This is a genomic window from Ochrobactrum sp. MYb379, from assembly GCF_037479515.1.
Taxonomy (GTDB): domain Bacteria; phylum Pseudomonadota; class Alphaproteobacteria; order Rhizobiales; family Rhizobiaceae; genus Brucella.
The window spans coordinates 516,491-570,488 of the sequence record NZ_JBBGYW010000001.1 but is presented as its reverse complement, the minus strand read 5'-3'; the positions used below and the strand labels follow the sequence as shown (position 1 = coordinate 570,488).

Sequence of the window (53,998 nt, the reverse complement as noted above, 5' to 3'; positions counted from 1 at the left end):
GCGATGCAGCTTGAAATGCGCAGGCGTCCACGTTGAAAGCTCGCCATCCGTATTAACAGGCCGTGGCTTTTTGGTGCGTATAATCACTTCAGTCGTTGGAAACGCACGTACATCATCCCATTTCGATTGCGTGCCCTGGCGTAAGCTCGGCAGTAAGCGCAATAACTTCCACCAGTGATCGACTTCGAGACTGTAGAAATCCAGTTTACCATCATCGATGGTTGCATCTTTTTCAACTGCCATTCCGCCGCCGTAAAACTTGCCATTTCCAACCGATACCTGAAGCGTCTTAATCTGCTCGGTTATTCCATCATGTTCGAGATAGGCGGTAAAAAGCTCCGAACGCGCCAAAATTCTGGCAGCTGCAATCGCATAACCGAGCTTGCCCCACTTTTTCTTAGCATCAGAACTGAGTTTCTGGGCCAGTTCAGCACTAAAACCAATGCTTGCCACATTGAAATAGAGGTGACCATTCACCTCTCCCAGATCAATGGGCAATTGCTGATAGGTAAGCAATTGCCGTGTCGCCTCTGTCGGGTCTGCTGGAAGCCCTATTGTGCGCGCAAAGTCATTTGCGGTTCCGAGCGGCAAAATAGCCAAAGGCAACTTGGTTTCCATAAGCCCTTGGGCGGCAGCATTGAGTGTGCCGTCGCCACCGCCAACGATGACCAAATCAACATCACTATTGCCGCGGATAACATCGGAGATCGATTCATCTCCGTTGGCCATTTTTTCTACAATAGATATGCCACCACGCTCCAGTATCGCGCGCATCTCCGCATTGAACCCTTTGCCATTACGGGCTTTCGGATTGACGATCAGCAGTGCTCGGCGCTGTGGGGCTAAGGCCATGTATTATCCATTGCTTATTCAAATTCACTGAACACCGGAAATGGCGATCGATTTTGGGATATCAATGGGACGCGCGATGAAATCTTCTTACGGTTCGTAATGATCGAACATTGTTGCAGTGCATCGGGGCAAATCGAAGCCAGATTTCTCTATCTTATTGGACGATCATGATGATACTTTTGCGATGCAACGGGCGGGTTCGATTACCGCTACCCGCTCCATTTTATTGAATATTATATTTGACGGAGATTAGTATGGATCGATTGGGACTCGTATTAGGGACCGTTTCACTATTTTTAGCAGCAAGCGCTGCCGAGGCTGCACTGGCTCCGAATTATCAACGCGCAAAAGAGCTCAATGCCGTTATTGAAGCAGCGGCCCAAGCTATACCTCAATACCCAATAGACAAGGTAATCTATCAAAACGACGACAAGTACCAGGTGATTGCTGGTCCCTGCTCGCTTAGAGCGACAATCATCTCAAAGCCGATGAAAAACGGAATGGTTGGTCCACGTCAGTTTGACGTGAAACTCGGACAAACACGATGCCGCTGATATTCAACGGCATTTTTCATTAGCAAATGCTTGCATTTATGACTGTTTTTGGCTTCATGGATTTATTGACTTTAAATCTCATGTTTGGAGAAACTCGTGGCAGAAAACAGCTCGCTCAACAAATACCAGCCTTACGCAATCGGCATTCTTCGTATCGTAACTGCGATTCTCTATTTCGAGCATGGCACACAGAAAGCTTTCAGCTTTCCAATTGCTGGCCCTGATAGCCTCTCGACATTGCAGCTTGCCTCGGCCTTACTGGAAATCATTGGCGGCGCGCTCATTTTCCTTGGCTGGTTTACAAGACCCGTTGCCTTCATCCTTTCGGGCCACATGGCATTCGCCTATTTCATGGCGCACGCCCCAAAAAGCTTCTTCCCAGTCGCAAACGGCGGCGATGCGTCCATTCTGTTCTGCTTTGTATTCCTCACACTCGTAGCAACAGGCGCAGGTGCATTTTCAGTCGACAATCGTAACCGTTGATCGAAATCATTTCCTTTAATTGATCGACCTGACAATTTCAGATCACATACAGTTTTCTTGTATGTGATCTGAACTATGCGGATGATCATATAATGAAAATACTCTTGATCGCCCTCGCCATATTGGCATTCCTCGTGTTTGGCTGCTTTGTGCAGACACATTTTGGCTCGTGGCAATAAGGTATCTGGCGATGCCGCTCCTTGATTAGACGTTTTGCAGCCTTACCTACAGGTTGTAACAATCAAAGGAGTTCTACATGCGCACCATGATCGCCGCCATTCTTCTTACGGCAACATCCGCATCAGCTTTTGCAGCCGCTCCTGAAGGCGCAAAACTCTCTGAAATTATTTCCAAGATCGAGCAGCAAGCGGACGTTCAATATATCGATGAAGTCGATTGGAATGATCGCGGCTATTATGAAATCGAATATTTCATGAAAAATGGCGCGAAGGTCGAGATTAAGATTGATCCAAACACCGGCGAAACTGTTCGCTAAACGAATCTCTGAAGGGGGCGGCGCTCATATTTGAGCTGCCGCTTTCTATTATAATTTTTATATTGCCTTGGTTTTCCCTTTTCACGAGCAAAAAACCATATGTTTATCCACAAGGGCGGGCTTAAATTCAAATTATCTCATTTTTTTATGGTCTTACGCATAGAAACGATTGACGCTGGCTGCGTTCCCGCATACATGAGCATCGTTCCCAAGCGAAAGCATCGGAACAATGCGCGGGTGTAGCTCAGTTGGTTAGAGTGCCGGCCTGTCACGCCGGAGGTCGCGGGTTCGAGCCCCGTCACTCGCGCCATTCCTTTCAAAGGAATGATTAGTAAAAGAGATCGAGATCTTTAGTGACAATGACGATATTGGGATGAAGATCATCCCGAACTTTTCCAAAAAATAAAATTCTAAGCAGTAATTTTCTACCGTAATTACGTGGCCTTTTACTGTAAGTAATCTACAAAATGCTTTTAAAAAATACGCTAAATGCGAAAGTCTTTCTTATCGAGAGATCAAGTCATTTTGATTTTTGACTTGCCTAACTGAGTCTCAAAATCCCCCTCTCTCATTCAATACAGAAAAGCCACGCCGAACTGTTCTGTCAGACTCCCCCAAAAGCTATGTGGAAGCTTAAAAAGGCAGGGTTCACCTGCCTTTTCGATTTTGTAGGAGCTTAGCGGTAGACTATGCCGCCATCGGTCAAAATAGCCTGCCCTGTGATGTAGTCTGAATCTGGGCTGGACAAGAAAGATACCAGCGAAGCAACGTCTTCTGGCGTTTGAGCGCGACCAAGCGCAATGCCTTCGACGTATTTCTTGTAGGTCTCACCTTTTGGTGCCCCCGTAATTTCCGAGAATCGCTCGTCGATTTCAACCCACATATCCGTGCCGACAATACCGGGGCAGTATGCATTAACGGTAATGCCAGCGCTTGCATATTCTTTGGCAGCAGCTTGCGTCAGCGCACGCACGGCGAATTTCGTCGCAGAATAAACACCGAGCATCGCAAAACCATCATGGCCAGCAATAGAGGACGCATTGATAATTTTACCCTTGTGTCCACGCGCTTTAAACTTGGCTGCGGCTGCCTGAATGCCCCACAGAACACCCTCAATGTTGATCTTAAGGATGCGATCAACCTCTTCTGGTTTCACATCAGAAATTGGCTGCACCTGCGCAATGCCAGCATTGTTGACGATAACATCAAAACCGCCGAGGTCTTTTTCCGCATGATCAATTGCAGCATAGACATCATCACGCTTGCTGACGTCAGCGGAGAAGGTTGAAGCCTTGCGGCCGAGCGCCTCGACTTCCTTTTTCACGGTTTCAAGCTTGTCCGCCTTCAGATCGACCAATGCAATATCAAAACCATCTTTTGCAAGACGCAAAGCAATACCGCGACCAATACCCTGTGCTGCGCCCGTGACTAAGGCGACCTTAGCTGTGTTTGACATGATGTCTCCTTTTCTGCTTTTAAACTAACAAAAGTTTGAGGAACTAACGGCTGAAAATGTTGCATCCGCAGATGACATGCTCAAGACTGTAATCCCTCGAAATAGAGGCTCATTGATCACAATCAAGTGCGTGCTAAATTATTGATGCGCCATGCAGAAACTGTTTTTTATTTGCATGTAAGTGTATATAGTAGAATAAAATACTCAACTTTTAAAAGTTATCATGGCGACCGATATGAGCAAGAAAATATCATCATCTAAAATTAATTCGCGTCGGCGCTTTTTTTCAATTTCAGCACTGTTTCTCGCGGCAGGATTAATGCCGGCAATGCTTCATGCTGAAGAGCGACAATCGTTACGCATCGCGCTTGCAACCAGTGTTTCTAATCAGGCTGCTGAAGTTGCGGCTACAGAAGCCAAAGAGCACGGGCTAGATGTCGAGTTAATCGAATTTAGTGATTGGAATACGCCCAACACGGCAGTCGCGGACAAAACTGTCGATGCGAATCTCTTCCAGCACATTCCTTATTTGAATTATACAAATGCCAATACCGGGAATGGGCTTGTGCCGGTTGCGCCTGCATTCAGTACGCCTTTTGCCCTCTACTCGAAGAAATATTCGAAGCTGGAAGATATTCCAGATAATGCACAGATCGCGTTTTCAGGCGATGTTATCAACACCGCACGCTCTTTATTGCTTTTGCAGCAAGCTGGCTTTCTTGAACTGAAGCCAGGCATCGACCAACGTGCCAGCCTTGAAGATGTTGTGACATGGAAAAAGCCGCTGAAAATCGTACAACTTGATGGACCGCAAATTGCGCGTTCACTAGATGACGTCGATGCTGCTGCCACCTACCCTACATTTGCCAAGCTTGCAGGATTGGACGCGTCATCCGGTCTAATTTTCGAGAATGAACCAATTTATGCGTTTCAGTTTGTTACTCGTCCTGAATTGCGAGACGATGCACGGCTGAAAAAATTCATCGAAATTTACCAAAACTCTCCAGCTGTAAAAGCGAAGCTGCGGGAGCTCTATGGGGATATGGTTTCGTTTCCGCGGTGATGGGCTGAGAAATTTCTACGTCTATTTTGCCAAATTGCTGTCTGTTGTTTAAATAGGGCATTGAAGCTGGGACGTGGTTCAGCTAGAAACGCCTCAATTGAGACTTTAATGTCTCCCGGTGATGCACCCGTAGCTCAGCTGGATAGAGTGCTGCCCTCCGAAGGCAGAGGTCACTGGTTCGAATCCAGTCGGGTGCGCCAACGATTTCAATAACTTACAAGCGTTTCAGGCAGTGACCACAGGTTCAAATGAACCTAAGTGCGCCTTTTCAACATCGTGAATAGATGTTTACTCGTTCTAGAATCACATGGGTTGACTAACAAACTAAATTAGAACATAACAGGAACATTGGCAGGCGGTAATCAAACTATGGAGAACGCCATGAATGCAGTTTTAAATAACTACGACGCCGAAATTGACCTGGTATTAGCTTATCATAAAGGCGATGTGCGAGCTTCCATCGAAGCGCTTTTGAAAGACCGAGACTTCCTTGCGCGTGAAATTGAGCTGTCTCAAATTGCACTCACCCACAACCAGCGTACCAACTCTTTTAAGAGGGCTGCGTGATGAAAACTTTCCAAGTCGCCCTTCCTGAAGCATACGCACTAAAATGCGCTCGACGTGAAGTTCATCGAGATGCCGGACGCCTTGGTGCTCGCCTTCCTCATCGAATGGCACGCAAATCTGGAATCGACTTTTGCGTGTTCAGTTTTCCATCCGAAAGGCGCATGAGCGTTTTCATGAGTCGGCATGGTGGCAAACCTTTTGGTGATGGCGTTTGGGAACGAACCGTCGTTCGGTAGACCACATGGCAAGGCCACCTTCGCATGAAAAAATTGACACCTTTACACGGATTGCCGACCTCGAGCGATGGGCCGTTCTTTGCGGCCTATGCACAAGGTGCGGACACGTTAGCAATGTGAACACAAAAGAAGCCGTGCGAAAGATCGGTAAGAACGAGCCTTTGCTTCCACACCACTGGAAACTCAGGTGTGGCTCCTGCACAGCGAAGGGTCAAAGCGAATTTGTTGTTTATCGCGAACCCAGATAACTGAAGCCAATTTGAGACGCATTGGAACCTTACAAGGCCTTTTAAGTTAGTCTCAGAGCTAATGTAAGGAAAACTGATGTTCAAAAAATCTTGGATACTCGCTTTAAGTTTTGCTGTCGCTGCGACTTCATTTACTCCGGCAGTTGCCTCCCCGGTCAGACAGACCTCTGATTTGAGCTTGAGCGAATCTCAAATTCAGCAAGTTCAGCATAGACGATACAGAGACGACAGACGCGGAAACTGGAAACGCTCTAATCGTGACGGTTGGCATAACGGACACCGTGGCTATCGTGACCATCGTCGGGGTTATAAGCGACACTCCGATGGCTGGTGGTATCCTTTAGCAGCGTTCGGCGCGGGTGCAGTACTTGGTGGTGCGTTAAATAACCAACGTCCTGCGGCACGAGGCTATAGCAATCGTCATTATCAGTGGTGCTCTTCGCGTTATCGCACCTACCGCGCTTCTGACAATACTTACGTTCCAAGTGCGGGACGCCGTGCAATCTGCAACTCGCCATACAGTTAAGTCGAATAGTGCCTCACGTAAAAATCGTGAGGCTTTTTTTTACGCTTCGTATCTGACCAACAATCAAAAGTTTTGGAACAAATTCATCGATACAAACTGGAACCTTATAATCAATAGAATGTTTTCACAGCGCACACACCCTTTGGAGTAATGCAATGAAAAACGTTCTTATTGCTGCCGCTGCATTCGCAATGATCTCCGGCTCGGCCCTTGCACAGGAGCCACCTAAGCCGCCCACACCTCCTGAAGCTGGCGCGCCGGGAACACCACCTCCTCCGCCGCCACGTGGTGGCCCTCGCCCCGCCCCTGACAAGTCCGCGCATATTCGTGTTGAGGACAAGGGATACAAGGTCGATGTGAAATGTGCTGAAGATCAGTCAACAGTCGAATGCGCAGAGATCGTTTACAAGCTGCTCGAACGGGTCGGCCCTCCGAGGAAATAACGCATCAATAATTAAGAGCCCCGCCTTGGCGGGGTTATCTATTTGTGGCGTCTTAAAATGGATGGAAAGAAAATAGTGGTCAGACCTTGGTTTGGTTCGTGGAGATCAATCGGCTGATCTTTTCCCGTTGATCCAAAGAATCAAAATGAGAGATGCAAGTACCTAAATCGCCGTATCCAGACCGTTTTAAGTATCCATAAAATAAATAAATTTGGCGTTCACTGAAACCTTTTACTGGCTCACGAGTTTTCCCGAAGAGAGCGTAAGGCGGACAGCTTATTAGCCGGCTGCGTCGTCATTTTTACTTTTTGAAGGAGATAACCAACATGAACTCTATCATCTATTTAGTAGGCCTAGTCGTTATCGTGTTGTTCATTCTCTCTTTTCTGGGATTACGTTGATGGTGGATTCAACAGTTGTAGAAAACGCTCCTAATCGCAGCTACGTCGATTGGGCTGCTATTTTTGCTGGCGCGACGGTCGCGTCAGGTGTGATGGTTGTCCTCACAACATTTGCTGGTGGACTTGGTTTGAGTTCGTTCTCAGTTGATGATGGAGGAGACATTAGTGCAGTCTGGCTCGTCATTACTGCCCTATTTATTATCATATCAATGGTCGCTTCTTATATGCTCGGCGGGTATATCACCGGCAGAATGCGCCGACCATCAGGAACAGCAACCCGTGATGAAGCAACCGTTCGAGACGGTCTGAATGGCCTCGTCGTTTGGGGACTTGGTACAATCGTATCGGCTATTATGCTTGTCAGCGTTATTTCAGGTGGAGCGAAAGCAGTTGGAAGCGCGGCTGAAACAGCGGTTCAAACCACAGGAGCAGTCCTCGGCGGCACAGCTCAAGGAGCTGGTCAGTTAGCTGGAGGTGTCATTTCAGGCGCCGGGCAAGCAGTGTCGGGATTAGCTCAAGGTGCAGGACAAGCCGCTGCTCCATCGGTCGAACAGATGCTGCCGCAAGGGTTGAAAACTAATCCATTAGACTACCTCACGGACACTCTGTTACGCACGGATAGTCAAGGCAACTCTGTTGCTGGACAGGAAGCTCAAAACATCGCGGATTTCCAACGTCAGGTTAGCGGAATTTTGGGAAACCTGCTTACTAGTGGTGAAATCTCAGACGCTGATCGTACGTGGCTCACTAATCAGATCGCGGCTCGAACCGGCCTTAGCCAAAACGATGCTCAAACTCGTGTAAACCAGACAGTTGAGCGCGTTCAGGCTCTGCGTACTGAAGCTCAGACGAAGGTTGACGAAGCTAAAAAGACCCTTGCTGATATACAGGCACAGGCTGAAAAAACTGCCGAAGAAGTGAAAGCAAAGGCAGCTGACGCAGCAGAAAAAGCTAGGATAACTGGCATTCTTACCGCCTTCCTGCTCGCGGCGTCTGCACTCGTTGCTGCGGTGGCCGCTTACATCGGAGCCGTGCACGGTGGTCGTCATCGCGACGAAGGTCGAATTTGGGGTGGTTTAGCTTACCGCAAATAAAAATCCACCAGCCTTAGTGCCATATCATAAGGGCTTCGGAGAAATTCGAAGCCCTCTTTATATATGCTTTGATTGTTTATCTTTTCTGTAGGACGGTTGTCTTTTTAGACGGCGCGTTGTTCCTGTGCCTTCAGTCTCTCAGCAAAGAAAATGATCTTATTCAGATCGTAAAGGCGACTGGCCGCGTCTTTCTCACCGAATCGATAGCAAGCCTTAAAGATATTGCCGAGCGCAAAGGACATGCCTTTGTGCTCAATAAGATCGTTTAGCTCGCTAGCTCCTGCGGGCAACTCGTAGTAGCTGGTTGAACCACCGTCGGACTTTATAGAGCTATTGGACCGCAGGCCAAGATCAGTTAGATGCACAGGCTTCGGCATAGGCTGCTTAGGTTTTTCCAAATCTCCACGCGCGATCTCTCGGTCAATTCTTGCATCTGGCACCATTACATATCCTCCGGCGGTGCTGGCGGCAGCATCCAGTGCGTTATTAACCAGTAGGCTTCTAATTGGTCAGAACTACCATCCACAGTACCGATCATATCGTTACGGTCAAAAAGCCAATTGCCTCCAGAGTACCAACAATCTGTAATTCGTTCGGCATCACCGTTTTCAATATGCACTCGCCACAGATCGACTTTAGTCCCATTTAAGGGCGCAGATTCCATTCGCTGCCAACTACTCATACACCCGCCCTCACCTTGCGCTTCGGCCCCTCGAACTTCTCAGTCAAAGGCCCGCCAGCCAGCAATCCACGCAGTGCTGACAACTTATCTTCTACAAGAGGCCGGAATCGCCGTGCTCCAAAAGGCGGGTTTTCATAACCAAATTGCGGGCAAGTCCCGCGATCAACGCCCTTAAGCCGCACGCCGATGTAGGAGCCGTGAATATAGTGCTCGAAAGGTCCGATCCACTCGATCTCGTAAATCTCGCCTTCCTTCACCTCAAGATACTGCTCAAAGCCGACGACTGAATCGATGCAGACCACTTTCTGGCCAACGTGGAATTGAATCATAGAGCCTCCCCGAGCATTTCGAGCGCCTTTATATAGCGGGCGCGCCTGTCTGCATCGTCGTTGGAGGCGCGAAGATTGTCCTGCAGATCAGCTATTTTGACCGGCCTTGCGATAGGGTTAGAACAAGCACGCTTCACATAGACGAAGTAATCCTCGTCATCGCGACGTGTGATTGCATTCAAGGCCAGCACAATGTCGTCATCAAATCCGAATGAATAAACATCATTCAGCGACGTGTCTGTGTCCTCAATTAAATCATGCATCACGCCGACAATCTGCGTTTCCGCTGTAGTCTGAGCCAGCATCACCCGAATGGCGTGGAAAATGTATGGCTCACCATTCTTGTCAACTTGGCCCATGTGAGCCGCAGATGCCACTGCGATTGCTGTTTCAATGTTGCTCATGTGCTTCTCCTGCTGGGCTCCCGGCTACTAATTTGCTAAACTCATGTAGAAAAGTGGACTCCGCTTTCTCTGGTGACCAATATTGCAATCGCGCTCCAATGCCAGGTCCCGTCGAATACCATTCAGCAACGCAAGGCGCCATATTAGAACGCTCATCGCCAATAATCGCTCGGTCGGCAGCTTTAAGCTCAGTCGGCATCTCATTAACGAGGCCAAACCTCTCGCAAATGGCCGCCATAACAGCGTTCTCGGCCTGCTTGTAACCGGGCAAAAATGGCTTAACAGTTCGAGGAACGTCGACAAGATAGGCTTCACTTGCATCGTGCAGTAATGCCCACAATTTGAACTTCTCTGGCATTTGGCGGGAAAGCAGAATGCTATGCTCAGCAACGCTATAGAACCGCTTGCAGTGGCCAGCAAAGCGGCACTGCATTGATAGCGAATGAGCAATGTCCTCAATAAAGATTTCATCAGCGCGCGGGTCCATCGGCCAGAACTGGCGTCCTGTGAAGGTTTGCAGCCAGTCGCCTTTTCGCGCCGGTTGCGTGGCAATAGGCATATTATCGTTATAAGGTTTTGGCAGCCACCTTATAACCCCTGTTCTTAACTGCCGCCCCTCAACAGCCGCGCGCGCGGCTTTGTCTTCTGCTTCTTCAAGCATATTCTCTCCTCGTGTTGTGGTGAAACGCCGCTTGGTGGGTGGCGTTGTTGGTATTGTCTGAATGCGGTTTCCAAGCCTACACTGAGAAACAATCAGGGAGGCCGATATGCAAATATTAGATGCCAAGTACATTGGGAACTCAGCTTCCATCACCGTGCAGTTCTCTGGAAAGAAAGTGGTCGTGGAATATGGCCCAATAGCTCCGCCATTAGACGGAGAAATGCATTCCCCATTCATCGATAATGTAGATCTGGCCACCAAAGAAATTTTGGCACAAACCAATCAACTTGAGACTGAAATCCGAGCGGCCGTTGTAGACTATCTAGCGTCCCAAAAGGGATGACGGTTAGGCTGCAACCCTTTGACTTTCCAAATTGTCATTTGCCGCGGCATACTTCCCTGCGACCATCTCGGGCCGGAGGATATCACGACCGACTTCGCCGAATTGCTTGCTATAGGTTATTCGCTTAGCTGATCGGCCTGACAGCCAGCCACCGCCAGCGGCATAAGCGTCTGGTGCTGCAAGCGTTTCATGCTGCTCGACATACATCAGAGTGCCTTTTCTGGCGTCATCGCTGTGTCTGTGTCCGATATGCACGTAGGCCTGCAACGAGCGGCCAAACATTCCACGGAACATGCCAGCAATCGTGCCCTCGATATTCCCCACACCTCGCTTATGCCCGTGGTGATAGGCAAGCATCGTGCTGCCCCATTCGAACGCGTAATAGAGGCTGGGAGAATTATCGACAGTGATGCGCGGCTCGTATTCATACATAACGGCCAGCATTTCGCGCAGCCATGCAGATGAGGCTGGGTCGTGGTTGCCCGATGCCATCACGACATGAACGCGCTCGTGCTTCTGCAACAACATATCGATGATGCGGCGGATCGTGCGGATCACAATTCGAATGACTTTTTGCAGGCGGCTATCAGCGTCCAGAACGTGCTTGTGGGCAGGAGTGACGCTTTCAAGCGCGTCGTGGTGCAAAAGGTCGCCGAGCTGTGCCAGAATGGCCGTGTGAGCGTCGGGAGCCTGCGCCACAGCCGCAGAGAACCAATCAAGCAATAGCTGCTCGGCAATCCGCAGATCGTAATCGCTGCCAGTTTCTTCGCGCCACGACATCATTCCGAAATGGTTGTCAGTGATCGTGAACTGATTCAACAGATCCTCGCGACAGTCCTTCGGCGCTGGCATGATAGATACGCGGGGCAGATCTTCTTTTAATGCGGCGACCACGGCCGTGATTGCAGCACGCTGTTGGTCAGCGTCCGCACGCTCCATGATGTGCTGAGTGACGATGCGCCCTTCGCTGTTAACTAGCGTCGTCTTGCCCTTAACGGCAAGGCCGGCAGTCGCCTCATAGACAGGGCCAGCTTCTTTCGTCTGGCGCATGTACGTGCCGTTAGGAGTCTCGGTCAGACTCTTGATTGCATAGCCGGGCAGCGTTTCCTTCGGGCCCATCAAGCCAAGCTCAGCCGCGCGTTTGATGCTGTCGTGAAATGCAGACTTCTTGACGCCGCACGCGTGCGCAGCCTTCGTTATCGTGCCGTGTTGCTGATACGCAGCAACACGGCGGGCTAGTTCTTGTTTTGAAAGGCGCGTGTTCGCCCGCTGTCTGTCATTGGACATACAGTCTCCTCGTGTTGGTTGGTTTGCGGGTTGGTAGCCCGCAATTTGTCATTGTGGTGGAAGTGAAAGGGGCGTCAAGTGATATCCATGGAAGAGGATATGCTGATTACTCGACACATTCGAGCGACTCATTTCATATACTTCTAATTGTAACATGCGGGGGGTGCGATATGCCTACACGGTGGCTCGGGGTAACCGTTTCTGGAGATAAGGCTATAATCGTCGATGCTACGGTATCGGATGATGAGACGGACCCAATTGTAATTAATCGAGATTTTCCATTGAAACTTCAGACGGGAGACCGCGCAGAAGCATACTCGGTGTTTTTCAAAGAACTCACGGATTACGCGAGAGAAGCTCGCATTGAAAAAGCCGTTGTTAAGGCAAGCGCCGCGCTTCAGCGCGGAGGAGGGAAATTGTCCCACCTCCTTTCTGCAGAGCTGCGTGGCGTTACCATTGCGGCACTAAGCACTGTGTGCACCACTGAAACGGTTGCAAAATCTAATCTTAGCAGAAATTTTGGCGACAGAAACGTTCAAGAATATGTCGAAGACGACGGTTTCTGGGACGATAATTTCCGAGGTGATATAAAAGCAGGAAGTAGAGAAGCTGCTTTTGGAATAATTGCTAGGTGCCGCAAATGACTGCTGTTGAGTCGACATTGATCGTTGGCGAGGAAATTGGTCGCGGCTACTTTGGTCGTGTACATGTTGGTAGAGATGTTCTTCGTGACCTGCTTGCTATCAAGATTATGGAGCGTCAAGAAGGAGAAGCAGAGGCGGAATGGACCGCACGAAGAGATGGTTTGGTGCGGGAAGGCAACAGGCTTCACCAAGCTGCCCATGCAAATGTAGTTACGGTGCACTACGTTACAACCGACAAGGAAGGCGAGTCCATCCACTTAACGATGGAGTATTGTCCTGGTGGATCACTAGAGACACCTTATAAGGCTGGACCGATTAAAGCTGATGCACTTAGAAGGTTTGGAAAACATATCTGTCTTGGTCTAGCCTCCCTCCACGATCGTGGGATGATCCACCGAGATATTAAACCCGGGAATGTTTTAATATCAGCGGACAACGTCGCAAAGGTGAGTGATTTTGGTCTAGTGACAGACGACATCGTAGAAGGCTATGCGGCAGGTGCGGGTTATAGAGATCATCTGGCTCCAGAATATTATACGTCGGGCGTCTGCAGCGTAAAATCAGATATATGGGCTCTCGGTATCACGCTATACAGACTGCTGCACGGACACGATTGGTATGCTGCCCAGACTAAGCCTAGATTTCTAGTTGAGAATGGTGGCTTTGCTCAAACCTTGAAATGGCTTCCTCACATTTCCGATGGCTGGCGGAGACTGGTCAATCGTATGCTAAGTGATGAAAGTGCGGCTCGACCTAATGACATGAGAGAAGTTTCAAGGCTTCTAGGTGCCATCAATGTTGACAACCCTTGGGCGTGCAACATCGGCGAAAATCAAATATCATGGGAGCGAATAATTAGAGGTCGAAGGCAGACTGTAAGTTATTCTCGACATTCTGTTCGACACTTCTCTTGGAACGCGGCGAGCGAAGCCTTGACCATCAATGGACGAAATCGCCAGTTAGGCGGGTCGTCTAACGTAGGCAGAGTCCAAGCAGAACGTGAGCTAAGAGCATTCTTCCGCGCGAATTAAGAGTTCAATAGGTGCAACGTAATCGCCGCCAGCCGCTATTCCAGTAGTGACGCTTGCGAAAGCCAATCGCGCAACTCGTCGACGCTCGCCACTACACTCTTTGCAATAAGAACTCGGGCTAAACTCTATAAACGGACCTTTGAAAGCACCGCCACAAAATGCGCATGCCCGCAATTTGAACTTCGCCATGTTCCGCCACCTTGAATCTTCCCTAGTGGAACATAGCAAGAACTAATTAATATGCAATTAAAAAATTGGCGTTGAGTTTGCTTTTTATTTCACCCCCTCGCCCTCGTAGTCTTCTGCTCAAACACACGATCCATGCGCTCGGTAAGCCCATCAATGCGGTTTGCAACGCTTTCGATGGCACGCATGATCTGCGAGGTCTGTTCCTGCATCCCTGCCTTTGTGGCGAATGTTTCGGCCGCACGCAGCTTATAGTCTGAAAGCTCCTGCCGGGTCAGTGCGGCAAGCGCAGTGGCTGCGTCTGCTTTAGCTCCGCATTCGGATCGTACAGTCTTGATGTGGCCTTCGATGTATTTCCAAAGGCCAAAGAGAAAGCCGAACAACATCACGATGAAGCCGACGACGCCCATGATTTCTGTGCCAGTCATGCTTCGGGTCTCTTGAGATTAAACATAGTTAATGTGCCCCTTTGTGTTCGCTTAACGTCTTTGCTGATATGATTGCAGCATGAGACAGGTATCGAATAGTTTGATTGGAGAAATTGTCGGCGCAGTGCTACGCGTTTTATGCATCGCATTGCCGGTAATTGTGGCCCTAGCTGCTGTCGTACTGATCATGCGATACGAAGACGGACGGCCGATCATGCCCCAAGGTCAGACTCCGAGAGTAACGGAGCCGTTGGGTAATTAACCTGAAGGCCGTACCCCGCACAGCTTTTCCATTTTCTCATTCTCGGCCAGGATCTGGCGCTTGGTTTCCGACGTGTCGTCATGGCTGGCATAGATCGCTCGCGCCACGTCGCAGTAATTACCGCTTGTCGCGCACCCACTGAGCAAGCCGAGCGTCAACAGCGCTGTCATCAAGACGGCTGACTTCATTTTCTATCTTCCGTGCTTTGGTTGCCGATTGTGCGTCGCGAGCGGTCTGGGCTGATTTACTGTCAGACCGGCCTTTAATGTATGCGCCGACAAGGACGGCAAGTGCCGCAGCGATTGCCACGGCGTAGCCTGTCAGCCTGGAACGCAACGTTAATAGCCACGTCATGCCGCCACCCTCTTCAGTTCGAGCCTGCCTGTATGCCAAAGCCAGAAGCCGCCACCCAAGGCAACCACGATCAAGGCGACAGTCAGGAATGCCCACGGGTTCGACACGGCGCTGATAAGGCCGGTTAGGAATGTACCGCCACCGGCTGCGACGATGGTCTGCACTGTCTTGTCCTTGAGCAAAGGCACGTCGTCAGGCTTGGCGTCATCAAGAGCAGCGGATTTCATTTCGCGTGCAGCAATAAGACTGTCGAGGAAGTTGCGGTAATATCCGGCGATTAGTGTAGCCTTATCGGTGCCGTTGACGATAACTCGCGCACCTTCCGGATCTGCTTTGCCCTTGCCGAAAAAGTCACTCAGCTTGCGGCCTGTGAACTTGCCCAACACCATGCCTTCAAAGAGGATGCGGATAGCAGTAGCCAGCTCCAGCGCCTCCTCTGGCACGTCAGCAATGCCGAACTTCTTATAGTTTTCCTCGCCAGTAATCTGAGGCAAGCCTCGTCCGCGATAGGTCCAGCCGTCGTTAACGCTGTCGTTGCCCATTCGTCCGCCATAGACCTTATTCGCAAGAGCCTGCGGCTTACGGACATATGGCTGTGCACTGGCTACAGTTGGGAATCGCGTGGGCCAAACCTGCCTGATACGCGCAGCAGACGAATAATTAAGATCCTCGACAACTGGCTGCATCTTGCCGCCTGTCTCATGAAACACAGTCGCTAGAATGTAAGCTATCTGCTCGTCAGGTAGATTCCTACGCTGCGCTTCGGCCAAGATAGCAGACGTGCCATCAACCTGAGCCTGGCTCAAACGGCCGCCAAAAGGCGCGCGCCTCGCATAAGCGAAGAACGTTGTTTTGTTCATTTGATTGTCCTTGAATTTAGATGAGCGAAAGCCCCGCCGCATTTCTGCGTCGTACCATTGTGTTTTCGAATTTTTTGATTGTCAGGATCTTGAAACCCGTAGGTTAGTTACTAAATCGAAGCCGTCATTCCAACATTTAACGTTCGATCAAATGGAGGTTTCGATGAGCGACCGTTTGTTTGACAGTCCTGTTTTTGTGAAGGACGGCCCCTACCTTGTTCGGGAAATTGCAAGCGTCGGAGACGCGTTAGATTTTCTTTATGATTGGCCGGAACACGACCGTGGCCTCATATACGAAACTGCCTGGAAAGCGTGCTGCGACAGTCACGACGGCATTAAACCAGTGGAAGTAGCTGAAAGCGCTATTCGTGGCTTTGCCAAAAAAAAGGGAATTCTCGAAGAACCTGTAGTGGCACTACCTTGGATGAAGGGCAAGAAATCAGGGGGCGGCCTAGTTCAGGCATGAAGGCGCATCATGATTTGGTTTCTGATATTTGAAGCAGCTATCCTTGCTACGCTCTCCTGCGTGATAGTTAAGCTAGGCTGGAAAGAGATCAGGTATTACATGAACCACCGACGTAATTTACAACGCTAAACCATAGCCCCGGCCTCATCGCCGGGGTTTTTGTTTGTGTTTTTCTCTTTTTGTGAGATGATGCTTGGGAGCAAATGAAGCCCCCGTTTCAGAAAAGCTCGGCCCCGGTAGCGTCCGCAAGCGCCCGGGGCTTTATTTTGGTGCCTATCTGTGTTTCAATTTTCTGGCGCAGGTGAGGTGTGACAATCTATCCAGCGCGGCCCCGGCACATATCGACCACCAGTCGTCCGGGGCCTTTCTTTTCAGAGCACTCGGCTAGATTGCAGAGGCGCTAGACATGCTACAGTCCTTGTCCACGCGCAGCCTTGTCATGGTGGGGGCAATGACAAGGCTTTTCTTTTTTGTGCGCCACACTAGTTTTCTGGTTGCGTGGGTATGTTGTGCGAATGTCTTCACGCAGCCTCGGATGTGACACCCCTCCATCCGGGACTTTCCATTTTTGGGACCGTTCGTTAACAGATCTGAAGCATTCAAAGTCGTCCAAAATAAATGCTTTGGTGCGGCCCTAGCTTGATCCCTCTCGCTGGGGCTTTTCTTTTTTAGCATGTTCTGTAATACTTGAGACGCACTCAAGGCCGCCCGTCATAGTTGCCTTGGTGCAAGACCCCGGAGTGCACCCGCACCTTTCCGGGGTTTTCTATTTTAAAGGGTGAATTGAACCTTTTTCCCGCTTAGCGCGTTTAGTACGCGGAGGAAATGCTATGGGTTGGTTCATTGGATTTATGACAGCCGCATTGCTTGCGCTGATTGGCTTTATGATCTGGTCTGAGCACAATCTCAGATGACAGTTTTCAATTTCACGTTTTCAGATCATGGATTGCTCATTGCAGGGGCTGTACTAGCAACGGCTCTCGCATGCACTCTTCTTTGGTGGTCACCAAAGTGATTATGTTACATTGCGGGTCAACCTTAACGACGCAGCTGGATGACTCGCATAACCCCGGCTCATCCACCTCTGAGTCGGGGTTTTCTTTTTCGAATGCGTAGCTATAAATGCAATGTGGCTTTGCGATGATTAAGCTTGTTGCTTTGTCATAGCCCCGACGAGAGGGGAATATTTCGTTGTGGCAAATTTCAACACGGGGTGGCATGGCGCAGTTAGTACAGTTCTTTTCTACACACATGGGCCAATACGTTGTTGGCGTAGCAGTACCCATCATCGCTACGTTATTGTTGCTTTATTTTGCGCCAAGACGACGTCGCTGGTAGGAAACCACTCGGTAAGAACGTTGGACAGAGACACGTCCTGCCCCTCTTTTGCTGGGCTTTTCTTTTTCAACTTTTGCGCTAAATCCTATTGAGTGCGAAGACAGCCCGCAATTCTGTCTAAGCGCAGCCCCAGAATAGCCCGTCAGCGTCTGGGGTTTTTCATTTCATGATAGTCCGATATACTCAGCAGATCATGCGGAGGGGCACATGTTTTTGATTGATGTTCTTGAAGACGAAATCGCAGTTTTTACTATGGCCGCTGTGATAACTATGTGCGTCTGCTTTTTAATCTGGCGATCAAATTAGACCTCACGAAGTTTGACGCGATTTTACTATTCTTCCAATATCTCACATTCGTCGAGGCGTTCGCCTTCAAGTTTGGCGATACGCGCATTAGCAGCATTGATCTGCGAAGCCATCGTATCAACAGCCTCTGCATACGCTTCCAATTGACCTTCTTGCCAAGCAATGCGGTCTTTAAGCATTTTGATGACGGTAGCCGACATTACTATTCCTCCGACTGCGACTGATCATCAGGGTTAACCTGCACAGCATCAGCTGGAACGCAGGAAATAACCTGACCGTCAGCCCATGCCGCTACCAGATCGCCTTTATCGTCAAAGAGACGAACGCCTGATCCGTCTGATTGAAACTTTGCGGCCGAGAGCGTGAGCGTAGGGCCAGAGCGTAAGGACACGTTGAAGTTTTTCATGATGTTTTCCGTTGAGGTTGAAAGCTACGCCAAGCCGATGGCGCGAACCTACGGCTTGGTAATTCCGAGAAGGTGGTAACGAATGCCCGTTGGGCCGGGCAGATTGGTGTCGCCCGGCGCGTCTGGATACAGAAGTGCGCGATAGAAGGTTTCGTGGTTCTGGATTACAAACATCTGCCGGGATGTGTCATAGACGGCGACATTGCCCCAGCCGTTGACGTATTGCAGGCGCACATTCACGCAGTAATTTGCATGACGCCGAACATCGCCGAAATCAGCCATCACCTTTGGGTAAAAGAACATATTCTTATTCGGCAGCGGTATATCGAAATACACCCCCCCGTTGCCCGCAGTGAACCGGCTGATAGGAACCCACTCATCTTGCACGACATAGGCAGTCGGCAATCTCGTATCCAAGAGAATATCGTTATAGTTGGGTGCTATGTCACTTGAACCGGGCCGCTTGATCTGGAACCCATTCGATAAGCGCCGGATCATCTTACTTCCACCCGTTGTGAACGCTGCCGGGCCGTTCGCAAACAAGACAAACTTAGCGGCATGCCCATAGGCACCCGTTGCTCGAAACCGGACGCCATCAGCATCGACGCGATAAAAGAATTCCACACGCCTGCTATCGTTGCCGGGGGTCGGGTAAGACACAGGCGGCAACTGGAAGATATTAGAACCTTCTGATTTCAGAAAGAGCTCCATATGCATGGTGGGATCAAGGTCAAACGATGTTTCTTTGGGAAAGAAATATGTCTGCCCCGGCAAGATCATCGGCGTCTCGCCAAAGAGAACGCATTTTACCGGAGACTTATCACTATCCATGATCATGTTTCGGCGAGCAGCGGTTCTCGTGTCATCGCCCGGTTTTGCCACCGCGATCCGTGTCTTGCTCATGGATATCGCTTTTTGCCCTGACACACGTGAGGGTGGCGCAGGCTCTGTTTCAGGTCCTGAAGGCAGATCCCAAACAGCAAATGTAATGTTATCTCCGGGCGTCGATACGACAGCAGAATATGGACTGCCCTGCGTATCAGCACACCCTGCCCAACCGTTATACTGAAAGTCAGCGTGTATGTTTCGGTATTCAGGCAGTCCTGTTCGTCCGGATTGGACATTCGCGACGATACAGGAGTTCATGACACCCCAAGCGCGCGGACCGCCATTTGAATTAGGAAAGTAGCCGACATATGCCCTTACCCACCCGTCACTCCCGATAACGCGAGCATCTGTGATGGGCGGAAACGGCAGATCTGTCATTCTGCCCAAAAAAGCAATCGGGTAGAAATAATCATAGCTTTGGGTGGGGCCATAATTGGACCTGAGACCCCAAAGCGTTTGATTTAACGGCTTGCCATCAAGAGAATAGCTCCCGGTTGGAAACCGGGATTTATTCAACGCACCATAGGATCTATGTGCGTAATCGTATGAAAGCCGCTGCGACTCTGAATCGAAGTAGAACTTGTCATAGTCGCCTATGGCGGTTGTAAATGGATTATCGTTATCATTCTTCATCACCTTAAGAATTGGACCGACGCCCGGCTTTATTCCCATTCGTACGCGCATGCAGACCTCACACAAACAAATCCCAATAGCCTTCGTTCAAGTTGATAACGAACTTGTTGTCAGGGCTGCTTAGCGTTCCAGCTTTGATATCTCCGGCGTTAACCGAGAGGGCGGCGAGATTGTTGACGTTCATCTTGTCAGCTGTGATTGCACCGGCCACGATACCGGAGCCGTCAATCAGCACAAACCCGCCATCACTCCATGGTGCGGCTTCAGACACATAGGGCGGAACCTCTGCTAGAAACGGCTTATAGAGAAACATGTAGCTGTCCGTGCTTCCCGCGCGCGTTCCCATTTTGCGGATATGGATGCCTGCCGCCACTGCATTGGCGGGAGCGACAGCGCGAACCACAAGCCTCGTCCAAGTCTCAGGGTTTGTCGAACTACCGGCGGAACTGGCGCTATTCACATCTGCCGATGAATAGGAAGATACCCCATCAGCGGTACGCCACTCGATACGCAACTGAATGTTACACCGATGAGCAGACGTATAAACCGACGCCTCCCATGTATCGCCTGCATTAACCGGATAGCAGTTGGCTTTCCATCCAGTCTGATCGGGTCTGTTCTGGCGAACGTCGATATAGCCCGTCTCAACCGCATTGCTTTGATAAACACGAAGTGTTGGATTAAGCGGACCCGACCATGAACCACCAGCTGCTACCAAGCTGAAATTCCATGCCCAACTCGTCGGAGCACCACTCGCAGTCCATGTGCTCAAACCTGCCGTGAACTGCGAGTTCTGCAGGACGTTTCGCGATATGCCGACTGCAAGCTTGTCGGTGGCAATAGAACCCGAAGCGATCTTGTCTGCTGTTACCGCTCCCGCTGCAAGCTGCGTGGCACTGATTGCACCGGCAGCGACCTTACCGGCTGTGATGGCATTGGCTGCAAGTTTGTCGGTGGTTACCGAACCGGCAGAGATATGGTTAGCGTTAATAGCGCCATCGACAATCAACTCAGCGTTATTTTTCCGAAGCACATGAATATTCGTCACATACACGGTACCACCAGTCAAAGAAGACTGCCTACGCGCATAGATGTAACGAATGGAAACGGCATTTGCAGGAACCGCAATCTCCCCAACAGCAGTCTGCCAACTGTACAAATTTGTCGTTCGCGGAACCGCCTGCACTGATCCCGCAACGTTTCCATCCGCATCACTAAACTGCACATAAACACCAAATCCAACGCCAACAGCGCCACCTGATGCATAATCGAATTGCACATGAAATCGCTCACCGGATCGGACAGGAATGTCTCTGAAGCCTAAGATCGTGGTGGTCGTGTCAGCAGGTACCATCTGAACAGCAAAAGCTGAAGGCATCGTTTTGATGGCATTAGTATTGCTGTTTATGTTTCTGGCAATGCGCGTGGCGTTGGAGCTGATCTCAGTCCACCCGGCCATATCCTGAAGAAATGATCCGTTGGTTACGAGGTTGGTATAATCGGTAAGGACAAGTTCACGCGCTGTTACAGAGTTTGCGACCATTTTGTTGCCAGCAATCGTATTGGCGGCTATCTTGTCACCCGTGATGGAACCGCCCTGAATTTTTACGGCAGTTATCGAGTTCGCTGCAATAGCAGCCGCTGTCACTGAACCAGCAGCCAGATGCAATGCGGTAATGGCATTGGTGACGATGTTGCCACCATCAATCAGTGTCACACCAGATGGTGACCAGACCGATGCCTCTGTCTGGTTTTGTCCAGCTTCGCCAAACGGCATGCGGGTCAACCATAAGTAACTGTTGGTTCCAGACACTGTCGGGTTTTTTCTTACGAAAGGACGGGCCTTCACCGCTCCAGCAGGTGCTGTGGCAATGAGTGCGGGCCTCTGATATTCGGACAATTTGAAGTTTGCCGAACCGCTCTTTCTTAAAACTACCACTAACCCAGAATGAGAAACAGTTTCACCTGCCGCATTTAACCATTGAATATACAAATCTGCGTCGCAGCGATTTGAAAACAGATAGGCCGAGAACTCGTACTTGCTGCCTTCAGAAACATCGAAATATTTCGCGGTCCCTTGCGGAGTGACTTGGAAAACATCCGCGCGACCACTCGATGCTGCATCCGTCTGATACACCTGCAATGCGCCACCGGGGGGTGCAAAACCATCCGCTCTTATAGAGAGCGGCTGTATCACCAGATTGCCGTTGACGGCCCAGCCCGTAAGCCCAGCCGTCAGATCACTATTCTCAAACCAGTTGGCAGCACGACCAACAGCCAACTTTTCGGCTGAGATCGCACCCGCTGCAATTTTATCCGCAATGACGGCTCCCGCCGCTATCGCACTTGCATTGACTGCACCTGCCGAGATTGCGCCAGCAGTTACCGAATTCCCAGCAAGGTTATCCGCTGAAACAGCACTTGCAGCAATCGTTCCAGCGGTTACAGCACCCGCCGCAATATTGCCCGCCTGTACCGCACCCGCATCAAGCTTTCCAGCAGTGACAGCACCTGCCAAGAGCTTTGGCGATGAAATTGCACCATCGGTGATCTGGGTACCTTTGATCTGTCCTGTGATCTTTACTGCATTGATCGCTGCAAGCTGCGCATCATTGATCAGACCGCTAATGTCCGTTGAGGCAACACTCGCAAGCCAGACAGTACCATTCCAGCGATAAAGCTTGCTGTCAGTTGTTAGAAACACCTGCCTGCCGAGCGCATTGCCGGTCGCAGGAAGTGCGGCAAGAACTTCTACCGGACGAAGCCCGATTGCAAATTTACCAAGCGTAATGGCTTCATTGGCGATCTTTTGCGCCGTGACCGCAGCATCGCCAAGCTTTCCAGCGATAACAGCACCGTCCGCGATCTTGATTGAAGTCACGGCTTCATTGGCTAGTTTGATCGCCGTGATGGATTCATTCATGATCTTGGAAGCGGTGACGGCACTATCAGCCAGCTTTTGCGATGTGACCGATCCATCGGCCAGATCAAACGAGGCCGCAGTCCATGCGGTCCCATTCCACGTGTACATTTTGCCATCAGCAGTATTGTAGAACTGCCTGCCGTCAAAATTGCCCTGCGTGGGCAGTTGTTCGCCAATCTCAATCGGCGTGATGCTGTTTGCAAAATGATTGAGCCGGATCGCTTCATTCGCAATCTTGTCGAACTCAACCGACGCGGCCGCAAGTTTCGCAGCCGTGATTGCCCCCTCTCCAATGTCTTTATCAATCAGAAGGTTACGCGGCGTTTTTACCGGCATCCATGCGGATGGAATGACCTGACGACCGGAATAAGGAACGTAGACGCCTTGAACCGCATAATCTTCATCAGGCAGGAAAATGCCGTTGAGGATGACCGAGCGGCTTGGATTGTCATAATCCGGGTCGCCGTAAGGAATTTCGCCGTCGAACACAATTTCCAGCGTGCTTGCCAGCCGTACCTTTACACGTACAGAACGCACGTCAGTCATGTTTGCAGCAAAAAACACTTCAATGCTTGGACGGCGCGAGATGCCGTCAGTGTCCTTTAATTCCGCAGGCTGCACACCCCAGCCGACCATGATCTGCGCAGTTGGCCAATTCGGAGTGAGAGGTCCAACAGACCACGGCAACGTGTCACGATTGGCATTCCAATCATAATCGGAAGGATCAACTTCCGTAATCGAAGCCACCTGCGTGACATTCGGTTGATCATCGATCCCCATGATTTCAAAGTGCTTGTTCTGATAGCCTTCTTTCTGGCTTGTCAGCGCAATCACATCGAAAGGATCAAGAACAGCAGCCCACGGCGGCAATGTCACTATATGCTTGCGGAAACGACGATTTGACTTGGCAAGCGCCATCATCAGGCGTTGCACCTGATTGGCAAATGGCACCGCGTTAAACTCAACATCAGCCAGCAGAATGCGGCCTTCGTCCTCAGCCTCATATTCAGGGAAACGACGCTGTGGCGCGTCTTTCATTTCCCATGCAGCATCAGGACTTGGCCATGTGCCAGTCACGCCATTGAACGTGTTTTCCAGACCCGGAAACGCGTCAAACTCACGCTCTTTGGTGATGACAAACTCGCCATCGCTGAGAAACGCCACTGGCAATCCGGGCGGGCCGACGCGAACGCTGTAAATGCCACCGCTTTCCGAGATGCGACCGTTGCAAGATTTGAGCAGTTCTTCGATCACGTCCATCGGATCTTGATCGAGCGTGCGGATTTCATAGCCGCAGCGGAACTGTTTTTCGAGTTGGCCATTCTCGATCTGGACGAGAATATCGCATTCGTTCATCGCAGCCATCCAGCCGGATAGCGGCAAACCCCAAAGCTTTACGGTTCCACCCCAGATGAACTCACCCTCATAATGAATGCCGCGCAAAATGTTGTAGGCGATGACGATAGGGTTATCGGTCCACTCATATGTCGCTTCATTGCCCCAGCGATGCGGACCATTGCCACCAACGGTGCTATCCTTGCGCGGATCATAGAGCTTGATGCCCTGCACTTCAAAACGGAAGGCAGGAATAGCCGTCATGAGGTGGCGTTCAAACTCAGCCGTTGCAATGACGTAGGCAACACCCCGACCAATCATATCGCCGAGCCATGGGCGCTCATCACCTGCAAACTTTGCAACAAGAGTAGCGTCAGCCGTAGTCTGGTCGCCCAAATAGTATTTGAGAAACGTAAACCACCAACGCGAGTATTTGTATTCTGCAATTGGATAGCTGGTTGCGCCAAGCTTGGCGGCTTCCGAACTTGTAACAATGCTGGGATCGCGATTGCAGGTTTCACCATTCACAAACACGCGGTTGCCGATGCTTTGAACCGGCAAATCAGAAACCGTGATAACCTGTGTCAGAACGGCATTCTCAACGTCATCGACTTTGCCAAATGAATTGACAAATTCCAGATGGCCGGCTGTGGCGTAGGTGCCGACGATAAACGACAGGGATTTGTCGCCGCCCAACTGCACCTGACCAACGATGCCTGGCTGTGTCTGCTTTTTGGCAGACATTTTCGCAAGCAGGCTTGAACCCAGCTGAAACGCAATGCCGAATGCCAGCTTAATGAGGGTCGCAGCAATACCACCAGCCTTTAGCAGACCCGTAATAGCACCAATAGCCGCTGTAACCGGATCCGCAAAAGCAGGCAGCATCATGCAGAGCGTGAGTGAAACCACCCACGCCGCCATGCGCAAGATTTTCATGCTGTTTACCTGTCAGTGAAAAGGAACGTGAAACGTCCGCTTGGCATCTAAAAGCGCCACCGTGCCGATACCGGCCTGATCCGGGCGAAGCACGTAAATGCGCTGCCCTTGCACCACGCCGAGCGCTATGCCCTGATCTGTCTCTATCGCAGCCAGATCACCAACATGCGCGGATGAAGGGTGGCACTCCTCAAAGAGCGATGCGGCCATCGCCGCATGATCGTCAAAGCCCGATTTTCTCAGCTTGCGCAGACCTCCTATGAGCGTCTTGTATTTTCCGCGATAGTCGGCTGCAAAATCCTCGCCCGTCATGGCCTCAACTGCACCGGCAGCAAACAAGGCACAATCATGCACGCCCCACTGGAAGGGTTTATGCGCGACCTCATAGAGATAAGCTGAAAGGCGCGTGCGCCAATCGTGATAACGCTTGATCGTCATTTCTTTGCCTCCCCCCAGAATATGTTTTGAAGCCATTCACCGGCCACATCGGTATGGCGACGATACCGATCACCTTGGCGGCGTTTCTGCTGCTCATCCGACCGGCGCAATGGATTTGTCTTTGTGAGCTGACGCGTGTGAGAAACGCATGTCAGTTCGATATTGCCCGTACCACCCGCAGCTGGCGTGTTGATTTTCATGTTATTGACCCAGCCAATAAACCGGGATCGCGCGGGCGCGACCGGAAGCATGGTATCAACGTCGAAATAGCCACGATGGATCTGGATTGGTGCGTGACGCACTTCAAAGCCGCGAACGGCTAACTGTGTGGCAGCATCGACCTGACTAAGCAGAATGCGGATCGAGCGAATGGTCAAATCGCTTTCCTGCGGGATGGCAGGAATATCGAGCAATGAGCCTGCGCCGTGATAAGTCCGTACAATAGGGAGATTGGTTTCTGGATTAATTACGGTTACGTCTTGAGCGTCCAAACCATTCCAGAAGCCAATTGCTTCAAGCCCACCATTTTCGCGGTTCTTGGCTTCAATCCACAGCAGATTAAATGGCGCAATAGCCTCGCGGTTCTGCAAAGCCGTGAGTGTCGCCTGATCGTAAGCTTTCATGGGCGTTGCATCACCGAAAATGAGATTGTGCTGAAGCGGCCAGAATGAGCCACTTGCAGGCTATCCGGCACGATGAAAACTTTGGCGGCGGGCTTGAGAAAGTTCACCGCCAAGTTTGCGACAATGCCAGCCGGAAGGTGCGGGCGAATTTCAAATAGACCCGTGACTCCATTTGCCGACGCCGTTGCATCCGATACGAGACGGCCCAAGTACCGGCGAACCGGATTTGAACCGTAATCAATTGACAACATGTCGCCAGCACTCAGTTTGTAGTTTGCCGGAATTGCCTTCACTGACAGTGACTTGTTGTTTGCACCCTTAAGATCGACCCTAGGAGATGCAGAGCCAAGCTTAACGCCTCCGGGGTCTTTGGCGGGATAGCTGTTTGTGCAACTGGCAAAATAGAAATTGCCAATCGGACCGTCTAGCGCTTCAAGCTTTGCCTGAATGGCTCGCGCTTTGGTGTGAACCATCGGTGCAAGAACCACATCAGCAGACCATCGAGAAGGCGCAAGTTTGGCAGCCAGAACCTCGCCTGTGCCAAGGCCAGAATACTCCAGCTGTTCTTTGAGAACCCATGGAGCGCTGACGACCGGCAATAAGTCAAAAAGCACCGAAAGTGGAATTGGATCAGCCATTATTCCTCATCCCACTGCATAAGGGTCTTGCGCGATCTGGCGAAAGCGACGGGGAAGCAACTCGCGGTCGTACTGAGTGAGCCCCTGCTCGACACCCGCTGAAACCATCTTCATAATTTCCGCGTTGCCACGCGCACCTGACACATCGATTTTGATGGTTCCGGGGGAGCCAGGCGCAGCGTTGCTTTTCGATGAAGGCGCTTTCAGGACGGGCATCTTCGGAATACGCGGGATGGACATAGCCACGCCGCCGCCGACAGAGTATCCACTGACGCCACGACGCATTGCATCAACAACAGACGGGCCGCCTGCGCGCGCAACGTCTTTTTGCGACCATACTACCTCGCCTTTATGAACCACGCCGGCTGGCTGATTAACGCCTCCAGGACCCGTATAGCCGCCCTCAGCGAAGCCAATGCTTTTCATCATGCCCGTGAGCCAGCCGCCTGAGCGTGAAGCATTCGCACCTCCGAAGATAGCATCAAAAGCGCTATTCAGAATCATCTCAGCCAGCTTATTTAGAATGCCCACCAGAGCATCCTGCAGGCTATTTGCTCCGGTGATAGCGCCAACCACTCCAGATTTAAATGTGTCGTAGAATTCAGCGGCGGCTTGTTCTGTCTTGCCCTGCTCTTCCTGCACAACGCGTAGTTCGTCTGCTTGACGCGCATAGGCTTCCGACACAGCATTGATCGAGGCAACCTGATCGGAAGATAGCTTGACGCTTTCCCAATCCTTGTCGCCTTTTTTGCGAGCCTCCTCGCGCAGTCGTGCAAGCACATCCTGCTCAAGTTCCATCGCAGTGCGGCGCTTTTCCTGCTCGATATAGGTCAGCCCAGTAATCTTGGCCTCTTCAGCCAACGCCGCTGTTCGATCCTTCACCTGCTGTGTAATCTGAAAGAAATAGTCGTCTTCGGTTTTCTTAGGTGCTTTTTCAGCCTTCGGCTTTTTGCCTTCGGTACTCCAACGCTCGTTTGCAGCGATATTAGCGCGAGATATGGTCTCGATCTGCTGCTCAGTTAGCTTAGTGCCATCCTTGAGTGCATCATTGCGCACCTTAATGCGCTCCAACTCAAGCGTATGCTCTTTCTTATTCAGTGCAGCTTTTCTGAGAGCTTCCTTCTCGTAGGAATCCGCAGCGATCTTGTTTACGTCGATGGGCAGCCGGTCGTCTTTGGCTGAGCGGCCGTTTGACGTTAAAGTGTCGGCTAATTCTGCCTTGAGAATTCTGCTAGCGGCTGCGGCCTCTTTCAGCTTGCCAATAAACACTTCGATTGAACTAGTAAAATTATCCCATGTAGGATTTGCACGGGTAATGCTATCTAGTTCTTTCGCAAGATCGGCAGCCGATATGGATCCGGACTTAAATCGCTCGCCAAGCTCTTTTACCTTATCCACCTCATCTTGAGGCACTCCTTCAAAACTGACGTTCCGCAGGTTATCGAATTCATCCACAACGCGTAGAACTGCGTCCTCTATCTCCTTAAGAGAATATGTGACACCTGCTTCTAGTTTTTCTGGTAAACCTCTAGCTATTTTTTCCGATGCGTTTTCAACTTCATTGCCAGTTTTCTCAGCGGCATTTCGGACCTTCTCGAGAGCTTTGGCGTAAACCTCAGAGCCTTCGCTCGATTTACCGACTGTCTGGTTATAAAGCAGCAACGACCCAACAAGCGCGCCACCAACCAACATTCCGACCGGACCAGCAGCAGCTCCGACCCCTGTGATAGCTGTCGCTAGCCCACCAATAGTGCGTGCCGCAGCCAGAGCCTTCGTGAAGTTAATAAGCGCCGCACCTGCTAAGCCAAGCTTGCTAATCATGACGGCAAGTGATCGGCCAACAAGCGCCCCCGCCAACACTGCTGCGACCTGCAAACCAGCATCCGCAACTTTATCGAAGTTGTCAGCGATAATGATCAATGCATCAGCGATCTTGCGCGAGGCACCTGTAGCAGTATCGGCATTGCCAACATATTGCAGAATCGCATTGTTGAGGAGCGTGAAGCCGTCACCAATGGTAGCAGGCATGTCACCAGCTTCTTTCCGAAGAAGCTGCATCTGGCTGGTTAGACCCCTAACGATATCTTGGCCGGTAATTTTGCCTTGCGCACCCATGCGGCGCAGACCATTAGTCGTTGTTCCAAGGCCAGCAGCAAGTGCTTCTGCGACACGTCCACCCGTAGAAATGACAGTGTTGAGGTTGTCGCCTGAGAGTTTTCCAAGAGCCATTGCCTTGGAAAGTGCATCTATAACGCTCGCTGCTCGATCGCCTTTAGCACCAGAAACGACAAGCGCGTTGTTCAACGCCTCAGTGTAGTCGAGCGTCTTATCTGTATTATAACCAAGGTCTTTAAGGGCAGTGGCATTACCAAGATAACTGTCAGCTGTCTGTGTTAGATCAGAATATGTTCGACGGGCCATTTCGCCCAGGCGGCCCATCACCTCAGTGCTTTTGTCGATAGATCCCGCCGCGAGATTTACACGGGAGGTCATATCGGTCCACTGGTCAGTCATTTTCCGCAACTGATCCGCGCCGAGCACCGCGCCAATTCCGGCCATCGGCGCAACTAGACTGCGCGCCATGTTTTTACCGATACCGTCTAAACGCTTATTCGCAGCCCGCCACGTCTGTTCGACTTGCCTTGCGGCTTTGGCGCTTACGCCATTCATCTGCTGCAAATCGCGCATAAACGGCTTCATCTCCATACGCATTACTGCGCGGAGCTCTTCCACAGTGACGGCCATGATTTATCCTGATAAAGAAAAAGCCCGCGTGAGCGAGCTTGGAGATGGGGATGAAACTGTTAATCGGCGCGACATGCGTCGCCGTCATAGCCTTCGTGGGCTATTTCTTTTGGAATGAATATGCAGATGCACAGGCTCGCGCGAAAAACGCGCAAGCGCTAGAGCGAACATCCTTCGAAAATAATTGCTGGCGGATAACTAGTTCCAACAAAAAATATGACAAAGCATATGCGGATTCAATGTCGAGCAATGAACGCGTAGATCGACTTAAGGAATGCATCACCTATTTCGATACTGGCAAGCTACCTAACTAACCCCCGCTGCCTTCACCATCGCGAGATGCTCTTGCCAACTTGGCGGGGCAACTTCTTCTTCCGCACCATTTGCCTTTGACCAGCCTTTGGCAGCGGCAGACAATTCCCAAAGTGTCATACTGTCGACGTCGCGCGGTGTGAAACCCATTACAGCACCCATGCCGTAATATGTGGAGAAGACTAGGTTTCCGTCGTCGTCTCCACTTTCTGCTCCCCCGTAGTCACCGGCTCGTCAGCAGAAAGCGATTTCATGATGACTTGGGCGGCGAGACCGATGTGTTCTGTAAGAGGGCGGTTGTCGACGTAGGCCTGCACCAAAATACTTGCTTCGGTTGGCGTGGTGCCAGCACCGATAAGACCCAACCGAATAGGCTCGCGCACGTCGTCAACACGCCAGTCGCCGCCAAAGCTGCGCAGCATGCTATAGACGTTAAAATCTGCCCGAAAGTCTGGATCTTCAGCGCCGAGTTTATAGGTCACAGGATCTGGCCGCTTGTGGTCTGCTGCCTGCGGTTGAAACGACACGAGACGTGCAAGCACTGTTGCAGGTCCAACCTTGCAGTTCTCTTGCAGGGTACGCAATTCGCCAATGCCGAGGCGGAACGAGCGCTGCGCTCCGCCAAGTTCATCTACATATGTCTGGGTCATTAGGTTGCCGGCACCCATTTGATTTCACCATCGCTCTGAAGCGCGACGGTTGAAGTGACATACCCCTTGCCTTCCTTAGCAAGCCCAAGGTTGGTCATGACATAATTACCCTGAAAATGACCGCCACCAAGCGCGGACGTCAAACCGCCAAGCGTAACGCGAACTGCAAATGCCTCACCAGCCAGCATCTTCGTGCGCAAAACGCCATAACTGACAGGGTCCATTGTGCCTGCACCGTTAATACCCGCCGAAAGTGTATCGACAGAGCGCAGCACCCAATTTGGAGCATCTGGATTTTCGCAGTTGGGCTCACTGGCGTCCGTGGTCGTTGCTTCAATCGAGAATTCTTGTGAACTGTTGATTGTGCAAGAATGCGACCACTCGGTAGGTGCGGTGCCCTCTGAAAACTGAATAAGTAGCTGTTTGGTAACGGCCATGTCGGCTGTTCCTTTCAAAGAAAAAGCCGCTCAATGGCGGCTGCTTGTCGAGATTATTTCGGCTGGGTATCGATCGCGATTGACATGCGCGCTCGGTAATGCGGCGGATCGTCGGAATAGACGATCGTTTCAACTCGGATGCGATCAACCGTGTGACCGACCACATCCAAGGTCTTCTCGTGAAGATTGTCACGGATTGCCGCCGCGACAGCCTTAGAAGCCGCATATGTCAGTGAATCCGCCCACACATCGATTTGCATCGTGCTTTCGGTGCGATCCCACCATTCTTCGTCAATCGGAGTTTCAAACCCCGACCAAACCTGCACATAGGGATACTGCGCGTCGTGAGGTATCTCGCTAAAAACACGATGACCAGCAGAGGTATTCATATTGCGAATGACTGATACAAGTCCTGCTTGAATCGCTAGATTAGGACTAGCCATTGGCCATCACCTGTCGGAGTACCCGCCTTATACCAAGTCTTGCGCGCCGCATGGCTTTCTTTTTCCCCAGTTTATAGCCTGGCCAAAAGAAAGCTTTCGGAGCCATATTCTTCGTGCCGTACTCTACCGCTAGAGCATAGTCGTATGATGGCGCGTTTCCTTTGGCAGATTTGCGCACGACCTTGCGGGTTGCTGGGCCGCCGGCGACTATGGACACGCCAATAGTGCCGTCTGTCAGCGACTCGGTGCGAATAGAGCCACGCAATGTGCCATCATCTACAGGGACGAATGAACGCTGCTGCATGTTCACCTCACGCCCCGCAAGTGTGAGATCAGACTGAGCGCGAGCCTTTATGGCATCAGGTATGCGTGCAAGCTTTCGTTTCAGCTTTTCCATGCCGATGATTTTACCAATGCTCGTCATCAGCCATCCTCGCCTTCAATAACCAACATCTCGAGATAGGCGTTCTGCTCGTCAGGATTAACGACGGTCTTGATGCCGAACACACGGTTTGGTCGTTGCTCGCCGTTGCTTCCAGCTGAGATCCCCGCACGCGAGTCATACGCACGCCATGTTGGTGAAACCTGTCGGGTTTGGCCACTTGCACGAACAGTGAGATTATATGGCTGCTGTGAGACCAGACGCGATGCAACAAGGCTTTCTGCATTGCCACCGAACTTCGGAGCCAAGCGCGCAGCGACAGTAAACTGATCTACCCATTCCCCGCGGGTGCCGCCGTATCCGTCATCCAAATTCTCACGACGCTGGAATGTGACCTTGGCGTTCAAGCTCCCCGCGCCACTACGATTTGCCATTTACACTCTCACGTCTCGGTGTTGGCAATTTCTCTGCCTTGCCTTTTTTAACTGCTGAGTCTGCGCACCGCGTGGTGACAAGGCCGGACCAGCCGGCTTCATAGGCAATCGTCACGCCGTAGCGTGGAGACCAATCAAAATTTTCGGAAAAGCGAACGTGGGGCATATTTCCCTCCTTCGCTCGACACTCACGAGCGAGTCTGATCATATGACGACAAAGACTGGAGAAGCGCGGTTAGAGCAAAATTAAAACGCCAATCAACCGCGCGTGTGTATCGATGATTGCAGAACAAAACGAAATTTTTGATGAGTTTCAAATATCCCTGCTTGTAAGAAAGCATGGATGGTCAAATCTTGTTCTAAGCTTACCGAACAACACGCATACTTCAGTTGTGACCGATGCATTTTCCGACATCGTCAACAATATTCTTACGTGTTGCGAAGCAGTCATCGATAATCATCAACATACTCAGCCGTTTTACGATGAGCCGGGTGGATCAGTCTGGAGACTGAATCCAGATCCAATCATGAGGCATCTTGTACGCGTCAGGATTTTTGATCTGCCGAACAAAGCCGGTCAATTCGCTGAATCCGATCTAAATAAGCCGGTCGTCGATTTGCTCACTAAAAGGAAGCATTTGCTTCTCAACTTCATGATGGAGCTATTGAGAACCAAACTTCTGTACGCCGATGCGTCATTTTACAAAGACCGGCAGGCCTTTCCGCATGATCGGTTTGAGACGGTCTGGGGCAAATGGGCAAAAGCAAATATTGGCTGCCCATTTTCTCTGCCCAGCTGAATATTTAGTCCCGCCAAACTCGGTACGCTGAAAGCAGCGCACGAACATGCCGAGGTAGCACTGGGTCTCCGCTAGATGCCGTATCAGGCTCGCGATTTTCGTAAAGGTCTGCACCGACAAGCAGAATGGCCGCCGAAATAGCGGCATTAATGACGATACCGTCAGCAAGCGACGGCGTTTGACCCGCCGCTACGACCTCGCGGTCGAGGTATTCGGTGACAACAGTTTCTGCGGCCAGCAGATAAAGCGTCAGCTCGTCGTTTTCGTCGTCGTGAAAAACGCGTAGGTGACGATTGAATACAGCAAGATCAATCAGAGCCATCGCCACCACCTTCAGGTGGCACTTCCGGCTCCGGTTCGGGCTGAGGATTTGGAATAACGACCCCAGCGCCGATGTAGCTCGCTACCCGCCTCTTACGCGTCTTTGTCGATACTGCCATCTAATTTCGCCTTCTGCTTGGGCTTGGTGCCGTTATCTGGCGCGCCGCCGTCCGCTTTCTTGATCACGTCAGTCTTGCTGCCCAGAGAAACAAGTCCCTGCGCTTCCAACTGTCGAGCTTCGCCCGCTTCAACTTTGAAAGATGGGCTCTTGCGGGTTTTCAGCTCTTTGCCGAGAGCAAAGGTCTTCAGGGCTTTGACTTCTAGAAAATCGGTCATGTTCTCTCCAATCTGGAAAAGGGGAGCCGAAGCTCCCCACCCCAATTAAGCGCCTTCGACGTCGCCGGTTACGAACGACTCTGGACGATAGACGGCGAACGCCAGTCGCTCTTCCGCGCGGATCGTGAACATATTCTTTTCGAAGTCGTCGACGTTCTCGCTCGACAGCAGCACTTCGATATCGAGACGGTCGAAGATCTGTGCAGCGAAGCTGAACGCACCAGTGAGGAATTCACCTGCAGCCATAGCCTGCGTAGAGACTACTGGCAGATTCCAGAGAGTTGGCGTTAGCGAACCCTGCGGATTACCGATGATGTAATTTCCACCAAGATCCTTGGTTAGCTCGATCTTCGCCCAATCTATCGGATTGAGAACAAATGCCGTTGCCGGATACTCGGCGAGTACGACCTGAAGGATGGCCAGACGCAGTCGGTCAATGCCAGTTTCATTCTCCGCGGCGAACGCCGGATTGAATGCGGTCGCCTGCGGAACCAGACCGTGAATGTTCTGACCGGTACCAGAGCCATTAAGCAACTGATTTTCTTCCGCAAAGCGCAAACCGTAACGAGCGCGGCCATCGATATAGGAACGAAGAGCCGGTGCATCATCCAGGATCTGGCGCGAAGCCTTGAACAGATGCGCAATCGTACGAACCGGCGCAGAAGTCATGTCGAACGTCAGGTCCGAATATGGCTTCGCAGTCGTTTCAGCGACAGGGGCTGCATTGTTCGTGTAACCGGTTTCCTTCACGTACTCGATAGAGCTCGAAGAAGTCTGGCCCGGCAGCACAAGATCGCGGATTGTCAGGGTGCGCTCTGGCAGACCAAAGATGCCCGGCACGCGTGCACCAGGTACGAGAGACGTACCCTGACTGCGACCAGCGCCCACCGTAGTGTTGGCCGAAGTGATAGCAGCGCGATCTGCCGTCACCTTGATTGAACCGCGAGACGAACCTGTCAGCATACCCGCCTTATAATCTGCAGAGTCGATAACCAGATCGCCAAGCGACTTCTGTTCGTTCGCGCCTTCTTCCTTTTCGCGGGCGGCACGCTTTTCAAGGTCGCCAAGGCGTGTGGTCATGTCACCGAGTTCAGACAGAGCCTTATCGGTCTTTTCCTTGAGCTCGGCAGAAACCTCGCCGTTTGCAGCAAGTTTCGACGTAAAGTCTACCGCGAGATTGCCGACCTGTTCCTTAATGGAGGCAAGCGAAGTACCAAGCTCGCCGATCTTATCGGCAAGTACATTATCAGCCATGTGTGGCTCCTTAGATTTTAATGAGTGGTGTGTTTGCTTCGGCCAAAAGCCGGTTTAGGGCTGCCAAAGCAGCAGCATCCGTCTCGACGTCAGGAGCCCCCTGACCTTCCTTGAGGTAGAGCCGAGCGGCCCGCTCTGCCTCAGAATTCGACAGGTTTAGAAGACCCTTCAAACCATTCTCGAATTCGCGTTTGGTAATCTGTTCGCCTGTTGCCATTTTCGATGCAAGCAGTGTGGCTGCATCTGCCTTTGCGGCATTGGATGCTTTCACCCGTCGCACATATGTTGGTTCGGTATCGGCGCCAAAGCGTGCCAGCGTCTCATCAAGCGTTGCGACACGATCGGCCATACCCAGCTCAATGAGCTTTTCTGAGTAGAAAACCCGGCCCTGACCGAAGTCGGCTTCGACGCGCGCTTTGGTGATGCCGCGACCTTCGGCAACGCTTGTTAGGAAGCGTTCATACGAACGATTCACGCTTTCCTGAATATAGGCCAGCGTTTCCTTGCCAAGCGGCTCAGTTTCGTTGCCTTCGACCTTATGCTTGCCAGCGGAAATATACGTCCGCTTGACGCCCGCCTTATCCAATGCAGCGGAAATGTCATCATGCGCTGTGTAGACACCGATTGAACCTGCTCGACCAGAAGGCGTAACGACGATTTCATCCGCGGATGAAGCCAACCAATAAGCGGCACTTGCGGCGAGACTGTTCACCTGCGCGATGATCGGCTTGTCGCCTCCGCGAAGTTTGCGGATCTCCGTTGCCAATTCATCCGTACCGGGAACAGAACCGCCAGGGCTATCAACATCAAGCACGACGGCCTTTACATCATCATTAGACAGCGCCTTGTGAAGTTGTCGCTTGATGCCGGCGTATGAAGTGCCTCCGCTCATCGCAGAAAACATGTCCATACGGTCAGAAAGCACCCCGTAAACGGGAATAACTGCAACCTTACCGTCGGTCTCCGCGATCTCTTTCGATCGAGCATCAGAAACAGCAGCAGCAAATTCAGACGTCACAAACTTATCACCGGCAGCACGAGCTGCGATAACATCCGCAAGAACTGCCAGTTTTTCGCGCTGAATCGCCCACGGCTCAGCCTCAAAGGCTGACAAAATGTGTTCGAATTTCATAAAGTATCCTTAAGCAGCTCGCGTTTCGGGCGCGTCATCAATCGATGGTCCGCCGTTGTGGCCGATGCCGTGCAAAGGTTGCATTGTCCCGTTGACGATGAGCTGATCGCCGCCCGGTTTGGAGGCTTTGTTTTCGTAACTGCGGGCCTCATCTGGCGTATAAATGCCGGTGTTGACCATCTTCTGCAGGAAGTCAGCGCGCGCTTGGCTATCGCCTCTCAACAGGCCTTCCATGTTGAACTTCACTACAGTCGTTCTGCGCGTCTTTGCGTCCAGCAAATCGCGATAGACTGCCGATTCAATGCTTCTCAGCAACGGAGTTAAGCAGGTCTTGGTGAACTGGAGGATCAGCTGCTCGATACCGCTGCCCCACGTCGTCGTCCCGTTTGACGCATGGCCAATCATGACAGGGGGAACGCCAAAGATGCGGCAGATCTGCTCAACGCTGAACTGGCGCGTTTCGAGCATCTGTGCGTCTTGCGGATTGATCGTGAGCTGCTGGTATTTAAGCCCAGCTTCAAGAACAGCAATCTTGCCGGCCTTCTCAGACCCGGCGAACTGGCCAAGCACTTCACCAAGCTGCTGACGCTGTTCCTTTTTCAGGATTTGGTCAGATGAAAGGACGCCAGCAACCTGCATGCCGTTGGCAAACATCTTGCCAGCCGTCTTTTCACCCGCAAGCGCATTGCCGACAGTGTTCCTGACCACACCTATTGGCGAAAGACCGCGATCACAGCCGGGAATTACCATTCCGCGAACGTGAAACATCTTGTCTTCGCTGATACGTCGGATCGTGCCTGACTTGCCCTTAGACGTTTCAGTCACTTCGTAATAGCGATTGTTCCGATCGTCGCGGCAGACCTTAACGGCGAGCGGATGAAACGGGTTCAAAGCAGTAAGCCTGCCGCCGTTCATCTTCTTTTCGGCGAAAAAGTTGCCGTCAAGACAAAGGCACATCGCAACCATGGCCCAAAAATCGGACGCGGTGTCGTCAAGATTGGGCATATCGTGGAGTAGCTCATACAGAACGTTTTCACGATCGATGGTGACGCCGTCGTCCTTGAACACGTTGCATGGCAGCGTTTTCACAGAATTAGCTACTAGATTGACGCACGCCCATACGGCATCGAGCTCAAGAGCCTTTTCATAAGTGACTGTTTCACCTGACGTCGTTCCAAGGCCGAAGAAGCCGCGCCAGAACTCGCCGTCGGTGAGCTTGATGGGCTTTCCGACCCATCTATCAATGAAGCCCATATTCGCTCCGTCGTGAGTTAGGCGATGACCACCATATTATTGATGAAGTCATCTAGGTTTTCTTCCGGCTCAATCGGGGTGTCCATCGCTGCACCAACAGCCATTGCAAGCGCGACGGCAGCATCAATGCGAACCGATGCTTTCGTTTTGACAAACCATCGGTTTTCTTGCGGGTCGTGATCGAACGTGGCGCCCATGAGTGCTGTCATCAGCACCGGGTTTCGCCTCAAGCGAATGCGCCCGTCGATGATCATGTCTTCTAGCGCCAGCACCGATCCCGGCATCCACAATCCTTGCGGCGCTGGGAGGCCAGCAGCCTTTGCGGATTCAACCTTGGCTGGCTCGGGCTTAGCCCTGACCTTGCCACCCTGTGGATGTGCAACATGATCGACTTCAATGCCGAGCGCGTCGACCTCTTCGCGGAACTTGTCGTATGCGTAGCGGTCATAAGCTATGGCTTTGACTTCGAACTGCTGATCCAACTGCTGAAGTCGTGCTGCAACGAAGTCATATCGGACACGTTTACCCGGCGTGGCGTTAAGACAGCCTTGCTGCACCCATAACTCATATGGTGCTTTGTCGGCCTGCGCTCGAGCTTGCAGCGTTTCCTGTGGCGTCCAAGCCTCAACCCACGCGTCAAAGGTCGGCAGACTGACTGTAGCTCCGTCTTCGCGTTCCATTTCCATGAAACCCGTAGGAACCACGCAGGCAAGAACCGTCATATCCTTACTGCCCGAAAGGTCGACGCCCATGAAAACAGGCTTGTCAGCGTGTTCATCTTCGGGGTCGAAGTCGTCCATGACGCTTTCGACAGTCTCACGCGGCATCCACGCCTTATCGGCATCCGTCCAGCAGCAAAAGTGCAGGCGAAGAATGCCGTTCAGCTTGCCCGGCATCTGTTTGGCCTGAGCAACAACTCCCGCAAGATATTCGTGCGTCAGAATCACGCCGAGAAGTGGATTAGCTTTTTTCCAGCAAGAAGGATCGTTCAGAGGGTCATCGCCCTTATCGAGCGCGCAAACCCATGCAAACGTCGAGTCGTCGATGACTTCACCGACGTAGTTAAACACCTCGTCTGGCGTCTGCGTGCCGGCTGCAACCCGAACTGCGTGCTCGTGCTCTTCCCAGCAAATGCTGTTCTTGTCGCTGCCAGAGTTCGTAATCATCAAAAGCAGTGGCTGGCGACGAAACTTGAAGCCACGCTCAAGCATTTCCATCGTCGATCGGTCTGGATGCTCGTGCACTTCGTCGCAAAGCGCGAAATGGGGTCGCGGACCAGAACCCGACTTTCCCGAATCCTTAGAGATCGGACGGAAGAAAGACTGCGATTTGTGGTGCGCGATATTGAATTCGCGCCCGATACCACCGCTGAATTTCACACGCTGCATCAAAGCAGGTGCAGCTCGCGCCATTTTCACAGCATCCTGGAATAGGATTCCTGCCTGTTCTTTCTTGGCAGCGGCGGCATAAATCTGCGCGCCTGCTTCCTTGTCGGCGATCAATCCGAACAGGCCAACTCCGCCGGCGAATGGAGATTTGCCGTTGCCCTTGCCTTCTTCGATGTAAGCACGACGAAAACGGCGGGAACCGTCCTCACGCTTCCAACCGAACAGAGAACCGAGCTTGAAGGCTTGCGATGCGTGAAGTTTAAAGGGCTTGCCTTCAAACTGGCCTTCTGAGAGTTTCAATCGCTCTTCAAAGAAGCGAAACACTCGATCCGCTTCTTCGTCGTCAAACCAGAGCCCGCGCTCATGTCCTGTCGCCAGATCGTCGAAATGACGCTGGCAAGCGTTCCGAACGTGCGGTCCTGCAATCTCAGTGCCGTCAAGGACAGCTTTTGCGTAAGCGCTCACACGCTCCAGCGCAGGCATATCAGTCAAGCAAATCGTCCTTCTCATCGCCGTCTTCGCCAGTCGCAACTTTCGATGCATCCGCAGGCGTTGCACCCATCTGGCCAAGCATCTGACGCAGCAAGTTCATCGCCTGCACGCCGACTTCCTGCCCAGCCATGATGCGGCCTTGAATATTGGCTGCCATTCCGACCAGCGTGCGGTGCGACTGGTTCAGCCATGGCAGCTCTTTTTCAAACAGCTTCCATGCAGCCTTGGCTTTTAGCTCCGCAGTATCCTTCAACCATGCGGGAGGATTGCCGAGCGGGCCGTCAGCCTTGACATCGATGCGGTTTTTGAAGCGACCTGCGTGAACTTTATCTCGCCCCTCGACTTTAGCTTTGCCGAGGGGATTTCTCGGCTTTGCCATGGCATGAAATCCTATAAGGGGTCATATTCTGAATTGGAGATGCGTGCGCGATGGACCCTCGCCGTTCCGGCGCTTTCGACCTTCGTCGACTTTTTGATGCCCCCCGGAGCGTGACATTTTTGCAACGTTTCGAAAAAGTGACATAAATGTCACACTTTCGATGAGGGGCAGCATGAAAAATTCAGTTTTTTTGGACCTACAGACGGGGTTTCTCCTCATAAAAAAAATACTCGTACGGGGGTCAAACCGGCCACCCGTCGGCCCCGAAGGTCACGATGTCCTGACCTCGCTCCAAGCGCTGCTTGGTTCGGTCGTGGCACGTCTTGCAAAGTGACTGGAGGTTGCCAGCATCCCAGAAAAGGAACTCGTCGCCCTTATGAGCGATGACGTGATCACACACCGTCGCTGGTTCAACGTCGCCAACCTGCAAGCAGAACATGCACAGCGGTTGGTCGGTCAGTTGTCGCTCACGCAGTCGCTGCCATCGGGCTGTTTTATAGAGGCGGAGCCATGTGCGTTGTGTCATGGTCTGGCCTTCACTTAGTAACCAGCTTATGTGCACGTAAGACAGAAGTGTTGCTGGTCTTGTTTGGTTGATCTGCAACCGCAATGGCGATTTCGCGGGCCGGGCCCTGGAACAGATCAATTGGTTGCGGCAGGTCGGATTCGAACCGACGGTCTTCTGGGTATGAACCAGACGAGATGACCACTTCTCCACTCCGCATTGAATTGGTCAGGGAACCGACAACGGAAATAGACGTTCCTTTCACAGGAGGAACGATCATGTCAGTTAGATTTCAAATCGCAGCTCTGCTCAGTATCGTTGTGAATGCCGTTGTATTCGGCGTCGGCGCCATCACCGTTCTATCGGTTCCCGCACTCGTTGATAACGCAGCGATGCTGCTTCCGATTGCTGTGGCCATCAGCTTAATTGCCAGCCCACCTATCGCATGGTGGCTCGCACCACGTTTACGTAATCGCTACTGGCAACAGCGCAAGCTCGCGAATTGATCGGCGGGGAGGCACTGGCTTTATCATTGCCAACCTCAACCCGCCGCATCCCGTCTGCCGGAGGAGAAACGGCGCCGGGGATTCGAAAAGAGTGGCAAGCGCAATGCAGGCGTGCACTGCCTATGTCTGCGAGCCAATGACTGCAGGGGGTTGCGCTTGCTTTTCAGATTGACGACTAAATACCGTCGTCGGGTAGTTACGCCCGGTTCATCACTGACCGAGCGTCTGTCGCTGGCAACAGCCTGTGCGCACAGAACGTGGAATGAGTTGGAAGATTGCCTTCCCACTATTACCAACGTTCTGGCTGATCAGTGCATGCATCAGGCGGCAAGGTCTCGGCGTTTCAGTTCCCCGATGATGGCTCGCAGGGTTACAAGCGCAGTATGAACCAGCGCCCTGCCCGCACCTTGTGCTCCTGTCCGGTTCGAAATGCCTACTGTCTCTCCGACCTCTGCCAGGGTCTTTGCATCGATGCATGCCATCTCAAATGGCTCACAAAGATAGCCAAGGGATATTTGAAGGCTCGCTAACTGGCGTTTTGCGTCAATCATCTCATTGACAGGCGCATCGCCCTTCCATGGCTTCGGCACGTTGGTGTATCCGCTTTCGGATTTCTCAGACGACAACTGGGTCTCTGAATCAGTGATGCTTTTCTTGCGAGACGGGATATCAATGCTGGCTGCGGTGGATTGCCTGACATGCTTGTAGGCGATGCTTCCATTCGGACGAACATGGATATGGCGATCCAGAGCCATTCCTTCACCCAGTGTCACAGTCGACCCACCCAGCAGTGCATTGCTTTTCGCCGCGGTGTGAATACGGCGGTAGAACATCGCGTACTTCAAAAGATCGGTGTTGCCCTCTTTGATCAGTGCTGTAGCCAGCGGCCAAGCGATGTTGTCATTTGCAGCACGACCATCCCAATCGCTTCCCATACCTTGTCGCTTATTGATACGGCGGCGCAACTTTGCCAAAGCCTTTACTTCGCGCGCACGTTCAAGCCGCATAAGCTCTCTGGCTGCATTCCTTTGTTCTGGTGTGCGTTCAGGCGTGTGCGTTCCATGAATGGCGCTAGTTGCGATACGTGGCTTCAGATTAAGCTGCGTCATTGATGTTCTCCCCGTGTGTTTTTGGTTGGTTATCATTCGAAGCTTCCAGCAACCAGCCTTTAACCAGCCTCACTGCCTGCTCTGCTGCATCGTCTTCAGTGACTGCCCTGACGACCACAACGGGGAAGCCAAGAGCATCAAGTAACGGATGGCGGGTTATCTGGCTTGGTTCGAGCTTGGCCTTGCCGACCTTGTTTTCAATCTGGCGAAGCACGCCACCGTAGAGATAGATCCGGACGTCTGCTTCTCCCGGCGTCAATCCTGCCGCTAATGCTTCTGCCCTTGCCTTGGGGCCGCGCTTGGCTGCATTTTGATCTCCGGCCAGTGTGAACGTTCCCGGTCGAACGTGGCGCGCTGTGTGAACGTATTCTGGCAGTTTACGCAGGCTGCGAACTTGTGCAGCTTGCAGTTCCCATTCCAGAGGCAGGGCTGCTTTTGTCGTTACCTTGCCATCGCGTGTCGTGATGATTGTTCGGACGCCATTGATGCGGACGGTTTGCGTCGTGGCTTTTGTTGTTGATCTTGTGATGGGCGCTGATTTGGAATTAGGCGTGTTTGAACTGATCTTGCTGGATGACGCGCCTTTCAGCGCACGTCTTCGTGTCATGGTCTCTCCTCGTGTTCATTGTGCGTCAGCTTGGTGGGCTGACAATTCACATCATGGCGGGAGTTAAAGGTCGGTCAAGCGTCAACCGGCATAATTTAAACCAACCTCAATTCAGGTTGTATTTTTCAATCAGGAAAATTTCTAAAAAGTGCGTAGTTCTCAAACGCATAGAACTACGCGCTGCGCGCTTTGTGCGTAAGTTTCTATATAAGAACTCTTACGCACTAAAAGCAGCGTGCTTTTGCGCAAGTCTTTTTAGGTTTTTTGAGACTTACGCAGTATGACTTACGCGTTACCTATGGTTGTATTTTGATTGTGACAGTGGGTTGCATAAATTTCCTTTTGCGCAACAAAAAAACCGCTCAGATTGCTCCGAGCGGTTCAGTTTTATGTGAGGTAGAATCTTAGAACTTGTAAGCTACGCCGAGACGAATTTCGTTGGTCTTAAACTTCTCGCGGACAGAACCCGCACCCAAGTCAAAGTCATAGTCTTTGTGACCATAATCGGTGTAGCGATATTCAAGGCGAACAATTACATTGTCGGTTGCGGCGTAATCAACGCCCGCTCCAGCTGTCCAACCGGTATGGGTTTTGCTCTGCGATGCGCTGACCTCGTTTATACCGTCAGAGACTGAAAGCGTATTTTTCACGCTACCGAATGCAACACCACCAGCGACGTAGGGCATGAAACGATCCATGGCCAAACCTGCGCGAGCACGCACGGCACCCGACCAACGAAGTTTGCTTTCGATGCTATCTGTTAGACCGTCTGGAGCCAGAACAGAATAGCTATCCTTCAGATTGTTGTAAGTCACATCACCGTCAACGCCCAAGACAAAGTTATTGCCCATGTCGAAATTGTAACCAGCGTAAAGTCCGCCGAGGAAGCCGTCTGGCTTGAGGTTCGCAATGAAATCATCGCTGAAACGCGACTTACCCCAGCCATAACCGACCTGGCCACCGAGATATCCACCTGTCCAAGAGAAGACTGGAGTTTCAACGACAACGGCAACTGGCTCTTCATAAACAACAGCATCAGCGGCTTTCGCGCCAGAAATCCCAACGAAAACAACAGTTGAAGCGAGCAAGACTGTCTTTAAATTCATATCCCATCTCCCAGATTTTCTGAACATTAAAGCTAATTATATTATTTAAGGTAGTGCTAACATACCGAATGTCTGTAGTAAAATTGCAACATCAACCCCAAAATGACCACATAATTTTTACCGCCTTCATTCTTTTCATGAATATCAGACGTGCAGTCGCTCCATGCTATCTTTTGGATTGCTGCACCCAAAGTATTTTGGAGGGATCAACGTTCAGATCGCGTGCGACCGCAAGTGCCCTATTTTTCAGGCTCGTCGAAAGTTTAGGTTGACGGGAAAGAACCCAGAAATACTTGTTAGGGTTTGGCCCAACAACGATCGCCCATTGATAATCGTCGTCAAGTGCAACAACATTGTAGCCGCCGTAGAACGGCCCAAAGAAGGATACCTTGAGGGCACCGACGCTTGGTCCTTCGACAAACTTAGCTTTTCCCACGGCATCGCGATATTTGCCCTTTGCAGGGTCAAAGCCACCGTTGACGACTTTGATCGAACCATCCTTATTTAATGAATAGTTCGCTGTCGTCTGTGTCATGCCGCGTTCGAAGCGGTTCTCAATTCTGCCCAGCTCATACCATTTACCGAGATAGCGATCGGCATCAAAATTGCGAACCGGAACCACGCCCGCTTGCCTTGCCGTGGTCTTGTTATAGCTTGCGCAACCAACCAGTGCAGCGAGCGATAGAAGAGCAAGAACCTTATATTTCATCACGACACCTATATGTTGACTTGCAAAGGAAGTAGTGTCGCATCACAGGCTTTCAATGCGCCGCCATAATTTACATGGCGCAACAAAAAAGCGCCCCTAGGGCGCTCTCTTCACATCGCCCTCACAAATGTCGTGGCCCTGCGCTGAACAGGGTCGCGGTCTTCGACCTTCATTAAGAAGCCCTCCACGAAAAGCGCCTTGGTGATCATCCCGACACGCTTCTTGTCGGTCTCTTCATCGACGTCCAGCTGCAACGCATACGCAACGGCACGCCCTACCCAATCCTTTGCCTGTGGCGCCGGCTTATACATACCGCCGTTCACAACACCACGAATTGCGTCGCGTTCGTCCTCGGACAATGTCTCAGCCACTTCCTCGCTCGTTGGCCATGCCCATGACGTCACGACCGGCGCATGATCTTGAGGCTTGGTCAGGCCTTGCCCGTTCCCCAGCGCGACACTTTCCAGCTTGCGCCAGTCAGCCTTGTGCGACAGCGCCGACAAGTTCGATTTGCCATAGACCACGCTGAAATATGAAAACCGCGCTTCGTGTGTAAGGCCAGCCTCACTGGCTTGCGCTTCCGACATGCGGTTAAGAACGCGCACCGAGCGGGCCGCACCGATAAGCGAAACTGCACCGCGAGCATCTTCAACGGTTGCTTCACGGTCGCTCACCTTGCGCAGATGATGCACAATGTCGATTGAGCAATTCGTGCGGTCAGCAACCTGCGCCCAAAGCTTGGCGACCTTGTCGATTGCGCCGTTGTCGTTTTCATTGACCTGGTGCGTCGACACGAACGGGTCAACAATCATCACGTCAATGCCAAGCTCCGAGATCGTTTCAACTACGGCTTCAACGACCGGCTCTTGAATGCGCACGCCTTTCTTGTCGTCGATCGCAATGACCAATTCCTGTTCTCGGCCGGTGTCCAGAAACAGATGGCCATCGATATCCGCAGGCTTCAGATTGAAATGAATACAGGCTGCCATGATGCGGCGCTCAAGCTCGTCGCGCGGATCTTCGGCATTGAACAACCAGACCTTCAGACGCTTCGGTGGTTTCGTTCCATTGAGCGCTTTACCCGATGCCATTGCCAATGCTTCGACGATGCTGTTCGCAGTTTTGCCAAGACCACCCGGCGCGACCGTCACCGAAACATATTTGCGAATGAAGTGCTTACCGAACGCAAACTCGCGCCGTGGCAGGGTCGACGGGTCTTTCCAAACAAATGGCGTGGCGATGATTGCGCGTTTGTTTTCAGTAGCTTGTTTCGGTTCGCTGATAGATGAATCAAAGTCCGCAACTGGCTCTGCAACGACGTCAGTGCGCGCCTCAGCTTTTGCCAAGCCATTGGCAATCATGCGGCTGATATCGACCAGACGTGTGTTGTCGTTGTCATTCTGCGGCACGCTGCGTGGGCTGCGGGCACCAGCAGCAAGGCCGTTGTCGATGGTCTTGACGCAGCGCGGCCAATCTCGACCCCAGCCTCGCGCCACGTCTTGCAGCAGAGCGCGCGCTTCGGATTCAGCCAGAGCACCTGCCCCGACAAAAGTGCCCAAACGAAACGCAGCGTCGTTCAGCCGGTTGTTGCGGTTGCCCATCGGTTCAAGCGCAAGATCGTCCAGCTCGGATTGAACTGCACGCTCGACATAACGGTCGTTGATCTTGCCACTCACAGATGGCGCTGCTGTGTATGTGCTCTCATATGAGCGCGGCAGCACCAGCTCAAGCAACCAGTCTGGCGCGTCGACCGGCTCTTGCTCCGATACCCAGCGATAAGGTAGGCCGACCTCCGGCACGCTCCCGGCCGCAATGACATAACCGCCGTCACCACGTACATCGACGCCAGCACCAAGCGCGCCACGGTTGCGAACACCCTGACGATGACGAAAGAAATAGTGACGGCCGCCGCTCGTGGTTTCTGCGGTCAGCGTTGAAGGCAGCGGGCCGTGTGCGGCCTCCAGCGCTGCAAGTGTTTCGTCACCGCCGTGTTTCGGATCGATATCAAGAACCCATGCGCCAATAGGTGCACCTGACGGCACGCCGATCATAGCGGATGGATTGCGGCGCCAGTATTCGCGAACGATGCGCTCATTCAGCGTCGCACCGCGGAACCCGTTTGATGTCAGAGGCGTTTTAGTAGCGAGGATTTCAATGCACCCGTCGTGATCGACATATTCGTCATCGCGGTGGCGGCAGGGAAATACTGGCCAGTTTTGCGCCTGATACGACAGCGCAACGTCGAGCATTGGGTCGGTATCTGCAATTGCAGGCTGCGTCTGTAAATGGTGCATGTGAACTCCTGAAGGAGGAAACTATGGCTGATAATGGTTATGCAGCACGACACGAGGCCGACGGCAGCTGGTCAGTGATCGATGTGTTCAAGGGAGAGCCCATCACCTTCAAAGGCCATCTTCAGACAAACCTGTCCGAAGAAGAGGCCAATGAAGCGATTGTTCAACTCTGTCGAAAATACATGGAACGGCATCACGAAGGCGGAGACGGTCGACTGCCTTAAGCGGCGTTGGATCTTCTGAAACGCGCAGAATTGTGATATTCTGCATGAATAATCCTTGGAGCGCTGCCATGGCTGAAACTCGCTATGATATGAAGCAGATGCCAGACGGAACGTGGGCAGTGATTGATATCTTCACCGGCCTCGCAGTAAAGGTAAACGAGACATACATCACCGACCTTGATATTCAGGAGGCCGATGACATGGTCGATTTGCTGAACAGCCTCTATGCCGATAGACGCAAAGGGCCGTTGCAGTGATTGTCGTTGGCGCCCACTAGCTCGGTTTCGAGATACGCTTCGATGAAGGCTTGCGCGGCTGGCGCAACGATTGCATTGCCGTAACCGCGCAATCGTCCCACTCGGGCGGCAGACCCATGAGCCAGCGGGAATGTGCCGGGTTCAACTGGCCGCCACTTTCCATCCCGGCAGAAGAGCCAGTCAGCATCTGACCAGAGGCCGTTAGTCGGGCTGGGCCCGCCATTGCTGCCATTTGAGGTAAGCTGCTGCCCGTCATGTTGGCCGTTATACCCGTTCCCGCTCGCGATCCGTCCGATGCTGAGGCTGTTGTCCAGCCTGCCAATGGTACTGTGTCTTCCAGTCTCCCCTTCGGACCACTCGGCCTGTCCGCGTTCCCATAACCGTCTGGATTGCCCCCGCAGCGAGGCGTCGGCCAACCTGTCAGCCACACCACCCGCCCCAGAAGTGCGTTCAAGGGTACGTTTACATCCGGGTTGCTGCCGTCCTTGTGATCCCGCGTTGTCGGCGTGGGCCACCCAATAGAGGCGCTGTCTGATGTGCGGCGCCCCGAAGCCCGCAGCGCAGGTATCGACCGCCCCGCTGGCGTAGCCCGATCCTTCCAGGTCAGCTTGTACAAGGTCGAGCCAGCCAAGTCCGTCCTTGCTCGCAACCTGCTCGCCAAAGACGACTGCAGGTCGGCAGTTTTGAATAAGCCAGTGGAAGTGCGGCCATAAGTGCCGCTCGTCAGCAAACCCATCTCCTTTGCCTGCCGCGCTGAAAGGTTGGCAGGGACAAGAACCTGTCCAGACAGGACGGTCGTCGGGCCATCCGGCTCGACGCAAAGCGTAGGACCAGACGCCGATCCCGGCAAAGAAGTGGCATTGTGTGTATCCGACGAGGTCGGCAGGTCGAATATCGACAATTGAACGCTCATCAACATCTCCCGGAGCTATGTGCCCCGCTTTGATTAGCTCGCGCAGCCAAGCGGCAGCTTTCGGATCAAATTCATTGTAGTAGGCGGTCAAAACGGCGCCTCCTTCAAAGCTTCCCTTACGCCACGTGCGCACCCTTCCCATGCCGCACGCACCAATAAAGTCGCCTCAAGCTCATCACATTCTCCGAGATCTGTTTTTCCGATTGAGCGAAGATACTCTCCGACGGTTGCTACTCCAGCTTCAAGCGCCTTGACTTCGTACAGTGAAACTCTGTCCAATTTCTTCAAATCTCCCACAGCATCAATGCATTTGCGGCACATGAACCCGGGGTCAGCACTTCCACTTCTGTCATTTTGATCTGACCGCCCCAGCCCTATGGCTAACATTCCACAGCACTTACATACTGTCGGTGATCCATTCTCATCTTGAGTGGGCCTGAAAGGCAGAACACTTCCTTGTATCTGCATGGCCTATGCCGCCAGTTCAGCAGGGAAATTAAGGTAGCAATTGCCCATACCCCAAGCACCAATTGCCGCCGCATCGTAAGCCCGAGCCGCGTCTTCTATTTTTGCATAGTAGCCTATCGTCTGCCTGACGCCGTTAACAGTAATCCTTGCGACCCACGTTGTCCTATTGGCTGAAACGCCTTTTAGGCCAGATGTACTGTCGTTTCGAGGTGGGCATAAATGCAGCGCATCTGAGACATTAACAATATGTGCCGCAGGCTTAGGTTTGCCTCTAGAGATTGCCGAAAGCTTAATGCGATGATCTTCAGTTAGCGGCCGCCCCCGTAAAGATTCTGATATTTTCTTTCTGGTATCCTCGCTTAGACTTGCCCCAAGCCTCGTCTTTTGCCCTAACTTAGATTTTGATATTCTTGCTCGCGTTTCGACACTGCGCACCAATCCGAGCGCATACTTATTTCCACGGTTGGCAGCGCCAATTTTCGCCCGCACTACCTTTGAAAGACCAGAGGAACCATCTCCACCATCTGTGAGATTGACTAATGTGCCTGAGCCGATATCGCGACGGCCATACCTTTCAATAAGCACCATTTCATAGGCGTGCGCTTCAGCTTCGTGGATAAACCAGTCAACAATTTCGACAGCACAACCACCTCGCGCGTACACTTCTTTAAACGCCACCGACCTCTTGTATGTATGCCATGCGCGTTTGCCTTTTCCCTTGCCGACATAGAATGGAACACCGCCCGCGTCTCTCCATAGGTATGTGTAATACTCCATGTTAAGCCACCCTCCCCAGCAAATCTTGGTTATCATTGGCCGCCACATACTTCTCAGACTCATTGCCCCATGAAGACCAGCCGGGCCACGCCTGACGAGCGAAGAGCTCGAGATAAGGACCGTCGACTAGCTTCACGATGCGTCCGTACTGTTCGTCTGGCTTGCGGGAATGCTCGCGGCGTGGAGCCTTGATAAGTGAGCGCACGCCTTTGGATTGACGGCGAGGCTTGCCGCGCTTGAACAAATGACAGATCTCAACTTCCTGCCGTGTCCAATAACCCATGCCCATGCGGCCTTTGTCCCAGACAAAAGCAACGCTGACAGGTTTAAATCCCCACGCGGCAGCCACATCGATTGCAGCGGCCTGCAGGTGCGAAACCGTCCACATGAACAACAGACAGTCGCGAGCGCATACCTGTTCGACAGGCAGCGCTTTGATATCGTCTAGCGACATCACCCCGTAAGGCTGGCGGCCTCTTGCCGGTGCAACGTCTTTTTTTCCGTACGTTCTGAAAGACCATGGCGGGTCCGCAAGGACGCAGCCGAAAGGACCGCTAGGTAGCGGTGCATGCATTCATTCTCTCCTCGTGTGTGGTAACCCGCCAGTTGGTGGCTGGCGGGGTGTTGATCGTTGTAGGAATTTCTGCCAATCAAGTTTTCTAAGGGTGGTGGCAGATGAAATTGTTGGGTTGGGCGCTTGTCGCGCTGTTCGCGGTTTGGTTGACAGCTTTTGTCGGTATCAAAATTTATGATTTGGGTTGCGCTGCAGATCCATATGCATGCGTCACAGAGACCTTAATTTGGCTGCGCAAGTTAGTTCTTCTCGAGTGGGCGTCGAAGTGGCAGACTCTCATTGCCGGAATATGTGCGCTATTCGCTGGTGCCTTTGTAATGTTTGCAGCCAACAGGACTGCACACATTGCGCGTGTTAACGACCAAGAGGCACGAAAGCGCCAATCAACTATCGCATGTAGCCTGATATCTGATGAGTTCAGAGATGCAGCTTATCAGATAGCTCACTATGCTCCCGACCGGACCCGTGACTATTTTCCCTCAACTTCGGCGTATCTTCCCTCACTTTCTCTCATAAACCCAATGCTGTCCTCAATCATCAGCGCAACCAAACGTGATGCGCTACTGCACATAGAGGACAGCTTGGCAAAATTGCTGTACGGCGGTGTTTCTCCGATTGCTCAACATCAGGAGGCGGCAAAATGTTACGTAATCTGGAGGATATTGTTCCACATCTCTGAGAATATGGAGGATGACGGCACATACGATTTATTCAACGAGGGAAGCATACCAGCCAAGGAACTAAAAACCATGTTAAGCGGCCTCGCCGTGTCGCCCCGATCGCTTACAGGTCTCAGTGGTTTTTTTGACTGGTCTAAGTAGCCATCACCGCGCCACCCTCTCCTCCCGTACCGTAAACCCCGGCACCTGACGCACGCCGGCGCGCACGGTTTCCTCGGCCATTGCCTGCACAACAGCTTTGAAACGCTCAGGAGCACGGCCATACGCCCAATCAAGCGCAGCGCCCTCGTCAACCAGTTCGCAATGCCAGACTGAGCGCAGTCCTGTGCCGTTTGTCGCTGCCTTGTCTTCGCGCTTAGCCCACCTGTCAGCTTGTTTCGCTTCCTTGACCAGTTCCTCGGCCTGCTCGCGCGCTTCAAGATTGCCAGCGCTCGCCTGCATGGCTTCCTGCGCTTCGCGGATTACGCGGTCGGCTTCCTCACGCGCTGCCTTGGCAGCCGCTTCCTTTTCGGCGGCAACCTTATTGCGCCATGGAGTCAGAAGACCTTGCAGCACTTCCTTGCCAAGCACGACCTTGCCCTTGCCTGAAGTCTTTGTATTGCCAATCAGCTTGTTGTAGCGCGTCTGGATCTCAGCTTTGGCGTCGTCGTGCGGTTTTGCTTCGTCCTTGCGAACCTCATCGGCACGCTTTCCTGCATCATGCAACTTATCGTGGAGCTCGGTCACAGCATCGGCAAGCGCCTGATTGTCGATGGCTTCGCCGTCCGCAAACAGTTTAGCTTCTCCGTACAGGTCTTCGATTTCCTGCTTGATCTCTTCATATGCAGAGGTCGGCGGGTTGTTGTGTCCTGCCTGCGCTGTCGTTCTCGCATTATACGGATTGTATGTTTCTGTGTCAGGATTATTCATTTGTGCTCCTCGTGTGGTTGGCTGGTGAGGCCGGGTAATGCTTATTGTGGTGGGGTCGTCAGTCGGCGCAACAGATAATTTGCAACAAATTTACGACACTCCAAATTGCCGCAAGTACATTTATAATCATACCAAATCTATGGGATTATGTACTTATCGGTACTTGTTGCTTTACTAAACCAATACTGCTAAACGGTCCTCGTCCTGGGAGGATAAGACCGCCTGCGCGCGCTTCGGCGCTGCCGGGCGGTTTTCCATTTTTAGGGCCATGCAAACTTTGCATAACTGATGTGCGACATTGCCCATTGTAATCATCATACCAGTTACCTATTTTGGGGATGTTCAGTCTCACTCCTCCTCCCAGAGGTTGAACTCGAAGCGCGGCACTCCTCCTCCCAGTCGCGCTTTCCAGATCAGCCCGTTGCACACTCCTCCTCCCAGTGCAGCGGGCGTTCTTGTTTTTGGGGTTAGAACGGTATTTCGTCGTCAATCTCTGCCATCCAGTCTGGAATATTGTCATTCGCTGGCTCCGGAGCGTTGTCGTTATCGGCTATGGTCCCAGCCCGCACGTCTTTCACATTCCAATATTTGCCGTTCGGCACGACGCTGATTTCGTCGGTTGTTAGCAACTCGCGCTGGCGTTCCAGCCATTCCATTACCGTTTTAGGGAAAGGCCGCTGACCACCGTGCTGCGTCCACCATCGATGCGCCTTGGTCTGTGCAAACCCGCTGTGTTGCGGGCAGAGCCATTCATTGATCTGCGTATAGCCTGCGATGTAGCTGCACTTGACCGAAGGTGGCTTATCGCCCTTACCTTCATGGAAGTGAAACGTTCGACCCGTCACCTTGCGCCATTCTGCTTCGGCGGTGCTGACAATCGGAACGTCGGCAGCCTGGCGGGTCAGCTTCTCATCTTCATTCGGCGGAAAGTCATAGCCACAGCATGGACACTTCATCAGCGAGATGTGCACCTTCTCACCGCAGCCAATCGCGCCGTTTTCATCGGGCACTGTCGGGCAGATCTTGATTGGCGGTTCTCCGTTGCCAGCGCTTGGCGCTTTTGGCTCGACCATGTCGACAGGGCCGTGCCGATCGACGAGTTTCGCGAAGTCGAGAACCAGACAATTACGTTTGGGGCCTGCCACGATAGCTGACAAACGCTCATCAACCGTATCTAGTGGCGCACCTGCTTTATAAAGCGGACGCGTGCCACGTCCCGCCATTTGGACGTACAAACTCAAGGACAGTGTCGGGCGCATAAATGCAATTAAATCAACGCCCTTATGATTGAATCCTGTCGTAAGAACTGAATTGTTCGTCACACACTGGATGCGGTATGCTTTGAAGTCCTCAAGGATGCGGCGGCGTTCTTCCTTCGGCGTATCGCCCGTTACAGCCTCGCACGTAATGCCGCGCGATCTGAACACGTCGCGCACGTCCAGCGCAGCCTTTACGCCGGCACAGAAACAAAGCCAGGAACGACGATCGTTACCCTTTGCGATGATCTCTGAAACCACCGCGTCATTCAGATCAGTTCGGTTAATCGCCTCTTCCAGCGCGCGCTGCTTGTAATCTCCGCCAAGCCTTCCCACGCCTTTAACATCATACTCTGTCGCCGTCGGCTTGCTTGTGAGCGGCGCAAGGAAGCCGTCGCGGATGCCATCAGCAACGCCGTAGGTGTAGACGATCTGGTCAAACAGGCGATCTGCGCCCTCATCCAAGCGCCCGCTATCCAGCCGATAAGGCGTGGCAGTCAGGCCAAGAATTTTCATGTCCGGATTGATCTCGAGCAACGCATCAATGAACTTGCGATACATCGTGTTGCCGTTGATCGGGATGAGGTGACACTCGTCGACCATAAGGACGTCGACGTGTCCGATTTGCTGAGCCTTATTGTGAACCGTCTGAATGCCTGCAAACACGATCTGACTGCGAGCGTCACGACGACCCAAACCAGCTGAATAGATACCTGCAGGCGCGAACGGCCAGACGCCTAGCAATTCCAGATAATTCTGTTCGATAAGTTCCGCGACGTGCGTAACGACCATCACGCGCATATCAGGCCAGCCTTCAACGAGGCGCTGGATCAATGACGCCATAACCAACGACTTGCCGCAGCCGGTCGCAAGATCAACAAGCGGATTGCCTGCCTCCTCTTGCCAATAGTCGAATACGGCGTCTATTGCTTCTGACTGGTAGTTTCGTAGTTGGAGCACGCTTTGAGCCTCTATATGCAAACGAGTGAATGGATCGCGCTAGTATCTGCCTCGGGGGCGATTGCCGCGGCAGGTTTTGCGTGGTGGGCGGCAAGCCAAGCCAAGAGGCAGGCGGATGCTGTTCTAGGTGATGTTCCTCCGTTGTTTGGTGCATACCAGCTACCCGACAATGGAAAAGACTATCGAAATCGATTTTCTGTTGAGATTGTCAATCATAACCGCCTCCCACTTTTTCTGTATTCTTTGCGTCTGGAATATCCGTCTGAAGCTGTTGTCTACCGCGAAAGTAAAAACACGAGAGATTTACTACACGCCCTTTACGACACTATCGTCACTAACAAAAAGATCTACTCTTTCGATGTGCCACTACGCCTTTCTGGCCGCTTCAGTTCAGAATTGCCGGCAATCTCAACATCCATTTTCAATGTGGGTTATGCACAAGGGGAAGACCCTTTTGGCTTTCCAATTGGCATCACTTTTAAATACAAATTGGACGGTGAGAAGCATTTGAGAACTGCGTACGCTTCCACGCAATTCGACCCAATCGACCCTCACTAATCCCCCG

65 protein-coding genes, 3 tRNA genes and 1 pseudogene (2 of these 69 cut by a window edge) are annotated in these 53,998 nt (G+C 52.1%); 21 read left to right on the top strand and 48 right to left on the bottom strand.

The window, feature by feature from the left end:
- On the bottom strand, positions 1-852 hold the 5' portion of the coding sequence (locus WH356_RS02955; protein WP_339508716.1) for a lipid kinase. 30 nt of this gene lie to the left of the window's left edge; the window shows 852 of its 882 coding nt (coding positions 1-852); it begins with the start codon at positions 850-852; its stop codon lies off the left edge, out of view.
- A 254-nt stretch (positions 853-1,106) separates the two neighbouring features.
- On the opposite strand from WH356_RS02955, the gene WH356_RS02950 reads away from it, so the two are divergent.
- The 4 genes from WH356_RS02950 to WH356_RS02935 all read left to right on the top strand — a co-directional run bounded on the left by WH356_RS02950 (position 1,107) and on the right by WH356_RS02935 (position 2,695).
- On the top strand, positions 1,107-1,406 hold the full coding sequence (locus WH356_RS02950; RefSeq protein ID WP_339508714.1) for a hypothetical protein: 300 nt from the start codon (positions 1,107-1,109) through the stop codon (positions 1,404-1,406).
- A gap of 96 nt (positions 1,407-1,502) precedes the next feature.
- Positions 1,503-1,889, top strand: coding sequence for a DoxX family protein (locus WH356_RS02945; RefSeq protein WP_339508713.1), 387 nt, complete (start codon positions 1,503-1,505; stop codon positions 1,887-1,889).
- A 256-nt stretch (positions 1,890-2,145) separates the two neighbouring features.
- Positions 2,146-2,385, top strand: coding sequence for a PepSY domain-containing protein (locus tag WH356_RS02940; protein ID WP_339508711.1), 240 nt, complete (start codon positions 2,146-2,148; stop codon positions 2,383-2,385).
- Positions 2,386-2,618: 233 nt separating this feature from the next.
- A tRNA-Asp gene (locus WH356_RS02935) sits at positions 2,619-2,695 on the top strand.
- A 366-nt stretch (positions 2,696-3,061) separates the two neighbouring features.
- On the opposite strand, the gene WH356_RS02930 is transcribed toward WH356_RS02935, so the two are convergent.
- Entirely contained in the window at positions 3,062-3,841 is a 780-nt protein-coding gene (locus tag WH356_RS02930; protein WP_339508709.1) for an acetoin reductase, read from the bottom strand.
- Positions 3,842-4,076: 235 nt separating this feature from the next.
- Between WH356_RS02930 and WH356_RS02925 the strand changes: the two genes are divergently transcribed.
- From WH356_RS02925 to WH356_RS02900, 6 genes are all read left to right on the top strand, one after another.
- Positions 4,077-4,904, top strand: a complete 828-nt coding sequence (locus WH356_RS02925; RefSeq protein WP_339508708.1) for a MetQ/NlpA family ABC transporter substrate-binding protein — start codon at positions 4,077-4,079, stop codon at positions 4,902-4,904.
- A 123-nt stretch (positions 4,905-5,027) separates the two neighbouring features.
- Positions 5,028-5,104 (top strand) — tRNA-Arg (locus WH356_RS02920).
- A gap of 181 nt (positions 5,105-5,285) precedes the next feature.
- Positions 5,286-5,471 (top strand): hypothetical protein, encoded by a 186-nt coding sequence (locus tag WH356_RS02915; protein WP_313829861.1) that lies wholly within the window; start codon positions 5,286-5,288, stop codon positions 5,469-5,471.
- Positions 5,472-6,031: 560 nt separating this feature from the next.
- Positions 6,032-6,481 (top strand): BA14K family protein, encoded by a 450-nt coding sequence (locus WH356_RS02910; protein ID WP_339508704.1) that lies wholly within the window; start codon positions 6,032-6,034, stop codon positions 6,479-6,481.
- A gap of 155 nt (positions 6,482-6,636) precedes the next feature.
- Positions 6,637-6,924: a hypothetical protein gene (locus WH356_RS02905; RefSeq protein WP_339508703.1), complete on the top strand. Its 288-nt coding sequence runs from the start codon at positions 6,637-6,639 to the stop codon at positions 6,922-6,924.
- Positions 6,925-7,324: 400 nt separating this feature from the next.
- Complete coding sequence (locus WH356_RS02900; RefSeq protein WP_339508702.1) at positions 7,325-8,419, top strand: hypothetical protein; 1,095 nt, start codon at positions 7,325-7,327, stop codon at positions 8,417-8,419.
- 104 nt (positions 8,420-8,523) lie between these two features.
- On the opposite strand, the gene WH356_RS02895 is transcribed toward WH356_RS02900, so the two are convergent.
- The 5 genes from WH356_RS02895 to WH356_RS02875 are packed head-to-tail and all read right to left on the bottom strand — an operon-like array spanning position 8,524 to position 10,495.
- Entirely contained in the window at positions 8,524-8,862 is a 339-nt protein-coding gene (locus WH356_RS02895; protein WP_339508700.1) for a hypothetical protein, read from the bottom strand.
- Positions 8,862-9,101 (bottom strand): hypothetical protein, encoded by a 240-nt coding sequence (locus WH356_RS02890; RefSeq protein WP_339508698.1) that lies wholly within the window; start codon positions 9,099-9,101, stop codon positions 8,862-8,864. The genes WH356_RS02895 and WH356_RS02890 overlap by 1 nt, the downstream gene beginning before the upstream one ends.
- Entirely contained in the window at positions 9,098-9,430 is a 333-nt protein-coding gene (locus tag WH356_RS02885) for a hypothetical protein (RefSeq protein WP_339508696.1), read from the bottom strand. Before WH356_RS02885 ends, WH356_RS02890 begins: the two co-directional genes overlap by 4 nt.
- The gene (locus tag WH356_RS02880; protein ID WP_339508694.1) at positions 9,427-9,834 is read right to left on the bottom strand and encodes a GTP pyrophosphokinase; all 408 of its coding nucleotides are present in this window, start codon (positions 9,832-9,834) and stop codon (positions 9,427-9,429) included. Before WH356_RS02880 ends, WH356_RS02885 begins: the two co-directional genes overlap by 4 nt.
- Positions 9,821-10,495, bottom strand: coding sequence for a hypothetical protein (locus WH356_RS02875; protein WP_339508692.1), 675 nt, complete (start codon positions 10,493-10,495; stop codon positions 9,821-9,823). Before WH356_RS02875 ends, WH356_RS02880 begins: the two co-directional genes overlap by 14 nt.
- Before the next feature lie 106 nt (positions 10,496-10,601).
- On the opposite strand from WH356_RS02875, the gene WH356_RS02870 reads away from it, so the two are divergent.
- A complete protein-coding gene (locus WH356_RS02870) occupies positions 10,602-10,838 on the top strand; it encodes a hypothetical protein (protein WP_339508691.1) in 237 nt (78 codons plus the stop codon).
- Between the two features lie 3 nt (positions 10,839-10,841).
- Here WH356_RS02870 and WH356_RS02865 read toward each other — a convergent pair whose 3' ends face one another.
- Positions 10,842-12,125 carry an oxidoreductase gene (locus WH356_RS02865; protein ID WP_339508689.1) on the bottom strand — a complete coding sequence of 428 codons (1,284 nt, stop codon included), beginning with the start codon at positions 12,123-12,125 and terminating at the stop codon, positions 10,842-10,844.
- Positions 12,126-12,295: 170 nt separating this feature from the next.
- Here WH356_RS02865 and WH356_RS02860 point away from each other — a divergent pair, with 170 nt between their 5' ends.
- On the top strand, positions 12,296-12,769 hold the full coding sequence (locus WH356_RS02860; RefSeq protein WP_339508687.1) for a hypothetical protein: 474 nt from the start codon (positions 12,296-12,298) through the stop codon (positions 12,767-12,769).
- Positions 12,766-13,800, top strand: a complete 1,035-nt coding sequence (locus WH356_RS02855; RefSeq protein ID WP_339508686.1) for a serine/threonine-protein kinase — start codon at positions 12,766-12,768, stop codon at positions 13,798-13,800. The genes WH356_RS02860 and WH356_RS02855 overlap by 4 nt, the downstream gene beginning before the upstream one ends.
- A 278-nt stretch (positions 13,801-14,078) precedes the next feature.
- Here WH356_RS02855 and WH356_RS02850 read toward each other — a convergent pair whose 3' ends face one another.
- The 3 genes from WH356_RS02850 to WH356_RS02840 all read right to left on the bottom strand — a co-directional run bounded on the left by WH356_RS02850 (position 14,079) and on the right by WH356_RS02840 (position 15,890).
- A complete protein-coding gene (locus WH356_RS02850) occupies positions 14,079-14,414 on the bottom strand; it encodes a hypothetical protein (protein ID WP_339508684.1) in 336 nt (111 codons plus the stop codon).
- 379 nt (positions 14,415-14,793) lie between these two features.
- Positions 14,794-15,030, bottom strand: a complete 237-nt coding sequence (locus WH356_RS02845) for a hypothetical protein (RefSeq protein WP_339508682.1) — start codon at positions 15,028-15,030, stop codon at positions 14,794-14,796.
- Positions 15,027-15,890 carry a chitinase gene (locus WH356_RS02840; RefSeq protein ID WP_339508680.1) on the bottom strand — a complete coding sequence of 288 codons (864 nt, stop codon included), beginning with the start codon at positions 15,888-15,890 and terminating at the stop codon, positions 15,027-15,029. Before WH356_RS02840 ends, WH356_RS02845 begins: the two co-directional genes overlap by 4 nt.
- A gap of 163 nt (positions 15,891-16,053) precedes the next feature.
- On the opposite strand from WH356_RS02840, the gene WH356_RS02835 reads away from it, so the two are divergent.
- Complete coding sequence (locus tag WH356_RS02835) at positions 16,054-16,356, top strand: DUF982 domain-containing protein (protein ID WP_339508679.1); 303 nt, start codon at positions 16,054-16,056, stop codon at positions 16,354-16,356.
- A 1,670-nt stretch (positions 16,357-18,026) separates the two neighbouring features.
- Here WH356_RS02835 and WH356_RS02830 read toward each other — a convergent pair.
- From WH356_RS02830 to WH356_RS02820, 3 genes are read right to left on the bottom strand one after another with little or no spacing between them, the layout of a single operon-like run.
- On the bottom strand, positions 18,027-18,200 hold the full coding sequence (locus WH356_RS02830; protein WP_339508678.1) for a hypothetical protein: 174 nt from the start codon (positions 18,198-18,200) through the stop codon (positions 18,027-18,029).
- 2 nt (positions 18,201-18,202) lie between these two features.
- On the bottom strand, positions 18,203-18,406 hold the full coding sequence (locus WH356_RS02825; RefSeq protein WP_339508677.1) for a hypothetical protein: 204 nt from the start codon (positions 18,404-18,406) through the stop codon (positions 18,203-18,205).
- Positions 18,407-18,454: 48 nt separating this feature from the next.
- On the bottom strand, positions 18,455-19,978 hold the full coding sequence (locus WH356_RS02820) for a hypothetical protein (RefSeq protein WP_339508676.1): 1,524 nt from the start codon (positions 19,976-19,978) through the stop codon (positions 18,455-18,457).
- Positions 19,979-20,651: 673 nt separating this feature from the next.
- Here WH356_RS02820 and WH356_RS24020 point away from each other — a divergent pair.
- Positions 20,652-21,116: a pentapeptide repeat-containing protein gene (locus tag WH356_RS24020; RefSeq protein ID WP_445253615.1), complete on the top strand. Its 465-nt coding sequence runs from the start codon at positions 20,652-20,654 to the stop codon at positions 21,114-21,116.
- 2,514 nt (positions 21,117-23,630) lie between these two features.
- On the opposite strand, the pseudogene WH356_RS24015 reads toward WH356_RS24020, so the two are convergent.
- From WH356_RS24015 to WH356_RS02760, 12 genes and pseudogenes are all read right to left on the bottom strand, one after another.
- Positions 23,631-24,110, bottom strand: a pseudogene (locus tag WH356_RS24015) (phage tail protein); the annotation flags it as partial.
- A 1,023-nt stretch (positions 24,111-25,133) separates the two neighbouring features.
- On the bottom strand, positions 25,134-25,559 hold the full coding sequence (locus tag WH356_RS02810; protein ID WP_339508672.1) for a DUF6950 family protein: 426 nt from the start codon (positions 25,557-25,559) through the stop codon (positions 25,134-25,136).
- Positions 25,556-26,182, bottom strand: a complete 627-nt coding sequence (locus tag WH356_RS02805) for a hypothetical protein (protein WP_339508671.1) — start codon at positions 26,180-26,182, stop codon at positions 25,556-25,558. The genes WH356_RS02810 and WH356_RS02805 overlap by 4 nt, the downstream gene beginning before the upstream one ends.
- Positions 26,179-26,820 carry a hypothetical protein gene (locus tag WH356_RS02800; RefSeq protein ID WP_339508669.1) on the bottom strand — a complete coding sequence of 214 codons (642 nt, stop codon included), beginning with the start codon at positions 26,818-26,820 and terminating at the stop codon, positions 26,179-26,181. The genes WH356_RS02805 and WH356_RS02800 overlap by 4 nt, the downstream gene beginning before the upstream one ends.
- Before the next feature lie 6 nt (positions 26,821-26,826).
- Positions 26,827-29,565, bottom strand: a complete 2,739-nt coding sequence (locus WH356_RS02795; RefSeq protein WP_339508667.1) for a tape measure protein — start codon at positions 29,563-29,565, stop codon at positions 26,827-26,829.
- 306 nt (positions 29,566-29,871) lie between these two features.
- Positions 29,872-30,027 (bottom strand): hypothetical protein, encoded by a 156-nt coding sequence (locus WH356_RS02790; RefSeq protein ID WP_167659775.1) that lies wholly within the window; start codon positions 30,025-30,027, stop codon positions 29,872-29,874.
- 32 nt (positions 30,028-30,059) lie between these two features.
- Positions 30,060-30,527 carry a gene transfer agent family protein gene (locus WH356_RS02785; protein ID WP_339508665.1) on the bottom strand — a complete coding sequence of 156 codons (468 nt, stop codon included), beginning with the start codon at positions 30,525-30,527 and terminating at the stop codon, positions 30,060-30,062.
- On the bottom strand, positions 30,527-30,964 hold the full coding sequence (locus WH356_RS02780; protein WP_339508663.1) for a phage tail tube protein: 438 nt from the start codon (positions 30,962-30,964) through the stop codon (positions 30,527-30,529). The genes WH356_RS02785 and WH356_RS02780 overlap by 1 nt, the downstream gene beginning before the upstream one ends.
- A 53-nt stretch (positions 30,965-31,017) precedes the next feature.
- Positions 31,018-31,407 (bottom strand): tail completion protein gp17, encoded by a 390-nt coding sequence (gp17, locus tag WH356_RS02775; protein WP_339508662.1) that lies wholly within the window; start codon positions 31,405-31,407, stop codon positions 31,018-31,020.
- Positions 31,400-31,831: an HK97-gp10 family putative phage morphogenesis protein gene (locus WH356_RS02770; RefSeq protein WP_339508660.1), complete on the bottom strand. Its 432-nt coding sequence runs from the start codon at positions 31,829-31,831 to the stop codon at positions 31,400-31,402. Before WH356_RS02770 ends, gp17 begins: the two co-directional genes overlap by 8 nt.
- The gene (locus WH356_RS02765; RefSeq protein ID WP_339508658.1) at positions 31,831-32,223 is read right to left on the bottom strand and encodes a head-tail adaptor protein; all 393 of its coding nucleotides are present in this window, start codon (positions 32,221-32,223) and stop codon (positions 31,831-31,833) included. Before WH356_RS02765 ends, WH356_RS02770 begins: the two co-directional genes overlap by 1 nt.
- On the bottom strand, positions 32,210-32,389 hold the full coding sequence (locus WH356_RS02760) for a hypothetical protein (protein WP_339508656.1): 180 nt from the start codon (positions 32,387-32,389) through the stop codon (positions 32,210-32,212). Before WH356_RS02760 ends, WH356_RS02765 begins: the two co-directional genes overlap by 14 nt.
- A 112-nt stretch (positions 32,390-32,501) precedes the next feature.
- Between WH356_RS02760 and WH356_RS02755 the strand changes: the two genes are divergently transcribed.
- Positions 32,502-33,023, top strand: a complete 522-nt coding sequence (locus tag WH356_RS02755; protein ID WP_339508655.1) for a hypothetical protein — start codon at positions 32,502-32,504, stop codon at positions 33,021-33,023.
- Positions 33,024-33,027: 4 nt separating this feature from the next.
- On the opposite strand, the gene WH356_RS02750 is transcribed toward WH356_RS02755, so the two are convergent.
- The 10 genes from WH356_RS02750 to WH356_RS02705 all read right to left on the bottom strand — a co-directional run bounded on the left by WH356_RS02750 (position 33,028) and on the right by WH356_RS02705 (position 40,303).
- Positions 33,028-33,345: a head-tail connector protein gene (locus tag WH356_RS02750; RefSeq protein WP_339508653.1), complete on the bottom strand. Its 318-nt coding sequence runs from the start codon at positions 33,343-33,345 to the stop codon at positions 33,028-33,030.
- Positions 33,332-33,463, bottom strand: a complete 132-nt coding sequence (locus WH356_RS02745) for a hypothetical protein (protein WP_268900948.1) — start codon at positions 33,461-33,463, stop codon at positions 33,332-33,334. Before WH356_RS02745 ends, WH356_RS02750 begins: the two co-directional genes overlap by 14 nt.
- On the bottom strand, positions 33,438-33,680 hold the full coding sequence (locus WH356_RS02740) for a hypothetical protein (RefSeq protein WP_339508651.1): 243 nt from the start codon (positions 33,678-33,680) through the stop codon (positions 33,438-33,440). Before WH356_RS02740 ends, WH356_RS02745 begins: the two co-directional genes overlap by 26 nt.
- 45 nt (positions 33,681-33,725) lie before the next feature.
- The gene (locus WH356_RS02735) at positions 33,726-34,934 is read right to left on the bottom strand and encodes a phage major capsid protein (protein WP_094544629.1); all 1,209 of its coding nucleotides are present in this window, start codon (positions 34,932-34,934) and stop codon (positions 33,726-33,728) included.
- A gap of 10 nt (positions 34,935-34,944) precedes the next feature.
- Positions 34,945-36,066, bottom strand: a complete 1,122-nt coding sequence (locus tag WH356_RS02730) for a S49 family peptidase (protein ID WP_339508649.1) — start codon at positions 36,064-36,066, stop codon at positions 34,945-34,947.
- Between the two features lie 9 nt (positions 36,067-36,075).
- Complete coding sequence (locus WH356_RS02725; RefSeq protein ID WP_339508647.1) at positions 36,076-37,320, bottom strand: phage portal protein; 1,245 nt, start codon at positions 37,318-37,320, stop codon at positions 36,076-36,078.
- Positions 37,321-37,337: 17 nt separating this feature from the next.
- On the bottom strand, positions 37,338-39,191 hold the full coding sequence (locus WH356_RS02720) for a terminase large subunit (protein WP_339508926.1): 1,854 nt from the start codon (positions 39,189-39,191) through the stop codon (positions 37,338-37,340).
- Between the two features lies 1 nt (position 39,192).
- Positions 39,193-39,579, bottom strand: coding sequence for a hypothetical protein (locus WH356_RS02715; RefSeq protein ID WP_339508645.1), 387 nt, complete (start codon positions 39,577-39,579; stop codon positions 39,193-39,195).
- A 241-nt stretch (positions 39,580-39,820) separates the two neighbouring features.
- The gene (locus WH356_RS02710) at positions 39,821-40,105 is read right to left on the bottom strand and encodes an HNH endonuclease (protein ID WP_339508643.1); all 285 of its coding nucleotides are present in this window, start codon (positions 40,103-40,105) and stop codon (positions 39,821-39,823) included.
- A 121-nt stretch (positions 40,106-40,226) separates the two neighbouring features.
- Positions 40,227-40,303, bottom strand: a tRNA-Met gene (locus tag WH356_RS02705).
- 59 nt (positions 40,304-40,362) lie between these two features.
- Between WH356_RS02705 and WH356_RS02700 the strand changes: the two genes are divergently transcribed.
- Positions 40,363-40,590, top strand: a complete 228-nt coding sequence (locus tag WH356_RS02700) for a hypothetical protein (RefSeq protein WP_339508641.1) — start codon at positions 40,363-40,365, stop codon at positions 40,588-40,590.
- A gap of 320 nt (positions 40,591-40,910) precedes the next feature.
- Here WH356_RS02700 and WH356_RS02695 read toward each other — a convergent pair whose 3' ends face one another.
- The 5 genes from WH356_RS02695 to WH356_RS02675 all read right to left on the bottom strand — a co-directional run bounded on the left by WH356_RS02695 (position 40,911) and on the right by WH356_RS02675 (position 46,415).
- Positions 40,911-41,699 (bottom strand): hypothetical protein, encoded by a 789-nt coding sequence (locus WH356_RS02695; RefSeq protein WP_339508639.1) that lies wholly within the window; start codon positions 41,697-41,699, stop codon positions 40,911-40,913.
- Positions 41,686-42,306: a VRR-NUC domain-containing protein gene (locus tag WH356_RS02690; protein ID WP_339508638.1), complete on the bottom strand. Its 621-nt coding sequence runs from the start codon at positions 42,304-42,306 to the stop codon at positions 41,686-41,688. Before WH356_RS02690 ends, WH356_RS02695 begins: the two co-directional genes overlap by 14 nt.
- Positions 42,307-42,710: 404 nt before the next feature.
- Positions 42,711-43,412 (bottom strand): outer membrane protein, encoded by a 702-nt coding sequence (locus WH356_RS02685; protein WP_339508636.1) that lies wholly within the window; start codon positions 43,410-43,412, stop codon positions 42,711-42,713.
- A 166-nt stretch (positions 43,413-43,578) separates the two neighbouring features.
- Positions 43,579-44,121, bottom strand: a complete 543-nt coding sequence (locus WH356_RS02680; protein ID WP_339508634.1) for a lipocalin family protein — start codon at positions 44,119-44,121, stop codon at positions 43,579-43,581.
- A gap of 110 nt (positions 44,122-44,231) precedes the next feature.
- Complete coding sequence (locus WH356_RS02675; protein WP_339508633.1) at positions 44,232-46,415, bottom strand: bifunctional DNA primase/polymerase; 2,184 nt, start codon at positions 46,413-46,415, stop codon at positions 44,232-44,234.
- 23 nt (positions 46,416-46,438) lie between these two features.
- Here WH356_RS02675 and WH356_RS02670 point away from each other — a divergent pair, with 23 nt between their 5' ends.
- Positions 46,439-46,639, top strand: coding sequence for a hypothetical protein (locus WH356_RS02670; protein WP_339508632.1), 201 nt, complete (start codon positions 46,439-46,441; stop codon positions 46,637-46,639).
- A gap of 68 nt (positions 46,640-46,707) precedes the next feature.
- The gene (locus tag WH356_RS02665; protein WP_339508630.1) at positions 46,708-46,896 is read left to right on the top strand and encodes a hypothetical protein; all 189 of its coding nucleotides are present in this window, start codon (positions 46,708-46,710) and stop codon (positions 46,894-46,896) included.
- Here WH356_RS02665 and WH356_RS02660 read toward each other — a convergent pair.
- The 4 genes from WH356_RS02660 to WH356_RS02645 form a co-directional block, all read right to left on the bottom strand.
- Positions 46,863-47,951: a DNA cytosine methyltransferase gene (locus WH356_RS02660; RefSeq protein ID WP_339508628.1), complete on the bottom strand. Its 1,089-nt coding sequence runs from the start codon at positions 47,949-47,951 to the stop codon at positions 46,863-46,865. The two genes, WH356_RS02665 and WH356_RS02660, sit on opposite strands and share 34 nt — an antisense overlap.
- Positions 47,897-48,088 carry a DUF6511 domain-containing protein gene (locus WH356_RS02655; RefSeq protein WP_339508626.1) on the bottom strand — a complete coding sequence of 64 codons (192 nt, stop codon included), beginning with the start codon at positions 48,086-48,088 and terminating at the stop codon, positions 47,897-47,899. Before WH356_RS02655 ends, WH356_RS02660 begins: the two co-directional genes overlap by 55 nt.
- A 192-nt stretch (positions 48,089-48,280) precedes the next feature.
- Positions 48,281-49,054 (bottom strand): NUMOD3 domain-containing DNA-binding protein, encoded by a 774-nt coding sequence (locus WH356_RS02650; RefSeq protein WP_339508625.1) that lies wholly within the window; start codon positions 49,052-49,054, stop codon positions 48,281-48,283.
- A 1-nt stretch (position 49,055) separates the two neighbouring features.
- Positions 49,056-49,628: an MT-A70 family methyltransferase gene (locus WH356_RS02645; protein WP_339508624.1), complete on the bottom strand. Its 573-nt coding sequence runs from the start codon at positions 49,626-49,628 to the stop codon at positions 49,056-49,058.
- A 101-nt stretch (positions 49,629-49,729) separates the two neighbouring features.
- Here WH356_RS02645 and WH356_RS02640 point away from each other — a divergent pair, with 101 nt between their 5' ends.
- Positions 49,730-50,449, top strand: a complete 720-nt coding sequence (locus tag WH356_RS02640) for a hypothetical protein (protein WP_339508623.1) — start codon at positions 49,730-49,732, stop codon at positions 50,447-50,449.
- Positions 50,450-50,452: 3 nt separating this feature from the next.
- On the opposite strand, the gene WH356_RS02635 is transcribed toward WH356_RS02640, so the two are convergent.
- Positions 50,453-51,217 (bottom strand): hypothetical protein, encoded by a 765-nt coding sequence (locus tag WH356_RS02635; protein WP_339508622.1) that lies wholly within the window; start codon positions 51,215-51,217, stop codon positions 50,453-50,455.
- A gap of 467 nt (positions 51,218-51,684) precedes the next feature.
- On the bottom strand, positions 51,685-53,433 hold the full coding sequence (locus WH356_RS02630) for a DEAD/DEAH box helicase (RefSeq protein WP_339508621.1): 1,749 nt from the start codon (positions 53,431-53,433) through the stop codon (positions 51,685-51,687).
- A 3-nt stretch (positions 53,434-53,436) separates the two neighbouring features.
- On the opposite strand from WH356_RS02630, the gene WH356_RS02625 reads away from it, so the two are divergent.
- Positions 53,437-53,991, top strand: coding sequence for a hypothetical protein (locus tag WH356_RS02625; RefSeq protein WP_339508619.1), 555 nt, complete (start codon positions 53,437-53,439; stop codon positions 53,989-53,991).
- Here the strand turns inward: WH356_RS02625 and WH356_RS02620 are convergent.
- Positions 53,988-53,998: the 3' portion of an oxidoreductase gene (locus WH356_RS02620; RefSeq protein WP_339508617.1), read on the bottom strand. Its footprint extends 928 nt past the window's final position; the window shows 11 of its 939 coding nt (coding positions 929-939); its start codon lies beyond the right edge, outside the window; the stop codon is at positions 53,988-53,990. The two genes, WH356_RS02625 and WH356_RS02620, sit on opposite strands and share 4 nt — an antisense overlap.

What these genes read in the sequence shown, in the direction of transcription:
- WH356_RS02910 (WP_339508704.1), top strand. Translation starts at nt 6,032, where the DNA reads ATGTTCAAAAAATCTTGGATACTCGCTTTAAGTTTTGCTGTCGCTGCG.
- WH356_RS02735 (WP_094544629.1), bottom strand. Translation starts at nt 34,934, where the DNA reads ATGGCTGATAATGTACTTGCCGATAAGATCGGCGAGCTTGGTACTTCG.
- WH356_RS02660 (WP_339508628.1), bottom strand. Translation starts at nt 47,951, where the DNA reads ATGGGAAGGGTGCGCACGTGGCGTAAGGGAAGCTTTGAAGGAGGCGCC.
- WH356_RS02795 (WP_339508667.1), bottom strand. Translation starts at nt 29,565, where the DNA reads ATGGCCGTCACTGTGGAAGAGCTCCGCGCAGTAATGCGTATGGAGATG.
- WH356_RS02780 (WP_339508663.1), bottom strand. Translation starts at nt 30,964, where the DNA reads ATGGCCGTTACCAAACAGCTACTTATTCAGTTTTCAGAGGGCACCGCA.
- WH356_RS02730 (WP_339508649.1), bottom strand. Translation starts at nt 36,066, where the DNA reads ATGAAATTCGAACACATTTTGTCAGCCTTTGAGGCTGAGCCGTGGGCG.
- WH356_RS02720 (WP_339508926.1), bottom strand. Translation starts at nt 39,191, where the DNA reads ATGCCTGCGCTGGAGCGTGTGAGCGCTTACGCAAAAGCTGTCCTTGAC.
- WH356_RS02895 (WP_339508700.1), bottom strand. Translation starts at nt 8,862, where the DNA reads ATGGTGCCAGATGCAAGAATTGACCGAGAGATCGCGCGTGGAGATTTG.
- WH356_RS02860 (WP_339508687.1), top strand. Translation starts at nt 12,296, where the DNA reads ATGCCTACACGGTGGCTCGGGGTAACCGTTTCTGGAGATAAGGCTATA.
- WH356_RS02940 (WP_339508711.1), top strand. Translation starts at nt 2,146, where the DNA reads ATGCGCACCATGATCGCCGCCATTCTTCTTACGGCAACATCCGCATCA.
- WH356_RS02915 (WP_313829861.1), top strand. Translation starts at nt 5,286, where the DNA reads ATGAATGCAGTTTTAAATAACTACGACGCCGAAATTGACCTGGTATTA.
- WH356_RS02670 (WP_339508632.1), top strand. Translation starts at nt 46,439, where the DNA reads ATGGCTGATAATGGTTATGCAGCACGACACGAGGCCGACGGCAGCTGG.
- WH356_RS02640 (WP_339508623.1), top strand. Translation starts at nt 49,730, where the DNA reads ATGAAATTGTTGGGTTGGGCGCTTGTCGCGCTGTTCGCGGTTTGGTTG.
- WH356_RS02835 (WP_339508679.1), top strand. Translation starts at nt 16,054, where the DNA reads ATGAGCGACCGTTTGTTTGACAGTCCTGTTTTTGTGAAGGACGGCCCC.
- WH356_RS02930 (WP_339508709.1), bottom strand. Translation starts at nt 3,841, where the DNA reads ATGTCAAACACAGCTAAGGTCGCCTTAGTCACGGGCGCAGCACAGGGT.
- WH356_RS02870 (WP_339508691.1), top strand. Translation starts at nt 10,602, where the DNA reads ATGCAAATATTAGATGCCAAGTACATTGGGAACTCAGCTTCCATCACC.
- WH356_RS02745 (WP_268900948.1), bottom strand. Translation starts at nt 33,463, where the DNA reads ATGGCAGTATCGACAAAGACGCGTAAGAGGCGGGTAGCGAGCTACATC.
- WH356_RS02890 (WP_339508698.1), bottom strand. Translation starts at nt 9,101, where the DNA reads ATGAGTAGTTGGCAGCGAATGGAATCTGCGCCCTTAAATGGGACTAAA.
- WH356_RS02820 (WP_339508676.1), bottom strand. Translation starts at nt 19,978, where the DNA reads ATGCGCGTACGAATGGGAATAAAGCCGGGCGTCGGTCCAATTCTTAAG.
- WH356_RS02900 (WP_339508702.1), top strand. Translation starts at nt 7,325, where the DNA reads ATGGTGGATTCAACAGTTGTAGAAAACGCTCCTAATCGCAGCTACGTC.
- WH356_RS02740 (WP_339508651.1), bottom strand. Translation starts at nt 33,680, where the DNA reads ATGACCGATTTTCTAGAAGTCAAAGCCCTGAAGACCTTTGCTCTCGGC.
- WH356_RS02885 (WP_339508696.1), bottom strand. Translation starts at nt 9,430, where the DNA reads ATGATTCAATTCCACGTTGGCCAGAAAGTGGTCTGCATCGATTCAGTC.
- WH356_RS02875 (WP_339508692.1), bottom strand. Translation starts at nt 10,495, where the DNA reads ATGCTTGAAGAAGCAGAAGACAAAGCCGCGCGCGCGGCTGTTGAGGGG.
- WH356_RS02830 (WP_339508678.1), bottom strand. Translation starts at nt 18,200, where the DNA reads ATGTCGGCTACCGTCATCAAAATGCTTAAAGACCGCATTGCTTGGCAA.
- WH356_RS02760 (WP_339508656.1), bottom strand. Translation starts at nt 32,389, where the DNA reads ATGCCCCACGTTCGCTTTTCCGAAAATTTTGATTGGTCTCCACGCTAC.
- WH356_RS02725 (WP_339508647.1), bottom strand. Translation starts at nt 37,320, where the DNA reads ATGGGCTTCATTGATAGATGGGTCGGAAAGCCCATCAAGCTCACCGAC.
- WH356_RS02635 (WP_339508622.1), bottom strand. Translation starts at nt 51,217, where the DNA reads ATGAATAATCCTGACACAGAAACATACAATCCGTATAATGCGAGAACG.
- WH356_RS02715 (WP_339508645.1), bottom strand. Translation starts at nt 39,579, where the DNA reads ATGGCAAAGCCGAGAAATCCCCTCGGCAAAGCTAAAGTCGAGGGGCGA.
- WH356_RS02770 (WP_339508660.1), bottom strand. Translation starts at nt 31,831, where the DNA reads ATGACGAGCATTGGTAAAATCATCGGCATGGAAAAGCTGAAACGAAAG.
- WH356_RS02750 (WP_339508653.1), bottom strand. Translation starts at nt 33,345, where the DNA reads ATGGCTCTGATTGATCTTGCTGTATTCAATCGTCACCTACGCGTTTTT.
- WH356_RS02695 (WP_339508639.1), bottom strand. Translation starts at nt 41,699, where the DNA reads ATGACGCAGCTTAATCTGAAGCCACGTATCGCAACTAGCGCCATTCAT.
- gp17 (WP_339508662.1), bottom strand. Translation starts at nt 31,407, where the DNA reads ATGGCTAGTCCTAATCTAGCGATTCAAGCAGGACTTGTATCAGTCATT.
- WH356_RS02680 (WP_339508634.1), bottom strand. Translation starts at nt 44,121, where the DNA reads ATGAAATATAAGGTTCTTGCTCTTCTATCGCTCGCTGCACTGGTTGGT.
- WH356_RS02690 (WP_339508638.1), bottom strand. Translation starts at nt 42,306, where the DNA reads ATGACACGAAGACGTGCGCTGAAAGGCGCGTCATCCAGCAAGATCAGT.
- WH356_RS02880 (WP_339508694.1), bottom strand. Translation starts at nt 9,834, where the DNA reads ATGAGCAACATTGAAACAGCAATCGCAGTGGCATCTGCGGCTCACATG.
- WH356_RS02790 (WP_167659775.1), bottom strand. Translation starts at nt 30,027, where the DNA reads ATGGGTTTCACACCGCGCGACGTCGACAGTATGACACTTTGGGAATTG.
- WH356_RS02925 (WP_339508708.1), top strand. Translation starts at nt 4,077, where the DNA reads ATGAGCAAGAAAATATCATCATCTAAAATTAATTCGCGTCGGCGCTTT.
- WH356_RS02710 (WP_339508643.1), bottom strand. Translation starts at nt 40,105, where the DNA reads ATGACACAACGCACATGGCTCCGCCTCTATAAAACAGCCCGATGGCAG.
- WH356_RS02950 (WP_339508714.1), top strand. Translation starts at nt 1,107, where the DNA reads ATGGATCGATTGGGACTCGTATTAGGGACCGTTTCACTATTTTTAGCA.
- WH356_RS02700 (WP_339508641.1), top strand. Translation starts at nt 40,363, where the DNA reads ATGTCAGTTAGATTTCAAATCGCAGCTCTGCTCAGTATCGTTGTGAAT.
- WH356_RS02865 (WP_339508689.1), bottom strand. Translation starts at nt 12,125, where the DNA reads ATGTCCAATGACAGACAGCGGGCGAACACGCGCCTTTCAAAACAAGAA.
- WH356_RS02755 (WP_339508655.1), top strand. Translation starts at nt 32,502, where the DNA reads ATGATTGCAGAACAAAACGAAATTTTTGATGAGTTTCAAATATCCCTG.
- WH356_RS02765 (WP_339508658.1), bottom strand. Translation starts at nt 32,223, where the DNA reads ATGGCAAATCGTAGTGGCGCGGGGAGCTTGAACGCCAAGGTCACATTC.
- WH356_RS02665 (WP_339508630.1), top strand. Translation starts at nt 46,708, where the DNA reads ATGGCTGAAACTCGCTATGATATGAAGCAGATGCCAGACGGAACGTGG.
- WH356_RS02850 (WP_339508684.1), bottom strand. Translation starts at nt 14,414, where the DNA reads ATGACTGGCACAGAAATCATGGGCGTCGTCGGCTTCATCGTGATGTTG.
- WH356_RS02805 (WP_339508671.1), bottom strand. Translation starts at nt 26,182, where the DNA reads ATGAAAGCTTACGATCAGGCGACACTCACGGCTTTGCAGAACCGCGAG.
- WH356_RS02840 (WP_339508680.1), bottom strand. Translation starts at nt 15,890, where the DNA reads ATGAACAAAACAACGTTCTTCGCTTATGCGAGGCGCGCGCCTTTTGGC.
- WH356_RS02905 (WP_339508703.1), top strand. Translation starts at nt 6,637, where the DNA reads ATGAAAAACGTTCTTATTGCTGCCGCTGCATTCGCAATGATCTCCGGC.
- WH356_RS02645 (WP_339508624.1), bottom strand. Translation starts at nt 49,628, where the DNA reads ATGCATGCACCGCTACCTAGCGGTCCTTTCGGCTGCGTCCTTGCGGAC.
- WH356_RS02810 (WP_339508672.1), bottom strand. Translation starts at nt 25,559, where the DNA reads ATGACGATCAAGCGTTATCACGATTGGCGCACGCGCCTTTCAGCTTAT.
- WH356_RS02800 (WP_339508669.1), bottom strand. Translation starts at nt 26,820, where the DNA reads ATGGCTGATCCAATTCCACTTTCGGTGCTTTTTGACTTATTGCCGGTC.
- WH356_RS02685 (WP_339508636.1), bottom strand. Translation starts at nt 43,412, where the DNA reads ATGAATTTAAAGACAGTCTTGCTCGCTTCAACTGTTGTTTTCGTTGGG.
- WH356_RS02825 (WP_339508677.1), bottom strand. Translation starts at nt 18,406, where the DNA reads ATGAAAAACTTCAACGTGTCCTTACGCTCTGGCCCTACGCTCACGCTC.
- WH356_RS02845 (WP_339508682.1), bottom strand. Translation starts at nt 15,030, where the DNA reads ATGACGTGGCTATTAACGTTGCGTTCCAGGCTGACAGGCTACGCCGTG.
- WH356_RS02785 (WP_339508665.1), bottom strand. Translation starts at nt 30,527, where the DNA reads ATGACCCAGACATATGTAGATGAACTTGGCGGAGCGCAGCGCTCGTTC.
- WH356_RS02675 (WP_339508633.1), bottom strand. Translation starts at nt 46,415, where the DNA reads ATGCACCATTTACAGACGCAGCCTGCAATTGCAGATACCGACCCAATG.
- WH356_RS02855 (WP_339508686.1), top strand. Translation starts at nt 12,766, where the DNA reads ATGACTGCTGTTGAGTCGACATTGATCGTTGGCGAGGAAATTGGTCGC.
- WH356_RS02650 (WP_339508625.1), bottom strand. Translation starts at nt 49,054, where the DNA reads ATGGAGTATTACACATACCTATGGAGAGACGCGGGCGGTGTTCCATTC.